Source organism: Microbispora sp. H10830, assembly GCF_014161375.1.
Classification (GTDB): domain Bacteria; phylum Actinomycetota; class Actinomycetes; order Streptosporangiales; family Streptosporangiaceae; genus Microbispora; species Microbispora catharanthi.
This window is the reverse complement of the sequence record NZ_JABBWX010000013.1, coordinates 285,835-333,508: the sequence shown is the minus strand read 5'-3', so window position 1 is coordinate 333,508 and position 47,674 is coordinate 285,835. Positions and strand designations below refer to the sequence as shown.

At 71.5% G+C, this 47,674-nt stretch carries 41 protein-coding genes and 1 rRNA gene (1 of these 42 cut by a window edge); 32 read left to right on the top strand and 10 right to left on the bottom strand.

Going from position 1 to position 47,674, the window contains the following annotated elements; all coding sequences use genetic code 11:
* Both rrf and HHX35_RS43895 read left to right on the top strand, forming a co-directional pair.
* A 5S ribosomal RNA gene (rrf, locus tag HHX35_RS30730) occupies positions 1-104 on the top strand; the annotation flags it as partial.
* A 352-nt stretch (positions 105-456) separates the two neighbouring features.
* Positions 457-2,985, top strand: coding sequence for a hypothetical protein (locus tag HHX35_RS43895; RefSeq protein WP_259405525.1), 2,529 nt, complete (start codon positions 457-459; stop codon positions 2,983-2,985).
* Positions 2,986-3,079: 94 nt separating this feature from the next.
* Here the strand turns inward: HHX35_RS43895 and HHX35_RS30720 are convergent, their stop codons facing one another.
* Positions 3,080-4,006 (bottom strand): MBL fold metallo-hydrolase, encoded by a 927-nt coding sequence (locus HHX35_RS30720; protein ID WP_310739406.1) that lies wholly within the window; start codon positions 4,004-4,006, stop codon positions 3,080-3,082.
* A 104-nt stretch (positions 4,007-4,110) separates the two neighbouring features.
* Between HHX35_RS30720 and HHX35_RS42790 the strand changes: the two genes are divergently transcribed.
* Complete coding sequence (locus HHX35_RS42790) at positions 4,111-4,764, top strand: single-stranded DNA-binding protein (protein WP_220506048.1); 654 nt, start codon at positions 4,111-4,113, stop codon at positions 4,762-4,764.
* Here HHX35_RS42790 and HHX35_RS30710 read toward each other — a convergent pair.
* Positions 4,739-5,965, bottom strand: a complete 1,227-nt coding sequence (locus tag HHX35_RS30710; RefSeq protein ID WP_259405524.1) for a DUF1015 domain-containing protein — start codon at positions 5,963-5,965, stop codon at positions 4,739-4,741. The two genes, HHX35_RS42790 and HHX35_RS30710, sit on opposite strands and share 26 nt — an antisense overlap.
* Before the next feature lie 177 nt (positions 5,966-6,142).
* Here HHX35_RS30710 and HHX35_RS30705 point away from each other — a divergent pair, with 177 nt between their 5' ends.
* Together HHX35_RS30705 and HHX35_RS30700 are read left to right on the top strand one after the other, a co-directional pair.
* Positions 6,143-6,484 carry a M48 family metallopeptidase gene (locus HHX35_RS30705; RefSeq protein WP_225898049.1) on the top strand — a complete coding sequence of 114 codons (342 nt, stop codon included), beginning with the start codon at positions 6,143-6,145 and terminating at the stop codon, positions 6,482-6,484.
* A gap of 20 nt (positions 6,485-6,504) precedes the next feature.
* Positions 6,505-7,509: an HAD-IIA family hydrolase gene (locus tag HHX35_RS30700; protein WP_182902129.1), complete on the top strand. Its 1,005-nt coding sequence runs from the start codon at positions 6,505-6,507 to the stop codon at positions 7,507-7,509.
* A gap of 111 nt (positions 7,510-7,620) precedes the next feature.
* Here the strand turns inward: HHX35_RS30700 and HHX35_RS30695 are convergent, their stop codons facing one another.
* Complete coding sequence (locus HHX35_RS30695; RefSeq protein ID WP_139573175.1) at positions 7,621-7,968, bottom strand: SCP2 sterol-binding domain-containing protein; 348 nt, start codon at positions 7,966-7,968, stop codon at positions 7,621-7,623.
* Between the two features lie 508 nt (positions 7,969-8,476).
* Between HHX35_RS30695 and HHX35_RS30690 the strand changes: the two genes are divergently transcribed.
* From HHX35_RS30690 to HHX35_RS30630, 13 genes are all read left to right on the top strand, one after another.
* Entirely contained in the window at positions 8,477-8,698 is a 222-nt protein-coding gene (locus tag HHX35_RS30690) for a hypothetical protein (protein WP_182902128.1), read from the top strand.
* A gap of 85 nt (positions 8,699-8,783) precedes the next feature.
* Positions 8,784-9,593 carry a TlyA family RNA methyltransferase gene (locus HHX35_RS30685; protein ID WP_182902127.1) on the top strand — a complete coding sequence of 270 codons (810 nt, stop codon included), beginning with the start codon at positions 8,784-8,786 and terminating at the stop codon, positions 9,591-9,593.
* Positions 9,594-9,618: 25 nt separating this feature from the next.
* A complete protein-coding gene (locus HHX35_RS30680; protein WP_182902126.1) occupies positions 9,619-10,566 on the top strand; it encodes an NAD kinase in 948 nt (315 codons plus the stop codon).
* Positions 10,567-10,748: 182 nt separating this feature from the next.
* On the top strand, positions 10,749-12,518 hold the full coding sequence (gene recN / locus HHX35_RS30675) for a DNA repair protein RecN (RefSeq protein ID WP_182902125.1): 1,770 nt from the start codon (positions 10,749-10,751) through the stop codon (positions 12,516-12,518).
* A 424-nt stretch (positions 12,519-12,942) separates the two neighbouring features.
* A complete protein-coding gene (gene steA / locus HHX35_RS30670) occupies positions 12,943-14,139 on the top strand; it encodes a putative cytokinetic ring protein SteA (protein ID WP_182902170.1) in 1,197 nt (398 codons plus the stop codon).
* A complete protein-coding gene (locus HHX35_RS30665) occupies positions 14,136-15,113 on the top strand; it encodes a copper transporter (RefSeq protein ID WP_182902124.1) in 978 nt (325 codons plus the stop codon). Before steA ends, HHX35_RS30665 begins: the two co-directional genes overlap by 4 nt.
* 52 nt (positions 15,114-15,165) lie before the next feature.
* Positions 15,166-16,119, top strand: coding sequence for a hypothetical protein (locus tag HHX35_RS30660; RefSeq protein ID WP_182902123.1), 954 nt, complete (start codon positions 15,166-15,168; stop codon positions 16,117-16,119).
* Positions 16,120-16,200: 81 nt separating this feature from the next.
* Entirely contained in the window at positions 16,201-17,859 is a 1,659-nt protein-coding gene (gene murJ, locus HHX35_RS30655) for a murein biosynthesis integral membrane protein MurJ (protein WP_182902122.1), read from the top strand.
* Positions 17,860-17,950: 91 nt separating this feature from the next.
* On the top strand, positions 17,951-19,063 hold the full coding sequence (locus HHX35_RS30650; protein WP_182902121.1) for a glycosyltransferase family 4 protein: 1,113 nt from the start codon (positions 17,951-17,953) through the stop codon (positions 19,061-19,063).
* 280 nt (positions 19,064-19,343) lie between these two features.
* Positions 19,344-20,357 (top strand): TerC family protein, encoded by a 1,014-nt coding sequence (locus tag HHX35_RS30645; RefSeq protein ID WP_182902120.1) that lies wholly within the window; start codon positions 19,344-19,346, stop codon positions 20,355-20,357.
* 138 nt (positions 20,358-20,495) lie between these two features.
* Entirely contained in the window at positions 20,496-21,155 is a 660-nt protein-coding gene (locus tag HHX35_RS30640) for a phosphatidylserine decarboxylase (RefSeq protein WP_182902169.1), read from the top strand.
* A complete protein-coding gene (pssA, locus tag HHX35_RS30635; protein WP_139573166.1) occupies positions 21,142-21,981 on the top strand; it encodes a CDP-diacylglycerol--serine O-phosphatidyltransferase in 840 nt (279 codons plus the stop codon). Before HHX35_RS30640 ends, pssA begins: the two co-directional genes overlap by 14 nt.
* A gap of 101 nt (positions 21,982-22,082) precedes the next feature.
* A complete protein-coding gene (locus HHX35_RS30630) occupies positions 22,083-22,379 on the top strand; it encodes a hypothetical protein (RefSeq protein WP_030507339.1) in 297 nt (98 codons plus the stop codon).
* 36 nt (positions 22,380-22,415) lie between these two features.
* Here the strand turns inward: HHX35_RS30630 and menC are convergent, their stop codons facing one another.
* From menC to HHX35_RS30610, 4 genes are all read right to left on the bottom strand, one after another.
* Entirely contained in the window at positions 22,416-23,516 is a 1,101-nt protein-coding gene (gene menC, locus HHX35_RS30625) for an o-succinylbenzoate synthase (protein ID WP_182902119.1), read from the bottom strand.
* Between the two features lie 67 nt (positions 23,517-23,583).
* Complete coding sequence (locus HHX35_RS30620; protein ID WP_182902118.1) at positions 23,584-24,990, bottom strand: gluconate:H+ symporter; 1,407 nt, start codon at positions 24,988-24,990, stop codon at positions 23,584-23,586.
* A 245-nt stretch (positions 24,991-25,235) separates the two neighbouring features.
* On the bottom strand, positions 25,236-25,880 hold the full coding sequence (locus HHX35_RS30615; RefSeq protein ID WP_182902117.1) for an MBL fold metallo-hydrolase: 645 nt from the start codon (positions 25,878-25,880) through the stop codon (positions 25,236-25,238).
* Complete coding sequence (locus HHX35_RS30610) at positions 25,877-26,692, bottom strand: maleylpyruvate isomerase family mycothiol-dependent enzyme (RefSeq protein ID WP_182902116.1); 816 nt, start codon at positions 26,690-26,692, stop codon at positions 25,877-25,879. Before HHX35_RS30610 ends, HHX35_RS30615 begins: the two co-directional genes overlap by 4 nt.
* A gap of 273 nt (positions 26,693-26,965) precedes the next feature.
* Here HHX35_RS30610 and uvrA point away from each other — a divergent pair, with 273 nt between their 5' ends.
* Positions 26,966-29,806, top strand: coding sequence for an excinuclease ABC subunit UvrA (gene uvrA, locus HHX35_RS30605; RefSeq protein WP_182902115.1), 2,841 nt, complete (start codon positions 26,966-26,968; stop codon positions 29,804-29,806).
* A gap of 165 nt (positions 29,807-29,971) precedes the next feature.
* Positions 29,972-30,403: a Rieske (2Fe-2S) protein gene (locus HHX35_RS30600; protein WP_182902114.1), complete on the top strand. Its 432-nt coding sequence runs from the start codon at positions 29,972-29,974 to the stop codon at positions 30,401-30,403.
* Positions 30,404-30,589: 186 nt separating this feature from the next.
* Here the strand turns inward: HHX35_RS30600 and HHX35_RS30595 are convergent, their stop codons facing one another.
* Positions 30,590-31,282 (bottom strand): TetR/AcrR family transcriptional regulator, encoded by a 693-nt coding sequence (locus HHX35_RS30595; RefSeq protein WP_182902113.1) that lies wholly within the window; start codon positions 31,280-31,282, stop codon positions 30,590-30,592.
* Positions 31,283-31,336: 54 nt separating this feature from the next.
* On the opposite strand from HHX35_RS30595, the gene HHX35_RS30590 reads away from it, so the two are divergent.
* From HHX35_RS30590 to HHX35_RS30545, 10 genes are all read left to right on the top strand, one after another.
* Complete coding sequence (locus tag HHX35_RS30590) at positions 31,337-32,509, top strand: NAD(P)/FAD-dependent oxidoreductase (RefSeq protein ID WP_182902112.1); 1,173 nt, start codon at positions 31,337-31,339, stop codon at positions 32,507-32,509.
* Between the two features lie 141 nt (positions 32,510-32,650).
* A complete protein-coding gene (gene uvrC, locus HHX35_RS30585) occupies positions 32,651-34,702 on the top strand; it encodes an excinuclease ABC subunit UvrC (RefSeq protein WP_182902111.1) in 2,052 nt (683 codons plus the stop codon).
* Between the two features lie 255 nt (positions 34,703-34,957).
* Positions 34,958-35,827, top strand: coding sequence for an RNase adapter RapZ (gene rapZ / locus HHX35_RS30580; RefSeq protein ID WP_079319418.1), 870 nt, complete (start codon positions 34,958-34,960; stop codon positions 35,825-35,827).
* A gap of 222 nt (positions 35,828-36,049) precedes the next feature.
* Positions 36,050-37,009 carry a uridine diphosphate-N-acetylglucosamine-binding protein YvcK gene (gene yvcK, locus HHX35_RS30575; RefSeq protein WP_182902168.1) on the top strand — a complete coding sequence of 320 codons (960 nt, stop codon included), beginning with the start codon at positions 36,050-36,052 and terminating at the stop codon, positions 37,007-37,009.
* 63 nt (positions 37,010-37,072) lie between these two features.
* Positions 37,073-38,053, top strand: a complete 981-nt coding sequence (gene whiA, locus HHX35_RS30570) for a DNA-binding protein WhiA (protein ID WP_182902110.1) — start codon at positions 37,073-37,075, stop codon at positions 38,051-38,053.
* Positions 38,054-38,350: 297 nt separating this feature from the next.
* The gene (gene gap / locus HHX35_RS30565; RefSeq protein WP_142559504.1) at positions 38,351-39,355 is read left to right on the top strand and encodes a type I glyceraldehyde-3-phosphate dehydrogenase; all 1,005 of its coding nucleotides are present in this window, start codon (positions 38,351-38,353) and stop codon (positions 39,353-39,355) included.
* Positions 39,355-40,542, top strand: coding sequence for a phosphoglycerate kinase (locus tag HHX35_RS30560; RefSeq protein ID WP_142559503.1), 1,188 nt, complete (start codon positions 39,355-39,357; stop codon positions 40,540-40,542). Before gap ends, HHX35_RS30560 begins: the two co-directional genes overlap by 1 nt.
* Positions 40,543-41,322 (top strand): triose-phosphate isomerase, encoded by a 780-nt coding sequence (gene tpiA, locus HHX35_RS30555; RefSeq protein ID WP_182902109.1) that lies wholly within the window; start codon positions 40,543-40,545, stop codon positions 41,320-41,322.
* A gap of 124 nt (positions 41,323-41,446) precedes the next feature.
* The gene (gene secG, locus HHX35_RS30550; RefSeq protein WP_030507323.1) at positions 41,447-41,677 is read left to right on the top strand and encodes a preprotein translocase subunit SecG; all 231 of its coding nucleotides are present in this window, start codon (positions 41,447-41,449) and stop codon (positions 41,675-41,677) included.
* Between the two features lie 75 nt (positions 41,678-41,752).
* On the top strand, positions 41,753-42,100 hold the full coding sequence (locus HHX35_RS30545; protein WP_079319880.1) for an RNA polymerase-binding protein RbpA: 348 nt from the start codon (positions 41,753-41,755) through the stop codon (positions 42,098-42,100).
* Between the two features lie 147 nt (positions 42,101-42,247).
* Here the strand turns inward: HHX35_RS30545 and HHX35_RS30540 are convergent, their stop codons facing one another.
* Complete coding sequence (locus HHX35_RS30540) at positions 42,248-43,189, bottom strand: helix-turn-helix domain-containing protein (protein WP_182902108.1); 942 nt, start codon at positions 43,187-43,189, stop codon at positions 42,248-42,250.
* A gap of 140 nt (positions 43,190-43,329) precedes the next feature.
* On the opposite strand from HHX35_RS30540, the gene HHX35_RS30535 reads away from it, so the two are divergent.
* On the top strand, positions 43,330-46,686 hold the full coding sequence (locus tag HHX35_RS30535; RefSeq protein WP_182902107.1) for a CHAP domain-containing protein: 3,357 nt from the start codon (positions 43,330-43,332) through the stop codon (positions 46,684-46,686).
* A 148-nt stretch (positions 46,687-46,834) separates the two neighbouring features.
* Entirely contained in the window at positions 46,835-47,260 is a 426-nt protein-coding gene (locus tag HHX35_RS30530; protein ID WP_182902106.1) for a DUF2690 domain-containing protein, read from the top strand.
* 261 nt (positions 47,261-47,521) lie between these two features.
* On the opposite strand, the gene HHX35_RS30525 is transcribed toward HHX35_RS30530, so the two are convergent.
* On the bottom strand, positions 47,522-47,674 hold the final stretch of the coding sequence (locus HHX35_RS30525) for a response regulator transcription factor (protein ID WP_182902105.1). Its footprint extends 489 nt past the window's final position; the window shows 153 of its 642 coding nt (coding positions 490-642); the start codon falls outside the window, past its right edge — the gene reads right to left on this strand; the stop codon is at positions 47,522-47,524.

Here is a 47,674-nt window from a genome sequence, read left to right as displayed (position 1 = left end):
GCGGCAGGGAAACACCCGGTTACATTCCGAACCCGGAAGTTAAGCCTGTCAGCGCCGATGGTACTGCACCGGGGACGGTGTGGGAGAGTAGGACACCGCCGGACAATCTTTGTGGAGGGCCACCCCGATGGGGTGGCCCTTCTGTATTTACGAGGCCATGTCTTCACCACGCCGAAACCCGGGTCGACGGGGAACGAAAGCTCCTGTCGAGGCCCGGGTGGTGGTGACGGCGCGCTAGGCTGGCAATGCCGGGCCACCCCCACGGGTGGCCTTCGTCGCATCGGACGAGAAGCGAAGGCTGCGGCGGACGCGATCTCAGCGGACCTGCGGCGCAAACAACATGTCTTCCCTGGCACTCATCGGGTATGGGGCGGATCCCCAATAGTCAGGACAGTGGGAAGACAGAGCCCTGCGGCCGGCGAACCGGACGCGGTGAGCAAGCAACAGAGGACAGAAGTGAACAGAGAAGACGGGCGCGACGGCGCGGGCCGTGGCGGAGACAACCGCGAAGAGAGCAGAGACCGGGCTGAGCGCACCGGAGGATTCCGCGGTAACGGAGGAAGCGGCGGCTTCGGCGGTCGCTATGGAGAGCGGCGAGAAGGCTCCCGGAACGACCGCGGCGAGCGCGGCGAGCGCCCGTTCCAGTCCGACAGGCGCGGCTACCGCGACCAGGGCGGACCGTCCGGGGGACGGTTCGGATCGCGTGGTCGTGACGACAGGGCGACAGGCTCCTACGGGGATCGTGACAGGCGCGGCGGCAACCGCGACCGGGACGACCGGGGTCGCCGTCCCTTCGACGGCGGAGATCGCGCGGGTGGCCGCACCGACGATCGCGGCGGGTACCGCGACCGCGACGAGAGACGGAGCTTCGATCGCGGTGGTGACCGGCCGCGCGGGGCCGGCGGCTTCGAGGGACGCAGGGAAGCCGGAGGCTCCGAAGGACGCGGGGAGCGCGTCTATCAGGACCGGGACGCTTTCCGCACCGATCGGCCGCGCCGCCCCTCTGGGGACCGCGACGGCTTCCGAGGCGGACAGGGCTCCCGGGATCGCGAGGAACGGGGCGGACGCCCGTTCCGTTCCGACGACCGCGGCAGCCGGCCGTACGGTGAGCGCCGCACGGATCGGCGGGAAGGCGGCGGCGGGTACGGAGACCGCCCGCAGCGCCAGGGCGGCGGTTTCGGCGGGCGCTACGGCTCCCGCGAGCGCGACGGCCGTGAGGGTCGGGAGAACCGGGAGAACCGGGAAGGGCGCTCTTTCACGCCCCGGTACGAGCGCGGCGATCGTGACGGGTCTGGCAGTCGCCCGCCGCGACGTACGGATCAGGAGCGCGGTTACAGCCGCGACGACAGGGGCGGAAGCGGGTACGAGCGCCAGGACCGTCCCCGGCGCCCGTACGGCGATCGAGGTGGCGACCGGGGCACCGATCGAGGTTTCGGCGGCGAGGAGCGGCCGCGGCGTTCGTTCGGCGACCGCGACGGCAGGGGCGGCGGGGACAGGCCCAGGCGCCCCTATGGGGACCGGCAGGACGCGGGTGGCGACCGCTACCGCGACCGGGACTCGTTCCGCGACAGGCCGAGCCGTACGTCGGGAGATCGGCCTGGGGGGTCCTTCCGGGACCGCGACGACAGGCGTTCGGGCCGCGACCGTGAGGAGGGGGCTCGGACGTTCCGTGGGCGCGAGTCGGGCTCCGGCGACCGGCCACGGCGCCAGTTCGGCGGCGATCGCGGTGCCCGGCCGTTCGGCAGGGACCGTGACGAGTCCAGGCCGTTCAGCGGCGAGCGCGGCGCGGCGCGTCCCTTCAGCCGCGACGAGCGGGGCGGCAGCCGCGGCCGCTACGGCAGGCCGGACGAGCCGAGCAGGCCGAGGACGCGGGAGGAGATTCCTCCGCTCGACCCGGACATCACGCCGGACGAACTGGACCGGGAGGCGCGTGCGGAGCTTCGGTCGTTGCCGAACGACCTGGCGGACCTCGTGGCCGGCCACCTCGTGGCGGCCGCCCGTGCGCTGAGTGCGGAGGATCCGGAGAAGGCCTACGAGCACGCCAAGGTGGCCCGCCGCTTCGCGGGCAGGATCGGCGTGGTCCGCGAGGCCACCGGGATCGCCGCCTACCACGCGGGTCAGTACGCCGAGGCGCTGGGCGACCTGCGGGCCGCCCGACGGATCAGCGGCTCGGACGAATACCTCCCGATCATGGCGGACTGCGAGCGCGGGCTCGGGCGGCCCGAGCGGGCGCTCGACCTCGTCCGGTCGCGCGAGGCCGAACGGCTGGACCGCGCGGGCAAGATCGAACTGGCCATCGTGGAGTCCGGGGCCCGTCGTGACCTCGGCCAGCACGACGCGGCCGTGATCACGCTGCAGCGGGTTCCGGAGTTGCGCGACCCTCAGCCGAAGCCGTGGTCGGCACGCCTCGCGTTCGCGTACGCGGACGCCCTGGCCGACGCGGGGCACGAAGAAGCGGCGACCGACTGGTTCGCTCGTGCCATGGCGTTCGACGAGGACGGCGAGACCGACGCGGCCGAACGCTACGCCGAACTGACCGGCGGACTGATCGAGGACATGGAGGAGGACTACGACGAGTCCGGCGCCGAGTCCGGTGACCTCCTGGACGACCTTGCCGACGATGAAGAGGAAATCGAAGAGGCGGTCAAGGACGAGGCGGACGAGGCGGATCTCCCCGGCGACCCCCGGGAGGACGACCTCTCCGACGAGGACGAGCTGACCGAGGATTCGGCGGACGGCGACTCCGCGGGCGACGATGTGGCCGAGACGTCCTCGGCCGGCGAGGTGTCCGAACCGGTGGCGCCTGCGGCGACGCCGGCACCGGGTGCCGAGGAGACGCGCGACGCCGATGAGGGGGCCGAGCGGGCTTCCGCCAAGAGCGCGCCGTCCTACGGCCCCGCGTTCATCGAGCCGGACTTCGGCGACGTGCTCGACGACCCCGTGGAGGCCGAGGACGCCGAGGATCGGGCGAAGCGCCAGCCCTGACGTTCCTTCCGTGCGGGCGCCGCCTCGGCGGCGCCCGTTTACTTTTCCCGGGAGAAGCCGCGTCTCAGGGACGGGTCTTTCTGGGGGCCAGGAGTCAGCGCGGGGTACGGTCCAGCCAGTGCATGATCCCCGCGACGTTCGACGGCGCGCCGCTCAGCAGCTCGAACTGCTCGGCGGTGGCCTCGTCGGCGCGTAGCGCGGCGTACCGCTCCCGCGTCCGGTCGCGCACCATGGCGACGGCGTGATCGAGGTCGAGTCCCTCGTCCCTGGCCCGTCTGGTGAGATCCACCCATATCCGGAGTTCCTCGGCCGACCGTTCGAGGGTGGGAGGCACGTCCTTCACCGGTCCGTAGTGGCTGAACAGCAGCCGCTGCGGTTTCAGGGCCGTGAACAGCGCGATCGAGCCGAGGGCGACGTCGAGGTCGAAGTCCGGCGGCGGCGTGGCGGGCCGCAGGTCTCCGGTCTCGGGCAGGTACACGCCGGCGGCGTCGCCCACGTACAGGTCGCCGGTGAGCGAGTCCAGCAGGCCGACGTGGTGTTTGGCATGGCCGGGGGAGTAGTGGCTCGCCAGGGTGCGGCCGTTGCCCAGGTCGATCGTCCCGGTGTCGCCGAGGGCCCTGATGCGGGCCGCGTCGGTCGGCGCCAGAGTGCCGAACAGTACGTCGAGCTTGTCGCCCCACACCATCTTGGCGCTCGCCATGAGCCGGGAGGGATCGGCGAGATGACGGGCACCCTTCTCATGGACGACGATCTCCGCGGACGGATAGTAGTTCGCGATGTCCCCCACGCCCCCGGCGTGATCCAGGTGGATGTGGGTGACCACGACGGTCGCGAGGTCGTCCGGTCCCACCCCGAGGGAGGACAGGGCGTCCCTGACCACGGGAGCCGAGGTCGAGGTGCCCGTCTCGACGAGGCAGGGGCGGTCGCCGAGGATCAGATAGCCCGCGGTGATGCCGGAATAGCCCGCCATCCGCGTGTCGATCTCGTAGACGTCGCCGCCGAGTGGAGTCACGTTGTCCACAGCCCACTCCTGAAACTAGAACCGGTATTCACAGAATGGCATTCAGGGCCTCGTCGGCCCAACCTGGTCACGCATAGTGATCTCCACGGCAGAGAGGAGATCACATGCACCGCAACGAGGTGGTGCTGGCCGGGCGGCTGTCCATGGAGCCGGCACACCGGGAACTGCCGAGCGGAGCCCTGCTGACGCAGTGGCGTCTCGCGGTCCGCAGGCCGGGAGGCCGCTCGGGCCATCAGCGGTCGGACGCGATCGAGTGCGCGACGCTCGACGACGGCGTGCGCGACATGCTGGTCGGCTGGCAGCTCGATGATCTGGTCGAGGTGGAGGGCGCGCTGCGCCGCCGCTGGTGGCGCGGCGGCAGTCGCTACGAGATCGAGGTCCGTACGGCACGCCGCGTCGAACCGGCCGCGCCCCGCGGCAGGCCACGCAGGAGAACGCCCCACGCCCATGACGGAACCGCCGCCGAGACCGGCCAGGCCGGTGATGCCGGTGAGATCGCCCCTGCCCGTGCGACAGACGAGGCGTGCTCCGGCGGTGAGGTGTCCTCCGGCGGTGAGGCGTGCTCCGGCGGTGAGGTGTCCTCCGGCGGCGCCTCCGGCCGCGGGGCGAATCCCACGGGCCCTCCGGCAGGCTCTTCTGGCGGCCAGGCCGTCGGCACCGTCGGCCCTCCGGCGACGTCGTCCTGCGACCAACGGGACGACGCCGTCTCGGCGGAGCCCGGCGACAAGGTGATCAGTCAGTGGCGAAGGTCCGCATGACCAGGCCCGTACGGGGCTTGGGACCGAACGAGGTCGACTTGCGCGGCACCCGCTCACCCTGCGCCGCGACCGTGAGGACGTCCTCCGTGGACAGCGGATTCAGTAGCACCGCCGTCCCGCCGAGCCGGCGCGCCCTCTCCACGGCGGCGAGCGGGTCGTGGTGCACGACCATCACCGACTGCTCGCTGTCGGTGATCCCCCACACCTTGGGCAGGAGGAACGTCGTGAGGACCGAGGTGTCGAGCATCCGCCACCGCGGGGACTGCCCGGACGGCATGGCGTGCTCGACCTGCAGCGGGTCCGGATCCGTCAGCAGATGGGCGGGTCCCTCGCCGGCGAGCACGAAGGCGGGGCCGGTCGCCGTGGCCAGCCCCGCGAGGGCGTCCTCGACCGAGGGGAACTCGTGGACCTGCCAGGCGCCCTTGGCGCGGGCGGCGGCCTCCTGCAGGGGCAGCCCCGGGATGACACGGTGGATGGCCCTGAGATCGGGCGGGTAGGCCGTGGAGTCGACCAGGTACGCCAGGCCGTAGTCCCAGGGGCCGGGACCCACGTGGTCCTTCTGCAGCGCCTCGTAGGTGGCGTAACGGTGGTGACCGTCGGCGATCAGCGCCTGACGATCATGCAGGTCCTCCGCGACGGCTTCGATCTCGTGGGGGTCGGTCACGGCCCAGAGCCGGTGGTGCACGCCCTCACGGGTCCGGACGTCCATAAGGGGGAAACGCTGTGTCGCCACGTCGTCGACGAGCCGGGAGGCGGTGCCCCCGCCTTCGTACAACAGGAAGATCGGCTCGAAGTTGGCCTGCGTCGCCCGCATCAGGGCGAGCCGGTCGGCGACGGGCTCCGGCAGGACGTTCTCATGCGGAAGGATCGCGGTCGACCCGACCCCGACGCCTCCGATCAGGCCCCGCTGCAGGAAGCCGACGCCGCTCTGCTCGTACACGTACAGGCCGGGCAGGGAGTCGACCGTCAGCACTCCATCGGAGAGCCACTCGCCCAACGTGGCGCTCGCCTCGCCGTAGTGGCTGATCCCGGGAAGGATCAGGCGCACTACGTTGTTCGGATGACGACTGAGCAGTTCCCGCAGTTCGTCAGGGAAGATGAGATCGTACGGCGGGGAGGTGACAGCGCCCAGATCGTCCACCGCGTAACGGACGCCGTGGAACGGACGTAGCACCAGTCCCGCCCGTTCAGAACTCTCCATACCGGGCATGTTGCCATAAGTGCCCGGACTCCCCGACGCTGCGGTGCCCGGTTGCTTGTGAAATCGGAGTGCAGGAGGGCTTACCCCATGATCGAAGGACGAAACGAGGCCGCTGCTTCTTCCAATGATCCGGGCGGTACGCCTTCCGGCGGCGTCTATGAGTGGTTCAAGCGTGGCATGAAACTGCTCGAGGAGGGCAGCCCGGCCGCGGCGGCGGCGATCCTGGAGCACGCCGTACAGGCCGAGCCCGACTCGCGCAGCATCCGCGAGGCCCTCGCCCGGGCCCAGTTCAACTCGAAGCGCTACGACGAGGCCGCGGGCAGCTTCCGCTGGATCGTCGACGCCAACCCCGCCGAGGACTACGCCTACTTCGGTCTCGGCCTGTCGCTGTGGCGAAGCGGAGACATCGAGGGAGCGCAGGAGCCTCTCGCGGTGGCGGTGGCGATGCGTCCCGACCTGCGGCACTATGTGTCCGCGCTGAAGCAGGTCAGGGCCACGCTGCGGGCGAGGCGGGCGTGACCGTAGGTCATACTTCCGACATGCCAGAAACCACCGGCGTGCTCGTGGACGCCTACGACACGCTGCTGCTCGACCTCGACGGTGTCGTCTACCTCGGCAAACACGCGGTCCCCGGAGCGCCGGAGGCGCTGGTGACGGCCCGGGACCAGGGCGTGCGGCTCGCGTTCGTGACCAACAACGCGTCCCGCACGCCGGGGGCGATCGCCCAGCACCTCAGCCATCTGGGCATTCCGGCCGCCCCGCAGGACGTGGTGACGTCCGCACAGGCGGCGGCCCGGCTGGTCGCCGAGCACGTGCCGGGGGGCTCCGCCGTCCTGGTGGTAGGAGGCATGGGACTGCGGATGGCCCTGCGTGAGCACGGCCTGCGCCCCGTGACCACGGCCCTGGACGCGCCCGCCGCCGTGGTGCAGGGCATCGCCGACAACCTGTCCTACGGGCTGCTGTGCGAAGGGGCGCTCGCCGTACGTCAGGGGGCGTGGTTCGTCGCGGCCAACGGCGACACGACCATGCCGACCGGCCGGGGCGAGCAGCCCGGGAACGGGTCGATGAGCCGCGTGATCGCCACCGCGACCGGCGTCGAGCCCGTGGTCGCCGGCAAGCCTGAGCCGCCGCTGCACCGCGAGTCGATGATCCGCACCCGCGCCGAGAGGCCGCTGATCGTCGGCGACCGGCTCGACACCGACATCGAGGGCGCGACCCGGGCCGGCGTCGACAGCCTGCTCGTGCTGACCGGCGTCGCCACTCCTCTGGACGTGCTCACCGCCGCGCCCCATCATCGTCCCACCCACATCGCCGCCGACCTGTCCGGCCTGCACGTCCCCGTGGTTCCCGTGCGGCGCGGCTCGGGCGGCTGGACCTGCGGCGGGTGGACGGCCGTGTGGCAGGACGGGGAGCTCGTGCTATCCGGGGAGGGCGACCCCGTCGAGGGGCTGCGCGCGGCGTGCGCCGCCGCCTGGGAGGCGGCGGGAGACGGCCAAGCGGACGAGGACGCGGTGAAGGCCGCCCTGGCGACGCTCGGCCGCTGACCGACGTGGTGACGGCGTCGCCGGGCGCACACGCGTCACGGCGTGGCCGGCGTTCGAGGCCCTCGGCGCGGGATCTCGGCGTGGGGGTGCGTCGCGGCTCTGACGCAGCGGTCAGAGGAGTTTGCGAAGGCGCAGCAGATCGCCGAGGCTCGCGTCGATCTTGACCCGGCCGCCCAGCAGCGCGCGGCCCATGTCGAGTTCGCCGTTGACCATCGAGACGAGGTCCTCGCTCTTGAGCGTCAGCTTGACCTCGGCGGGCCGGCCGTCCTCCGGGGGCACCTCCTTGAAGGGGTCGAGCCCGCCCCGGTGGATGCGACCGTAGAAGGTCACGCCGAGGTCGGAGATCCGGCAGGCAAGCCGGCGTTCGACCACGTGCCTGGCACGGTCCTCCTCGCTTATCTCGTCGAAGTGCTCGACGAGTTTGTCCAGCGCCGCCCGGCATTCCTCGACGGTCGCCATGCGCCTGCCCTTCTCCTCGCGGACCGTGTCTTCTCGCGGACCGTGTCCGCTTGTGAGCCGCGCACGGATCACCGGTCGACGATGTGATTCCCCTCTACCTACCGACAGTAGCTTTCCACGGGCGGCCTGCGCGAAATCCGCGTCGGGTCATGGAAAGGTCACGGCACGCGTCCGGCGGTCCGCGAGCCGTAGATTTCGCAACGAAAGGGACGGGCGAGGCGAGCATGGCCTCCCTCGGGCACCTGAGGCGAGGTCACGCGGGGGAAGGCCCGCGATCCCCTGCGGAACGGCCCGACGGCGCACGATCGTCGGTGGCGTCCGATAGCGTCGAGGCGACCAGCGCCGCAGGGGCTCGTACGGGACCCGCGGCATGGCCGCGTGTCGTCCGGCGACGTCCGGGACCCGGTCCGGTGAGAGCCGGGCCGAAGCCCCGGAGCGCGCGTGCGGCCGTGCACGGGGAGACGTGACGGGGAAGCGACGGGGCAGCTGATCGGAGCAGGAAGGGACCATGACGGACAGCGGGATCGCGGCCGGGGAGCACCTCGCCTCGGGCGCCGACGGCGTGCAGGCCGCGTTGTCGCCCCTCGGACGGCTGGCTCACGCGCCGGTGTCCGAGCACGTGGGCGTCTTCGAGCAGGTCCTCGCCGGCCTCGAAGCGGTGCTCGCGTCCGTGGAGGATGCGGGCGGGCGGCAGCCCGAAGCGCACGGCGGCCGGGAGAGCGGTCGGTGAGCGCCACGGGAGCGGCCGCGGACACCGCGAGCCGGGCGCGGACGCAGGGCCGGACGGCACGGGACGGCACGGCGGGGCGGGCCCGATGAAGCGTGTCCGGCTGGACAGCGAGCTCGTACGCCGCGGGCTCGCCCGGTCCAGAGAGCAGGCGGCCCAGCTCATCGAGGCGGGCCGGGTCAGCGTCGGAGGCCGGGTGGCGGAGAAGGCGGCCACGCAGGTGGACACGGCCGCCCCCATCGTGGTCGCCGAGACGGCCGAGGGCCCCGACTACGTGTCCAGGGGCGCCCACAAGCTGCTCGGCGCGCTGCGCGCGTTCGAAGGGCTCCGCGTCGAGGGACGCCGGTGCCTCGACGCGGGAGCCTCGACCGGCGGCTTCACCGACGTGCTGCTCAGGCACGGCGCCGCCCACGTGCTCGCGGTCGACGTGGGGTACGGCCAGCTCGCCTGGTCGCTGCGTACGGACGAGCGGGTCACGGTGATGGAGCGGGTCAACGTCCGCGACCTGACCCCCGAGATGGTGGGCGAGCCGCCGACCTTGATCGTCGGGGACCTGTCCTTCATCTCCCTCCGGCTCGTCCTCCCGGCCCTGGTGCGCTGCGCGGCCGAGGTGGCGGAGTTCGCGATGCTGGTCAAACCGCAGTTCGAGGTCGGCAAGGAGCGCGTGGGCGCGGGAGGCGTCGTACGCGACCCGGACCTGCGGGCGCAGGCGGTGCGGGACGTCGCGGCGGCGGCGGACTCGCTGAGCCTGACGGTGAAGGGCGTGACGGCGAGCCCGTTGCCGGGGCCGTCGGGGAACGTGGAATACGTTTTGTGGCTCGGGAAGGGGCCGGGACACGACCCCGTGCCCGACGTGGACGCGGCCATCGACACGGCGGTCGCGGAGGGACCCCGGTGAGCACGGGCGGCGAGGCGTGGAGACGATGAGCACGATGAGCACGGGCGGCGCGGCGGGCGACCGGGCGGACGCCAAAAGGACCGTCCTGGTGACGGCGCACACGGGCCGGGAGGCGGCCGTGCGCAGCGCCCGCCTGGTCATGGAACGGCTGATAGGGGCGGGCATCAACGTCCGGGTGCTCGACGAGGAGGCGGAGGAGCTCGGCTGCGCCCATGTCGAGGTGGTGCCGGAGAACGGGGCGGCGCTGGAGGAGGCCGAGCTGATCATCGTCCTGGGTGGTGACGGCACGCTGCTGCGCGCCGCCGAACTGGCCCGCCCGGCCGCGGTGCCGCTGCTCGGTGTGAACCTGGGGCATGTGGGCTTCCTCGCCGAGGCGGAGGTGGAGGATCTGGCGTCCGTGGTGGACCTGGTGGTCGAGGGCCGCTACGAGGTCGAGGAGCGCATGACGGTCGATGTCGTCGTGCGCCTGAACGGGTCGGTTCTCGCGCGGACCTGGGCTCTCAACGAGGCGTCGGTCGAGAAGAAGGACCGCATGCTTGAGGTCGTCGCGGAGGTCGACGGCCGCCCGCTGTCGCGCTGGGGGTGCGACGGCGTGATCTGCGCGACCCCTACCGGGTCGACGGCGTACGCCTTCTCGGCCGGCGGTCCCGTCGTCTGGCCCGAGGTGGAGGCGCTGCTCCTGGTGCCCAACAGCGCCCACGCCCTGTTCGCCCGGCCGATGGTGGTGTCGCCGAAGTCCACGCTCGCGCTGGAGATCCTCCCGGACACCAGTGCCGGTGTGCTGTGGTGCGACGGCCGCCGGCGCTTCGACATCCCGCCCGGCGCCCGGGTGGAGGTCCGCAGGGGCGAGGTGCCCGTTCGGCTGGCCCGCCTGCTCGGTGTGGAGACCACCGGGGCGCCCTTCACCGACCGCCTGGTCGCGAAGTTCGGTCTGCCGGTGCAGGGCTGGCGGGGCCGCGTACGCTCCGGCTGACCGCGTGAGGCGCCGCAATCCACAGCGGGTTGTGGCGGTTGGTGGTGATATGCCGAATGAGCAGGGCTTTCGTGTCCACAGATTCTCGTTCGGGTCGCGGTCCGGACACGCTGTCCTCGAAAATCTTGACGAGTTACGCGTAGGATCTCTGGCGAGTTCGGTCGGCAAAACGGGAGGGACCAGTGCGGCCACGGGTCGAGGAGGTCCGCATCCAGGGGCTCGGCGTGATCGACGAGGCCGTACTGGAGCTGTCGCCGGGATTCACCGTCGTCACGGGTGAGACGGGGGCCGGCAAGACGATGGTCGTCACCGGTCTCGGCCTGCTGTTCGGGGGGCGGGCCGACCCGGCCAGGGTCCGGCCGGGCGCCGACAAGGCGCTGATCGAGGGCACGCTCGTGATCGAGCCCGGGGGCCGCGTGGCTCAGCAGGTCGCCGACGTCGGCGGCGAGGTCGAGGACGGGCAGCTCATCATCTCCCGGTCGGTCTCCGCCGAGGGTCGCTCCCGAGCCTGGCTGGGCGGCCGTGCCGTGCCGGTGGGCACGTTGACGTACATCGCCGACGACCTCGTGGCCGTGCACGGGCAGATGGACCAGCAGCGGCTGCTGCAGCCCGGCAGGCAGCGCGCGGCGCTCGACCGTTACGCCGGTGACGAGCTGGTCAAACCCCTGCGGGCCTACGAGCAGGCATACAAGCGGCACAAGCAGGTGGGCGAGCTGCTCCACGAGCTGACCGTCAAGGCCAGGGAGCGGGCGCAGGAGGCCGACGTGCTGCGGTTCGGCCTCGAGGAGATCGAGAAGGTCGAGCCCCGGCCGGGGGAGGACGCCGAGCTGAAGGAGGAGGCCGAGCGGCTCTCCCACGCCGACGCGCTGCGCACCGCCGCAACGACCGCGCACGCCGCGCTGCTCGGGGATCCGATGTCGAGCGCGCAGGACGTGCAGGACGCCGTGTCGCTGCTCGGTCACGCGAAGACGGCCGTGGAGTCCGTGCGCGACTTCGATCCCGCGCTCGCCGGGCTCGCCGACCGCCTGGCCGAAGCCGGTTACCTGGTCTCCGACGTGGCGACCGAGCTGGCCGCGTACGCCGAGTCGGTCGAGGCCGACCCGGCGCGGCTCGCCGCGGTGCAGGAGCGCAGGGCGGCGCTGAACGGGCTCATGCGCAAGTACGGCGAGGACGTCGCGGCCGTGCTCGCATGGGCGCAGCGGGCCGCCGAGAGGCTGACGGAGCTCGAAGGCGACGACGAGCGCATCGAGGAGCTGACGCGGGAGCACGGTGAGCTCACCGAGCGGCTTGGCGAGCTGGCCGGTGAGCTGACGGCGATCCGCACGGTCGCCGCCGACCGGTTCGGCCAGGCGGTGACCGAGGAGCTGACCGCGCTCGCCATGCCGCACGCGCGGGTGAGCGTGGCGATCACCACCACCGACGGCTTCGGCCCGCACGGCGTGGACGAGGTCGAGCTCCGGCTGGCGTCCCATCCCGGCGCGCCGCCGCTGCCGCTGACCAAGGGCGCCTCCGGCGGCGAGCTGAGCCGGGTGATGCTCGCCATCGAGGTGGTCTTCGCCGGGGCCGACCCCGTTCCGACGTTCGTGTTCGACGAGGTCGACGCGGGGGTGGGCGGCAAGGCGGCCGTGGAGATCGGCAGGCGGCTGGCCAAACTCGCCAGGACGGCGCAGGTCATCGTGGTCACCCACCTGCCGCAGGTGGCGGCCTTCGCCGACCAGCACCTCGTGGTCGAGAAGGCGAGCGACGGCAGGGTCGTCCGCAGCGGCGTCGTGACGCTCGACCAGGAGGGCCGCGAGCGGGAGCTGTCGCGGATGCTCGCCGGGCTGGAGGACTCCGAGCTCGGCCGGGCGCACGCCGCCGAGCTGCTGTCCATCGCCGCCGCCGACAAGGCCGCTTGGGAGAAGGCGTCCTCGGGAGCGGCCAAGCGCCCGGGCCGCCGGGCCGCCGGCTGAGGGCCCCTCCAGCCCACAGGCTGAGGCCTCCGGCCGCCGCCGATCCAGGTGCGGTGCAGTGCGGTGCGGTGCAGGTGCGGTGCATGGTGCAGTGCGGTGCGATGCGGTGCGTTTCGCGTGCCGGGTCGCACGGGTCGCGCGCTCGCACCGGCCTGCCGCTGCTCGCCGCCGCCGGCCCGCCCGGCGCGTACACTCGGCGGGGCGTGCGCGGGGGTGACGTTTGGAGCAGGGCGCGCCGGGAAGCAGTCAAGCCCCGGCACGAGGGGGCGGAGGAACGGGGGCGGACGGCGTCGCGGAAGGTGTGCGTTGGCTCGGCTGCCCCCGGTCGGCGCACCTCGGCAACATCCCTGACTTGCAGTGACAATTCAGACGAGCCGTGGGGTGTGGAAGCGTGGCGGTCGCCGCCTCTGGCAGGATGGTCATGATGAAGGTCCCGAGCTTGAATGTTCCGGGCCTCCGCCGCAGGAAGGCCGACGGCCTTCCCGGGGTGACGGCAGTGGCGAGAATCGACAGGCGGACGAAGAGGCTGACCAAGCGCCTCAAGCCCGGGGAAATCGCGATTATCGATCACGTCGACATCGACCGGGTCAGCGGGGAGGCTCTCGTCGCGTGCGGCGTGGCGGCCGTGGTCAACGCCGCCGCGAGCATCAGCGGCCGTTACCCCAACCTCGGGCCGCAGATCCTGATCGACGCGGGCATCCCCCTGATCGACAACGCGTCGCCGGAGCTGTTCGAGCGGATCGCCGACGGTGAAGTGATCCGCGTCCACGACGGCATGGTCTACCTCGGCGAGGAACTGGTCGGCAAGGGGCAGCCGCAGACCGCCGAGAGCGTCGAAGCGGCGATGACCGAGGCCCGCGCGGGCCTCGCCGTCCAGATCGAGGCCTTCGCCGCGAACACGATGGAGTACGTCCGGCGCGAGCGTGACCTCCTGATCGACGGGGTCGGCGTGCCCGACATCCGCACCTCCCTGGAGAACCGCCACGCCCTCATCGTGGTGCGGGGTTACCACTACAAGGAGGACATCGCCACGCTCCGGCCGTACATCCGCGAGTACCGCCCGGTGCTGATCGGCGTGGACGGCGGGGCGGACGCGCTCCTGGAGGCCGGGTACGCGCCCGACATCATCGTGGGCGACTTCGACTCCGTCTCGGAGAAGGCGTTGTGCTGTGGCGCCGAACTGGTCGTCCACGCCTACCGCGACGGGCGGGCGCCGGGGCTCGAGCGGGTGCACAAGCTGGGCCAGGAGGCGGTCGTGTTCCCCGCGACCGGGACGAGCGAGGACATCGCGATGCTCCTGGCGGACGACAAGGGCGCCACGCTGATCGTCGCGGTCGGCACCCACTGGACGCTCGACGAGTTCCTGGACAAGGGCAGGTCGGGCGCGGCGAGCACCTTCCTCACCCGCCTGCGAGTGGGCAGCAAACTCGTGGACGCCAAGGGCGTGAGCAGGCTCTACCGCAGCCGGATCTCCACGCCCTCCCTGTTGCTGCTCGTGGCCACCACGCTGGTCACGATCGGTGTGGTCCTTTCGGTATCGCCGATCGGCCAGGTGTGGCTCAACGGCCTGCGCGTGGCCTGGAACGGCTTCATCTTCTGGCTGGTCGGACTCTTCTCGTGATCGATTTCCGTTATCACCTCGTCTCGATCGTGGCGATCTTCCTCGCGCTCACGGTCGGCATCGTGCTGGGCAGCACCGTGCTCGAGCCCACGTTCTTCAAGTCGGCCGAGGAGATGACCGCGTCCCTGCGGAAGGCCAACGAGAGCAACCTGGCCCAGATCTCGCAGCTGCAGAGCCGCGAGGAGGGCTCCGACTCACTGGTCACGACCCACCTGCCCGAGCTCGTGCGCGGCCAGCTCGCGGGGGAGCGCGTCGTGCTCGTCGAGGCTCCCGGCGCGTCGGCCGCCCTGCGCGATCCGGTCGAGAAGCTCGTCACGAGCGCGGGCGCCGCCTACACCGGCAGGGTCAGCCTGACCGAGAAGTTCGTCGACGCCGAACAGGCGAGCGTGGTGGACGGGCTGGCCACCAACCTCGCCCCGGCCGGCACCGCCTTCCCCGACGGGGCCACGCCGTACGACAAGGCCGCCGCGATGCTCGCCGGCGCGATCGTGACCAACGACCGCGCGCAGGCGGGCCGGGCGAACCCCGCGGCCACCGGCGTGCTGGAGGCGTTCCAGGCGGGCGACTTCCTGACCCTGAACGGCGACCCCGAGCAGCGCGCGACGATGGCCATCGTGCTCGCGCCGGCCCAGCCGTACGAGGGGGAGGACGCCGATCGGCAGACGAACGCGCTCGTCTCGGTCGCGGCCGGCCTCGACAGCGGAGCTCTCGGCACCGTCCTGGCCGGCACCGTCACCGCCTCCGCCAACGGCGGCGTCATCGCGGCGCTGCACGACACCGGCGGCGTGGCCTCGGCGGTCTCGACCGTCGACACGGTCGATTTCGCCGCGGGCCGTGTCGTGGTGGTCTACGCTCTGCGGGAGCAACTCGCCGGCCGTTCGGGCGCGTACGGTATCGGCAGCGGCGCGACGGCGTTCGAGCCCACGGTGACCGCGCCCAGCCAGACCCCCACCCCGGCGGCGAGCCGGGGCTGAGCCGCCGGTCGGCACACCACGCCTGACGATTACATAGAGAAGGGCAACAGCCGTGGCCAGACGTCCTCAGGCCGGCACCCGCGCCGCCGCGGCCCTCGGGGCCGCCGTCGGCGCCGCGCTCGGCGCGGCCGCCGCGCGCGCCGCCTTCGCCGCGTTCCGGCGCCGCCCGCCGATCGGCGACGAGAAGACCGCCGACGAGTACTGGACCCGGGTCAACCACCGGGGCGAGCCGGTCACGCTGCTGGAGGGCCCCGCGTTCGCCGCCGGCGCCGTCGCCGCCTCCGCCCTCGCCCCCGGACTCCCCGTACGGGCCCGCGCGGCCGCCGTGCTCGCCGGCGCGGGCAGCGGCGTCCTCGGCGCGTACGACGACCTGTTCGGCACGACCTCGTCGAAGGGGTTCAAGGGCCATCTGGCCGCGCTCGCGCGCGGTGAGGTGACCAGCGGAGCGGTCAAGATCCTCGGCATCGGCGCGACCGGGCTCGCCGCGGCGGCGCTCGCCCCCCGCGACGCCCGGGACGGGGGCGTGGTGGCGCGGTCCTTCGACACGCTCGTCGACGGTGCGCTGATCGCCGGCAGCGCCAACCTGGCCAACCTGTTCGACCTGCGGCCCGGCCGCGCGATCAAGGTGGGGCTGCTGGCCGGGGTTCCCCTGCTGGCCGCCTCGATCGCCGCGCCGTACGGCCCGCGCTCCACCAGGGCCGCCGCGCTGACCGCCGTTCCGCTGGGCGCGGCGGCGGCGCTGCTGCCCGAGGACCTGGGCGAGCGGGCGATGCTCGGCGACGCCGGGGCGAACGCGCTCGGCGCGCTGCTCGGCCTGGCGGCCACGGCCCGGCTGGGCAGGCCCGGCCGGATCGCCGCCTTCGGTGTCGTCGCCGCTCTCACCGCCGCCTCGGAGAAGGTCAGCTTCACCAAGGTCATCGCGGGCAACCCGGTGCTCAACCGCCTGGACATGCTCGGCCGCCGCGCTCCGCAGACCACCCCCGGCACGTCGGGGTCGCGCGGGTGACCTGGATGACCAGGGCCGTGCGCGGAGGCGTACGGCACCGGCATGGATAAGCAGCATGGATAAGCGGCATGGATAAGCGGCATGGTTAGACGGCTCGGGGCGGGGATCGCGGGGGCGGCGGTCCTCATCGGGGTCATCACGGTCCTGGCGCGGGTGACCGGCTTCGCCAAGCAACTGGCGTTCGCGCGCACGGTCGGCACGAACTGCCTGGCGACCGCCTACTACACGGCCAACAACGTGCCGAACATCGTCTTCGAGGTCGTGGTGGGCGGCGCGCTCGCCGGGATGGTCGTCCCGGTGCTCGCGGGTGCCGCCGCCAGATCGGACGGCGGGGCACGTGCGGAGGTCGGCCGGATCGCCTCCGCGCTGCTGACCTGGGTGGTCGTGCTGCTGGTGCCGCTCGCGGCGCTGACCGCGCTGGTCGCGGCGCCGGTGGCGCGACTACTCGTCGGCTCCGAGATAGACCACTGCGACGCCGGGCAGGTCGCCGCCGTCGCCGCGCGCATGCTGGTCGTCTTCGCGCCGCAGATCCCGTTGTACGGCATGGCCGTGGTGCTCTACGGCGTGCTGCAGGCCCATCGCCGGTTCTCGGGGCCGGCGCTGGCACCGCTGGTGTCGAGCGTGGTGGTCATCGTCGCCTACCTGGCATTCGGGCCGCTCAGCGGCGGCCACAAGGATCCCGCGACGGTGCCAGGACCGGCCGAGATCGCGCTGTCGGCGGGCACGACGCTCGGCGTGCTGGCTCTGGTAGTCACCGTGGTCGGCCCCACGTGGCGGCTCGGCCTGCGGTGGCGGCCCACGCTCCGCTTTCCCGAGGGCGTCGCCGTACAGGTGCGGCGGCTCGCCCTGGCCGGGCTGAGCGCGCTGGTCGCCCAGCAGGCCGCCGCGGCGATCCTCATCCCCGTCGCCAACCGCGTCGGCGGGGGCGCGCTGCCCGCCTACAACTACGCGTGGGCGATCTACCAGGTGCCGTACGCCGTGCTCGCGGTGCCCATCGCGACCAGCGCGTTCCCCGCGCTCGCCGCGCGGGCGCAGGCCGAGGACGAGGGTGAGGGCTTCGCGGCGCTGGCGGCGCGGACGACGCGCGCGGTCGTGCTGGTCTGCGGCCTGGCGGCCGGCGCGCTCGCCGCGGTCGCGGTGCCGGTCGCGCACGTCTTCCTCGCCCGGGCCGACACCGCGGTCGCCGCGACGGAGTTCGCCCGGGGGATCGCGCTGTTCGCGCCGGGGCTCGTCGGGTATGGCCTGGTGGCCCACCTCAGCCGGGTGCTGTACGCCGCGGGACAGGGCAGGGCGGCGGCCCGGGGACAGGTCGCCGGGTGGCTGGTCGTCGCCGTGGCCCAGGTGGCGTTCGTCCTGCTGCTGCCGGACGGCTGGGGCCTGGGCGGGCTCGCGCTCGGCCAGGCGACGGGCATGACGGTGGGGGCAGGGCTGCTGCTGGCCTCGGTCGTGCGGGCGCGAGGCGCGCGGGCGGCCCACGGAGTGTCGAGGGCCGGTCTGGCCGCCCTGCTGGGCGGGGGTGCGGGCTTCCTCGCGGGTGCGGCGGCCGCCCGGCTTCCCCTGTCGGGCGAGGGCCCGTGGGGCGGCCTCCTGACGGCCGCTCTGGCCGGTCTGACGGCCGTGGTCGCGGGGGTCCTCGTCGCCGGGCTCGTGGACCGCGGGGACCTGACCGCCGCCCTGTCCGGAGTGAGGGGTGGAAGAGGCGCGAGCCCGGCGGACCCGCCGGCCGAGGAGGCGGTATGAGCAAGCGGATCAGTAGGCACAGCGTCCGGCGGGGCGCTGAATCGCGCGCCTGCGGCACGGCCGGACTCCGGGCCGGAGGCGAGGAGAGAGCATGAGTCGTGTCGTGCTCGTGCTGGGATCGAGCGTGGGGGGCGTGGCCCGGCACGTGCGGATGCTCGCCGGCGGGCTCGTCACGCGGGGACACCGCGTGCTGGTCGCGGGTCCCGGCAGCACCGAGGAGGCTTTCTCTTTCCGCGGCACCGGCGCGGGCTACGCCGAGGTCGAGATCGCCGACCGGCCGCACCCCGCGCACGACCTGCGCACCGCCCTGCGCCTGCGCGGGCTCGCCCGCGGCGCGGACGTCGTCCACGCCCACGGGCTGCGGGCCGGCGCGCTGGCCGCGCTCGCTCTCACGGGGTCGCGGGGGTGGCCGCGCCTCGTGGTCACCCTGCACAACGCGGTCACGGCGGGCGGCGCGATCGGCGCGGTCTACCGGCTGCTGGAACGGATCGTCGCCCGGCGTGCGGACCGCGTTCTGGCCATCTCGCCGGACGTCGCGGAGCGCATGCGGGCCAGGGGCGCCCGGGGGGTGGACCTCGCGGTGGTGCCCGCGCCGCCGCTCGCAGAACCCGCCCGCTCGGCCGAGGACGTGCGGGCCGAGATCGCCACCCGAGTGTCCGGCGCGGGGCAGGCGCCGCAGGCCGAGCAGGAGCGGCCGATCCTGCTCACGGTCGCCCGGCTGGCCCAGCAGAAGGGCCTGGAGACGCTGCTCGACGCGGCGGCCGGGCCGTACAAGGGGGATCCGGTCTTCGTGATCGCGGGCGACGGGCCGCTGCGCGAGGAGCTTCAGGCCCGCGTCGACGCCGAGGAACTGCCCGTGGTCCTGTACGGCTGGGCCGAGCCGGCAGATCTGCTCCAGGTCGCGACGGCGGTGATCGTGCCCAGCAGATGGGAAGGGCAGCCGCTGAGCGTCCAGGAGGCGCTGCGGGCGGGCAGGCCGATCATCGCGACCCGGGTGGGCGGCGTTCCCGCGATGGTGGGCGAGGCGGCCCTGCTGGTGCCGCCGCAGGACCCCGGGGCGCTGAGCCGGGAGATCGGCCGCCTGCTCGGCGAACCCGCCCTGGCCGCCCGCCTGGCGCAGGCGTCCGCGCGCCGGGGCCGCGAGCTGCCCGACGAGGACGCGGCGCTGCGGGCGGTGCTCACGGCGTACGGGCTGGCGCCATAGTGGTGACCGGGGTGGCGGGAGGGTGCGACCACCCTCTCGCGTCGGTGACACAAGACCGTCGGCCTGGTGAGCCGCCGCCTGTTCTCGCCGACGAGCGCCGACGTTCCGGCAAGGATTAGGTGAGGCTAAGTCTGATCCATATACTGGACGGGTTGGGGGGGAGTATCCCTTCGCGGCGGTTCCGTCATCACGGTGTCAGCACCCGGGGCCGTCGGTCCGTCGTGCGCGTACGGGCGGGAGAGACCTCCGGCAGTGTGTTCAGCGCGCGCCGGAGGTAATCGTGGTACATGCTCCCCTGTGGTTGTGGGCCCTGGTCATCGTGGGTCTCGTCGTCGTGGTCGCCATCGACCTGTGGATCGTCGATCGTGGTGAACCACGCGAGTTCTCCATGCGGCAGGCCGGCATCTGGGTGGGTTTCTACGTCTGCCTGGCCGTGTTGTTCGGCATCGGGTTAACGGTCTGGGCCGGTGCCGGGACAGGTGGCGAGTTCTTCGCGGGCTATCTGACGGAATACAGCCTCAGCGTCGACAACCTGTTCATCTTCTACATCATCATGACCCGCTTCGGGGTGCCCCGGATCTACCAGCACAAGGTCCTGCTGGTCGGCATCGTCCTCGCGCTCGTCATGCGCGGGATCTTCATCGCCATCGGGGCCGCCGCGCTGAGCCGCTTCGGCTGGCTGCTGTACGCGTTCGGGGCCTTCCTCATCTACACGGCGTACACGCTGGTCCGGGACCACAACAAGGAGGACGAGGAGTTCAACGAGAACATCCTCCTGCGCTGGGCCCGGCGGGTCTTCCCGACCACCCCCGACTACGTCGGCTCCCGGGTGACCGTGCGGGTGGACGGCAAGCGCATGGTGACGCCCATGCTGATCGTGATGATCGCCATCGGCACCACGGATCTGCTGTTCGCCCTCGACTCGATCCCGGCCATCTTCGGCCTCACGAAGGCGGCCTTCATCGTGTTCTCCGCGAACGCGTTCGCCCTGATGGGGCTGCGTCAGCTCTACTTCCTGCTCGGCGGACTGCTGCAGCGGCTGGTCTACATCAGCTACGGATTGGCGTTCATCCTCGGTTTCATCGGGGTTAAGCTGATTCTCGAAGCACTTCACGAGAACGAGGTCTCCTGGGCCCCTCAGATCCCCATCTGGGTGTCGCTGGCGGTCATCGGTGCGACCATGGCCGTGACCACCGTCGCCAGTCTCCTCAAGGCTCGCCGCGACGACAGGACCGTTACTCCGGCGGAAGCCTCCCAAACGGAGGCGTCTCAGGCGGAAGCCCCGCAGGGCTAGCGAAACGGGCACTCACCCTGTTTGCTTGTTCTCGTTGTGCCACGCATTGACTGCCGGATCGGTAATATCGATCGTTAGCTCGCATGCCGCTCCATAGTCGCCAGAAGAGTACAAAGGTCATCTGTGTCCAACGAATCGTTGCCCCGCGGCCCTGAATCCGGGCTCGCGGGAAGTGCCCGGGGCCGAATCAGGCTCGCACGCGGGGTCTCCCCGTGGCTGGCTCCGACCGCCGCGGCGGCGGCCGTCACCGCCGTTCTCACCCGCAGGTCGCCCCGTTGGGCGCTGGCCGCGGCGCCGCTCGCCGCCCTCACCGGTGGGATGCTGTGGTTCTTCCGCGACCCCGAGCGGGCGCCCGGCGAGGGCAGGCTCATCTCGCCCGCCGACGGCGTCGTGCAGAGCATCGACCCGTGGCCGGACGGCCGCACCCGGGTCGCGATCTTCATGAGTCCGCTGAACGTGCACGTCAACCGGGCGCCCGCGGCCGGCACGGTGACCGCGGTCGAGCACGTGCCCGGCGGCTTCGTACCCGCGTTCAACAAGGACAGCGACAAGAACGAGCGTGTCGTGTGGCATTTCGACACCGCGCTCGGGGACATCGAGATGGTGCAGATCGCCGGCGCCGTCGCGCGCCGCATCGTGCCGTACCTGTTCGCGGGCGCGAAGGTCGCCCAGGGCGAGCGGGTCGGACTGATCCGTTTCGGCTCACGGGTGGACGTCTACCTGCCCGAGGGCATCAGGCCGGCGGTCACCGTCGGCACCCGGACTGTCGCGGGGGTGACACGCCTTGACCACATCTGACCTCGGGGCCGAAGCCGCCTGGCCGGTGGAGGAGGTGGATGAGGAGCCGCGCGGGCCCGTCGGCAAGGCCTTCCGCCTGTCTGCCGCCGACTCCCTCTCGCTCGGCAACGCCCTCAGCGGCTTCCTCGCCGTCTGCGTGCTCGCCTGGTCGGCGATCAGCAACCTGCAGGCCGGCGTCAAGTTCGTCCCCGACCCGCGCTTCTTCGGCACGGCCGTGGTGCTGCTGCTCATCGGCGCGACCTGCGACCTGTTCGACGGCCTGGTGGCCAGGAAGTTCCGCGCGTCCGCGATGGGCGCCGAGCTGGACAACCTCGCCGACGTGATCAGCTTCGGCTTCGCGCCCGCCTTCATGGTGATGATCTGGGCCGGCTTCTCCGGCAAGCTCCCGCTGTGGCTGGTGCTGTGCGCGGCCGGGTCCGTCCTGCTCGCCGGCGTCGTACGGCTGGCCCGCTTCGCCTGCGTGAAGACCAAGAGCGGCGACTTCATGGGCCTGCCGATCCCGATGGGCGCGATGACCGTGGTGTCGATCGTGCTGCTCTTCCAGCCGAACTACGTCACACTCGCCGCCATCTTCGCCGTGGCCTGGCTCATGGTCAGCCGGATCGAATACCCCAAGCCGAAGGGCAATCTGGCCGCCGTCGTGCTGGCCTGGATGCTGATCAACGTGGCCTGCCTGACGATCTGGGCGGCCGGTCTCACGGGCGGCGACCAGCTCATCAAGGTGGGCGCCACCATGCAGATCGCGATCGTGTCCGCGATTCCGCTTCGCGTTCTCATGTTCAAACAGCAGCAGCGCAGGGAACGACGCTCGGAGAACGCGGGCTGACGTCGTCGCACGAACAGGGCCCCGGTCGGCTGGGGCCCGCCACCTTGGGCCCGGGCCAATCACGTGGAGAAAACGCCTAGTCCAATGGAGCCCTGGTCGCCATGCCTCGTGAGCACACCCGGACGTACTTCCTCGGCAAACTGGCCCGGGAGCTTGAGCTGCGAGGGCTGGAGGCGTCCCTGCGCCCCGACCCGCCGTCGCTGAAGGTCCGCGACCCGGACGCGGCGCTGTTCACCGAGACCGTGGACTGCGTCGCGATGTCGGACGGCTGGTTCTACCGCTGGTCCTGGGGCGACGTGGTGGAGAGCGCGGAGGAGCCCGCTCTCGCGGCCGACCGCATCGTCAAGGTCTTCACCACCGGCGAGCCCCGGCCGCACCCTGCCCTCGGCGACGCCTGACCTGGCCTCTCGGCGACGTCTGACCGGTTCGGGCCGTCACAGCCGGATCCACTCCGTCGCCGTGGTGACCTCGTCCAGGACGTCCGGGACGGGGATCACGCCCAGCCCCGGGCCGTCCGGCACATCGAGGTGCCCGCCGTCCAGCTCGAAGGGCGGTGTGATGTCGGTGTGGAAGTAGCGCCGGGAGGCGGAGGTGTCGCCCGGGAGCGTGAAGCCGGGCAGCGCGGCCAGCGCGACGTTGGCCGCCCGGCCGATCCCGGTCTCCAGCATGCCGCCGCACCACACCGCGACGCCGTGGGCGCGGCACAGGTCGTGGATGCGCCGGGCCTCCAGGTATCCGCCCACCCGCCCCGGCTTGATGTTGATCACCGAGCACGCGCCGAGGCTGATGGCCGCCGCCGCGTGGGCGGCCGACTCGATCGACTCGTCCAGGCAGATCGGCGTGCGGATCGACCGGGCGAGCCGGGCGTGCTGCACGAGGTCGTCGTCGGCCAGCGGCTGCTCGATCAGCAGGAGATCGAAGTCGTCCAGCCGGGACAGATGACGGGCGTCCGCGAGGGTGTAGGCCGCGTTGGCGTCCACCTGGAGCAGCAGGTCCTCCCCGAAGCGCTCGCGGACCGCGCGGACCGGCGTCACGTCCCATCCCGGCCCGATCTTCAGCTTGACCCGTACGTACCCCTCCTCGACGTACGCCCCGACCGTGTCGAGCAGTTCGGCCACCGAGCCCATGATCCCGACCGAGACGCCGCAGGGGACGCGGTCGCGGGTGGCGCCGAGGTAGCGGGCGAAGGACTCGCCGGTGATCCTCAGCGACGCGTCGAGCACCGCGGCCTCCAGCGCCGCCTTGGCCATCCGGTGGCCCTTGAACGGCGCGAGGGCGGGACCGACGGCCTGGGGGTCCGGCTCGCGGGGCAGCGCGGGGATCAGGAAGCGCCGCAGCACGTCGGCCGCCGCGTCCACGTACTCGGAGGAGTACAGCGGCTCGGACATCGCCACGCACTCGCCCCAGCCCTCGGCCCGCGGCGTCACCACCCGCACCAGCAGGACGTCGCGGCTGGTCTCGGTGCCGAACGACGTCCGGAACGGCGCGACGAGCGGCATCGCGATCCGGCGCAGTTCGATTCCAGTGATCTCCATGAGGTGCCCGGGCTCCAGGGGAAGGACGGTGTGCGCCGACCACTATACGGACGCCGTTCCGCGGTCCTCAGACCACCAGCCCGAGCAGGAGCACGCAGCAGAACGACACCACCGAGATGATCGACTCCATCACCGACCAGCTCCTGATCGTCTCGCCGACGGACATCCCGAGGTACTCCTTGACCAGCCAGAACCCGGCGTCGTTCACATGGGAGAAGAACAGCGACCCGGCGCCGATGGCGAGCACGAGAAGGGCGACGTGGGCGGGGGAGAGCCCGGCCGCCAGCGGCGCGGCGATCCCGGCGGCGGAGATCGTGGCGACCGTGGCGGAACCGGTGGCCAGCCGGATCCCGACGGCGATCAGCCAGCCGAGCACGAGCACGGGCACGTTCGCGCCCTGCGCGGCCTCGCCGATGACCTTCCCGACGCCCGAGTCGACCAGGGTCTGCTTGAATCCTCCGCCCGCGCCCACGATGAGCAGGATCCCGGCGATCGGCGGCAGCGAGTCGGCGATCGCCGAGGAGATCCGGGCCCGGCCGAAGCCCGCGGCGCGGCCCAGCGTGAACATCGCCACGATCACGCCGATCAGCAGGGCGATCAGGGGAGTGCCGAGGACCTCGAACACGGTGCGCACCGCGTGGCCCTCCGGCAGGACGATCTCCGCGACGGCCCGGCCGAGCATCAGCACGACAGGCAGCAGGATCGTGGCCACCGTGACGCCGAACCCCGGCCGGGGGCGGTCCGCGTCCCCTGGCACCGCGTTCTCAGGCTCCTGGGTCTGCTCGCGTTCGAGGCGCTCGGGCGGCACCGGCCGCACCCATCGGGCGGCGAACCTGGCGAACAGCGGGCCGGACACGACCACGGTCGGGATCGCCACCAGCAGGCCCAGCCCGAGCGTGAGCCCGAGGTCCGCCTTGAGCGTGTCGATCGCGACCAGCGGCCCGGGATGCGGGGGCACCAGGCCGTGCAGGACGGACAGGCCCGCCAGAGCGGGGATCGCGATCAGCAGCAGCGGACGGCCACTGCGCCGGGCCACCAGCAGGATGACGGGAATCAGCAGGACCAGCCCGATCTCGAAGAACATCGGCAGTCCGATGAGCACCGCGATGAGCGTCATCGCCCACGGCAGGGCCCGGTCGCCGCTGCGGCGCAGGATGCCGTCCACGATCTCCTCGGCCCCGCCCGAGTCGGCCAGCAGCTTGCCCAGCATGGCGCCGAGGGCGATGAGCACGCCGACGCCGGCCACGGTCGAGCCGAGCCCGGCGGAGAAGCTGTCGATCAGCTTCTCCGGGGCCATGCCGGCCACCAGGCCGAGCACGCCCGAGCCGAGCGCGAGGGCGAGGAACGGGTGGGTCCGCAGCTTCGTGATCAGCAGCACGATGACCGCGATGCCGGCCAGGGCGGCCACGATGAGGCGGGTGTCGTCGCCGCTCCACGCGGCCGTGCTCGCGAGGGGGGTCACGAGGGGGGTCATCCGGGGCTCCTCCGACGGTTCGTGCGGTAGCCGCTGCCCCGCAGGAGCCCCACGAATCACGCGAACCGGCTCACGCGTCCCCGAATCGTGCGGGCCCGGATCGCGCCGCCCGAATCGTGGGATCCGGATCGGGTGGTCCGGCTCACGCCGCACGGATCACGCGGCCCAGGCTCGATCGGACCGGAGGCGCCGGGACGAGGCCGGCGGTCCGCTGCGGGACGCCGGCCGTCCTGGCGTGTGTCACGTCACCAGCCGCGGGCCTTCCACTCGGGCAGATGCGGCCGCTCGGCGCCGAGCGTGGTGTCCCTGCCGTGGCCGGGGTAGACCCACGTCTCGTCGGAAAGGCGATCGAAGATCCGCTCCACCACGTCCGTGAACAGCTGCTCGAACCGCGCCGGGTCCTTCTGGGTGTTGCCGACGCCGCCGGGGAACAGGGAGTCGCCGGTGAACAGGTGGCGGTCCTGATAGAGCAGCGCGATCGAGCCGGGGGTGTGGCCGCGCAGGTGGATGACGTCCAGCGTCACCACGCCGACCGTCACCCGGTCGCCGTGCCCGACCTCCCGGGTGATCTTCACCGGCAGCTCGGGGGCGTCGAGGGGGTGGGCGACGGTCTGCGCGCCGGTGGCGCGGGCGACTTCCTTCAGGGCCCCCCAGTGGTCGCGGTGCCGGTGGGTGGTCACGATCGAGCTGATCGGCATGTCGCCGATGAGGTCGAGGAGCCGGTCGGGCTCGGCCGCCGCGTCGATCAGCAGCCCGTCGCCGGTCTCCGCGCACCGGAGCAGATAGGCGTTGTTGCCGAAGTCGCCGACCTCGATCTTCGAGATCGTCAGCCCGGGGACCTCGCGTACGTCGGCGGGTCCGCCCTTGGTGACGTTTCCGGTGTAGGTCATGATCGTTCCTCTCTGGTTCCCGGCGGCGGCCAGGACGACGGTGGCTCGGCGGGCAGCCCCGCCGGGGACGGCTTCGGCCAGGGCGGCGGGGACGGCGGCCTCCCGGCCTGCTGGAGGTGCCCCTGAGGTGAAGCGAGTCGCAGGCCCCTGCCGTCGGTCCTGCCCGCGAGCCAGGCGAGCAGCTCGCGCGGCGTGCCCTCCACGGCCGGGCCGTCGCCGAGGCCGGTCCACGTCCTCAGGACCTCGCCGGTGCCCGGGTCGAGGGCGACGACCTCGCCCACCGGGCTCTCGTCGCCGAGCCAGAGCATCGTGTCGTACAGCTCTCGCCTCACGTACGTCTCGGGCCAGTCGGCCCATCCGTAGCCTGCCCCGAGGTCGGCGTGGTGCACCTCGACCTCCCTGAGCCGGCGGATCGGGACGTACCAGGCGGGGTGGTCGGGCGGGTTCATCCCCGAGACCGGCGCGGTCCACGCCTCGGCGGGCATCTGCCCGACCGCCGCGGCGAACCGCTCCGCGCTGTCGCGCAGGTCGGCGAGCTGTTCACCGGCCGGGCGGCCGGCGCCCGCCTCGATGCCGGCCTCGCGGGCCCGCGCCGACGCGTACTGCGGGGTGCGCACCCCCGTGCGTGCCCAGGCCAGCAGGTTGACATAGCTGTCGGCGTTGCGGGCGATATGTGCGAGCACGTGTCCCCTCGTCCACCCGGGCAGCAGGGACGGCGCGCGGAGATCCTCGTCGGTGAGGCGGGCGGCGGTCGCCAGCAGCCGCTCGGTCGCCTCGGTCAGCTCCCGTTCGATCTCGTCGATGACGGACATGGACAGAATCATGGACCCTGGACTCCCCGGCCGCCGTCCCCGTGACCGCGAGGGAAGAGGACGGCGCCCCCGGCGGTTGTATGAGCAGGGGTTTCGCGCGGATGCCGGGCGCGGGTTTGACGAAGCTCATACCCTGGTTCACGGAGCGTGTCCCACGGAAGCACGCGGGGCCGCCCCCTCCGGCCGCCGGACGATGCCCCCCCGAAATTGTCGGTGGCTCTGGATAGCCTGCCCGTGCACCTCCATTCACCTCATCGACCTATCGGGACCACCGTGGCTGACCGCCTGATCGTGCGTGGCGCACGCGAACACAACCTGAAGGACGTCTCGCTCGACCTCCCGCGAGACGCTCTGATCGTCTTCACCGGGCTCTCGGGCTCCGGCAAGTCCAGCCTGGCCTTCGACACGATCTTCGCCGAGGGACAGCGGCGATACGTGGAGTCCCTGTCCGCGTACGCCCGGCAGTTCCTGGGTCAGATGGACAAGCCCGACGTGGACTTCATCGAGGGCCTTTCCCCGGCCGTCTCCATCGACCAGAAGTCCACCAGCCGCAACCCCCGTTCGACCGTCGGCACGATCACCGAGGTCTACGACTACCTGCGTCTGCTCTGGGCGCGCATCGGCAAGCCGCACTGCCCGCAGTGCGAGCGCCCGATCGCCCGCCAGACGCCGCAGCAGATCGTGGACCGTGTGCTCGAACTGGAGGAGGGCACCCGCTTCCAGGTCCTCGCCCCGATCATCCGCGGCCGCAAGGGCGAGTACGCCGAGCTGTTCCGCGAGCTGCAGACCAAGGGCTACGCCCGCGCCCGCGTGGACGGCACGATCGTGCGACTGGAGGAGCCGCCCACCCTCAAGAAGTACGAGAAGCACGACATCGAGGTGATCGTCGACCGGCTGTCGGTGAAGGAGAGCGCGCGGCGCAGGCTCACCGACTCGGTGGAGACGGCGCTGCAGCTGTCCGGCGGCACGATCACCCTCGACTTCGTCGACCTTCCCGACGACGACCCCAACCGTGAGCGCTTCTACTCCGAGCACCTCTACTGCCCCTACGACGACCTGTCGTTCGAGGAGCTGGAGCCCCGGTCGTTCTCGTTCAACTCGCCCTTCGGCGCCTGCCCCGAGTGCACCGGCCTCGGCACCCGGATGGAGGTCGACCCCGACCTCCTTGTGCCCGACCCCGAGCGCACGCTGGGCGACGGTGCGATCAGCCCGTGGGCGAACGGCCACACCAGCGACTACTTCGTGCGGCTGCTGGAGGCGCTGGGCAACGCGCTCGGCTTCGACCTCGACACCCCCTGGGAGCGGCTGCCGAAGAAGGCGCAGAAGGCGATCCTGCACGGCCACGACGAGCAGGTCCACATCCGCTACAGCAACCGGTACGGCAGGCAGCGGTCCTACTACACCGAGTTCGAGGGCGTGATCCCCTGGGTCCAGCGCCGGCACGCCGAGTCGGAGAGCGACGCCAGCAGGGAGCGGTTCGAGGGCTTCATGCGCGAGGTGCCCTGCCCGGCCTGCAAGGGCCGCCGTCTGAAGCCGGTCTCGCTGGCCGTGACCGTCGGGGAGGCCTCGATCGCCGAGGTCTCGGGCATGTCGATCGCCGACTGCGCCAAGTTCCTGTCCGGCCTGAGACTGTCCGAGCGGGACATGCACATCGCCGAGCGGGTGGTCAAGGAGATCAACGCCCGGCTGGGCTTCCTGCTCGACGTCGGTCTCGACTACCTCACCCTCGACCGCGCCGCCGGCACCCTGGCGGGCGGCGAGGCGCAGCGGATCCGGCTGGCCACCCAGATCGGCTCCGGCCTGGTCGGCGTGCTGTACGTGCTGGACGAGCCGTCCATCGGCCTGCACCAGCGGGACAACCAGCGCCTGCTGGAGACACTGATCCGGCTGCGCGACATGGGCAACACGCTGATCGTGGTCGAGCACGACGAGGACACGATCGCCGCCGCCGACTGGGTGGTCGACATCGGCCCCGGCGCGGGCGAGCACGGCGGCCAGGTCGTCGTGTCCGGCACCGTGCAGGACCTGCTCGCCAGCGAGGAGTCGCTGACCGGCGCGTACCTGTCGGGACGCAAGGCGATCACCGCGCCGGAGATCCGGCGTCCGCGGGACAAGAAGCGGCAGCTCGTCGTGAAGGGCGCCCGTGAGCACAACCTGAAGGGGGTGGACGTCGAGTTCCCGCTCGGCGTCTTCACGGCGGTCACCGGTGTCTCGGGGTCCGGCAAGTCGACGCTGGTCAACGACATCCTGTACGCCGCGCTGGCCAAGGAGCTGAACGGCGCGAAGACCGTGCCCGGACGCCACTCCCGGGTTGTCGGCACCGACCTGGTGGACAAGGTCGTCCACGTCGACCAGTCGCCCATCGGCCGTACGCCGAGGTCCAACCCGGCGACGTACACCGGCGTCTTCGACCATGTGCGCAAGCTGTTCGCGGCCACGACCGAGGCGAAGGTCCGCGGTTACCTGCAGGGCCGGTTCAGCTTCAACGTCAAGGGCGGGCGCTGCGAGGCGTGCTCCGGCGACGGCACCATCAAGATCGAGATGAACTTCCTGCCGGACGTCTACGTCCCCTGTGAGGTCTGCCACGGCGCCCGATACAACCGGGAGACGCTGGAGGTCCACTACAAGGGCAAGACGATCGCCGAGGTCCTCGACATGCCGATCGAGGAGGCGCTGGAGTTCTTCGAGGCGATTCCCGCCATCCGCCGTCACCTGCAGACCCTCAACGACGTCGGTCTCGGTTACGTACGGCTGGGCCAGCCCGCGACCACGCTGTCCGGCGGCGAGGCGCAGCGGGTGAAGCTCGCCTCCGAGCTGCAGCGGCGCTCGACCGGCCGCACCGTGTACGTGCTTGACGAGCCCACCACCGGCCTGCACTTCGAGGACATCAGGCGGCTTCTCGGCGTGCTCAACCGGCTCGTGGACGCCGGCAACACGGTGATCGTGATCGAGCACAACCTCGACGTCATCAAGACCGCCGACTGGATCGTGGACATGGGGCCCGAGGGCGGGTCCGGAGGCGGCAGGGTCATCGTCGCCGGCACGCCCGAGGAGGTCTCGCGGGTCGAGGAGAGCCACACTGGCGCGTTCCTGCGCAAGATCTTGGGCGTATGAGTATTCGTCTCATGATTTCTCCCTACTGTTCTCCTTCCGACCGCGTCACTCTGAACCGGCCACGGGGTGATGGCCGTACCTGAGGACACACAGGGTGACGCGTCGCGCAGGGGAAGGACCCGGGGCCGTGGACGTCCCGGGCCGCCGCATCAGGGAAGGATGAGCATGACGGATACGACACGCCGGGCCGTGATCTTCGGCGCCGGAGGCGCCGGGCTGGCCGTGGCGCTGAGCGCGTGCGGTGCCTCCGACGGGGACGACATGACGGCGTCGGCGGACCAGGACGGCCAGTCCCAGGCGGCACAGGGCGGAGGCGAGCTCGCGAAGACCTCCGACATCCCCGAAGGCGGCGGCAAGGTCTTCAAGGACCAGGACGTCGTCGTCACGCAGCCGGCGGCCGGCGAGTTCAAGGCGTTCAGCGCGAAGTGCACCCACCAGGGCTGCCCGGTCGCGAGCGTCTCGAACAACGAGATCGTCTGCCCGTGCCACGGCAGCAAGTTCAGCGCCAAGGACGGCTCCGTGACCAACGGCCCGGCGGCCAAGCCGCTCGCCGAGAAGAAGATCACGGTGAGCGGCGACAGCATCACCCTCGCCTGACGGGGGCTACCGGGTCCGGTTCTCGAGCCGGCTCGGTGCCCGATGCCCGCAGGCCGGCGAGCACTCCGTCGCCTGCGGGCGCCAAGAGACCTCGCCTGAGTGTGCCAGGAGACACCGCCGCCCGTCATCGCGCGGAAGCGTGCGCGATGGCGGGCGGCCGCCCACGGCATCCCAAGCGATTGAACGTCACGCCGGCGGCCGGGCGAGTTTGGCGGCCACGGCGTCGAGGACCCAGTCCAGGCCGGTCGCGAAGGACGCCTCAGCGTCCACCTCCGTGCCGTCGTGCACGACCTTGGCCAGCGCCGGGAAGCGGCCCGTCGCCAGCATCCTCATCACATACGGTCCGGAGGCGCGCTGCCAGTCGCGCTCGGACAGGCCCGTGGCGCGCTCGGCCCGCAGGTTCGCGATCTCGCGCCTGATCGCGCCGGTGAAGTAGGCGCTGATCGTCTCCACAGCGCGCATGACGGTCTCGAGGTCGGCGAGGCCGTCGAAGGCGGCCAGCGTGGTCTCGGTCACGGCGAGGGCGTTCGGGCCCAGGGCCGGACGGCCGCCGAGCAGGTCGGCCAGCCATTCGTGACGGAGGGCGGCCTGCCTGGTGCGGTGGGCGAGGATGCGTAGCACCTCCCGCCAGTCAGCGGGCTGCTCCTCGGAGAGAATCTCGGCGTAGACCTCGTCCACCATGAGGTCGAACAACTCCTCCTTGATGGAGATGTATCCGTACAGCCGCATCGGGCCGACATCCAGCCGGGCGGCGACCTTGCGCAACGACACCGCCTCCAGCCCGCCCTCATCGGCCAGCGCGATGGCGGCGGCAACGATTCGCTCCCGATCGAGCGGCACGGGGCGAGTCGGCGGCTCCGGCCGGTCCCACACAGTCATGCATGCATCGTACTGTTTGCGATACATCGTCTCATGCCAATACAGTGTATAGACATGAGACAACGTATCGCCGTGATCGGGGGCGGCCCCGCCGGCCTTACCTTCGCCCGCGTCCTGCACCGCCACGATCACCCCGTCACCGTCCTCGAACGCGATCCCGCCCCCGACGCCCGTCCCCCGGGTGGCACGCTGGACCTGCACGAAAAGCTGGGCCAGCTCGCGCTGGACAAGGCGGGGCTGCTGGCGGAGTTCCAGGCGCTGTCCCGCCCCGAGGGGCAGGCCATGCGCATCCTGGACCCGGACGGGACCGTCCTCCGCGACTGGCAACCGCGCCCGGATGACCGGGCCAATCCGGAGATCGACCGCGGGCAACTGCGTGACCTGCTGCTCGGCCCCCTGGACGTTCAGTGGGGGCGGGGCGTGACGGAGGTGGTGCCGGGGACCCGGGATGGGGTGCTGGTCCGTTTCGCGGACGGGCGACAGGAGACGTTCGACCTTGTGGTCGGCGCGGACGGCGCCTGGTCCCGGGTCCGCCCGGCGGTCTCGTCCGCGACGCCGCACTACACCGGCGTCACCTCGGTCGAGACCTCCCTGGACGACGTCGACACCCGCCACCCCGACCTCGCCCGGCTGATCGGCGACGGTGCCATGGCTGTGTTCGGCGTGAACCGCAATCTCGTCGCCCAGCGCAACAGCGGCGGCCACGTCAAGGTGTACGCCCAGTTCCGCGCGCCACTGGACTGGCACACGAACCTGGAGCGGCATATGGGCCTGAACCGGCATGCGGGCCTGGACGCAGGCCTGGACCTGGCCGACGTCGATGCCGTGCGATCAAGTTTGCTGGCTCTGTTCGACGGCTGGGCCGCTCCCGTCCTCGACCTCCTCCGCCGCGGCACCGCTTTCGTCCACCGCCCCCTCTACGTGCTGCCCGCGCCCCACACCTGGACCCACGTCCCCGGGGTGACGCTGCTGGGCGATGCCGCCCACCTGATGCCCCCGTTGGGGGTGGGCGCGAACCTCGCGATGCTGGAAGGCGCCGAACTCGCCGAGTCGGTCGCCGCCGCCCCCGGCCCCGACGATCTGGACGAGGCCGTCCGCGCTTTCGAGGAGCAGATGGGGGCACGGGCCGGCAGGTGGGCGAAGATGACGACGGCCGGTCTGGAACGCCTCGTGAGCCCGGACCCCACCGAAGCCCTCGCCCTCTTCGACGAAGTCCAGCCATCCTGACCGTCAAGCGCGAGAGCACCGGCAACCGGCCACGGCTCCACGGTGCGGCGCGGCACGGCGATCTACAGCGTAAAGGCCGGGTCGCGTTCCGCCATCCGCGAGGGCGACGGGAATGTCGGTGGGGGCCAGTAGTCTTTGGGTGTGGCGGATCCGGCAACTTATCGACCGGCGCCCGGATCGATTCCTGAGTCGCCAGGCGTCTACCGCTTCCGCGACCCGGGCGGCCGGGTGATCTACGTGGGCAAGGCGAAGAGCCTGCGGCAGCGGCTCAACTCGTACTTCGCGGACTTCGCCGGCCTGCACCCGCGGACGCAGACCATGCTGACGACCGCGGCGTCCGTGGACTGGACGGTGGTCGGCACCGAGGTCGAGGCGCTCCAGCTCGAATACTCCTGGATCAAGGAGTTCGACCCCCGGTTCAACGTCAAGTACCGCGACGACAAGTCGTACCCGTACCTGGCCGTGACGATGGGGGAGGACTTCCCCCGGGTGCAGGTGATGCGCGGGGCCAAGCGGAAGGGCACCCGCTACTTCGGCCCCTACTCGCACGCCTGGGCCATCCGGGAGACCGTCGACCTGCTGCTGCGCGTCTTCCCCGTGCGGACGTGCTCGGCGGGGGTCTTCAAGCGGGCGGGCCAGATCGGGCGACCTTGCCTGCTGGGATACATCGACAAGTGCTCCGCGCCCTGCGTCGGCCGGGTCACCCCCGATGAGCATCGCGACCTCGCCGAGGACTTCTGCGACTTCATGGCCGGCAACACCGGCCGCTTCATCAAGCGGCTGGAGCGCGAGATGCGCGAGGCGGCGGCCGTGGAGGAGTACGAGCGGGCCGCGCGGCTGCGCGACGACATCCAGGCGCTGCAACGGGCCCTCGAGAAGCAGACGGTCGTGCTCGGCGACGACACCGACTGCGACGTGATCGCCCTCGCCGAGGACCCGCTCGAGGCGGCGGTCCAGGTCTTCTACGTGCGCGGCGGCAGGATCCGCGGGCAGCGCGGCTGGGTGGTCGACAAGGTCGAGGAGGCCGGCCCCGGCGAGCTGGTGGAGCAGTTCCTGCTCCAGATGTACGGCGAGGCGACGATTCCCCGCGAGATCCTGGTGCCGGCGCGGCCCCCGGACGAGGCCGCACTGATCGAGCTGCTGAGCGAGCAGCGGGGTTCCCGCGTCGACCTGCGCGTTCCCCAGCGCGGCGACAAGAAGAGCCTCATGGAGACCGTGGAGCGCAACGCCAAGGAGTCGCTCGCCCAGCACAAGCTGCGCCGCGCGAGCGACCTGACCACGCGCAGCCGGGCCCTGCAGGAGATCGCGGACGCTCTCGACCTGGACCAGGCGCCGCTGCGGATCGAGTGCTACGACGTGTCGCACATCCAGGGCGAGAACGTCGTGGCCTCGATGGTGGTCTTCGAGGACGGCCTGGCCCGCAAGAGCGAGTACCGCCGTTTCTCCATCAGGACCGCGGAAGGCGACGTCGCCTCGATATACGAGGTCATCTGCCGGCGGTTCAAGCGTTATCTGGAGGAGCGGGCGGCGACGGGCGAGCTGGACGCGGAGACGGAGGACGCGGCGGCGCACGACGGGGCGGCGCACGACGGGGCGGCGCACGACGGGGCGGCGCACGACGGGGCGGCGGAGGAGGGAGCAGGGTACGACGCGGACGGGTACGGAGCGGCCGAGCGCGGCGGCGCCGCGACGCCGATCGACCCGGAGACCGGCCGTCCCCGCAAGTTCGCCTACCCGCCCAACCTCGTGGTGGTGGACGGCGGCCCGGCTCAGGCGGCGGCGGCCCAGCGCGCCCTGGACGAGCTCGGGATCGACGACATCGCGGTGTGCGGGCTGGCCAAGCGGCTGGAGGAGGTCTGGCTGCCCGGCGACGACCAGCCGGTGATCCTGCCGCGCAGCAGCGAGGGCCTCTATCTGTTACAGCGCGTCCGCGACGAAGCGCACAGGTTCGCCATCACCTACCATCGGACGAAGAGGTCGAAATCGCTCAAGGAGAGCGCGCTCGACCACGTGCCGGGTCTGGGCCCGGCACGCCGTCAGGCCCTGCTGCGGCACTTCGGCTCGGTGAAGCGGCTGCGGGAGGCGAGCGCGGAGGAGATCCGCGAGGTCCCCGGCATCGGCCGTGCGACCGCCGAGGCCATCGTCGCGGCGCTGCGCGGTGAGAGTCCGTCCCCGGCGGGGCAGGGGTCGTGAGGTGCTCGCGCGAGCACCTCGGCATGTCCCGTCCCGGGCAGGGCAGCAGGCAGGGGCAGCGGGGAGGGCGCCGTCGGGGTCGCCCGGCGTGGCGGTGGCGTGATCAGGTGAAGAGGTGTCATGCTCCGGCACCAGAGGTCCCTCCCGCGGGGAGGGGGCCCGGTCCCCTGCGGGCGGGCCGGCCATCCCGGCGTGGGCGGTGGACGGGGCTGACGTTGGGCGAGCTGACATGGGCGGCAAGGCGGTGAGCGGGCGATGAGCACGACTGAGCCGGCATTCGTGGTGATCACCGGAATGTCGGGGGCGGGGCGCAGCACCGCCGCGAAGGCTCTGGAGGACCTCGGCTGGTTCGTGATCGACAATCTGCCGCCGGGGCTGCTGTCCTCGCTCGCCGAGGAGGCGGGCCGGGTGAACATGGCGACCGACCGCGTCGCGGCCGTGGTCGACGTGCGCAGCCTCGCCTTCACCACCGACCTGAACGCGGCGATCGAGGAACTCGACGGGCGCGGCGTCGGCGTCCGAGTGGTGTTCCTGGAGGCGAGCGACGAGGAACTGGTCCGCAGGTTCGAGAACGTCCGGCGTCCCCACCCCCTCCAGGGTGACGGGCGGCTCGTCGACGGGATCGATCGCGAGCGCGGCATCCTGCGCGAGGTCCGCGCCAACGCCGACCTCGTCATCGACACGTCCCTGCTGAACGTCCACGAGCTCCGTAAGAAGATCGTGTCGTTCTTCGGCGGGGAGGACCGCCCGGGGCTGAAGGTGAACGTGGTGTCCTTCGGCTACAAGTACGGCCTGCCGGTCGACGCCGACCTCGTCGTGGACTGCCGGTTCCTGCCCAACCCCCACTGGGTGCCGGAACTGCGGCCCATGAACGGGCTCGACGCCCCCGTGCGCGACTACGTGCTCAGCCAGCCCGGTGCCAAGGAGTTCCTCGACGGCTACGAGGAGGTCTTCGGCGTCGTGGCCGCCGGATACACGCGCGAGGGCAAGGGCTACGCGACCCTCGCCGTGGGCTGCACCGGAGGCAAGCACCGCAGCGTCGCGATGGCCGAGCAACTCGGCGCCCGCCTGCGCGAGCGCGGGATGGACGTCCAGGTCAGCCACCGGGACACGGGCCGCGAGTGACGGTCCCCGCCCGGTCCGCCGGCGGGCCCGCGGGCGGAACCTCGTACGGCGAGCCCCGGCAGGCGCCGGGGCCGGGCCGATCGGCACGACATGAGCGCCACGGCTCCGCAGAGCGGTGCTCGTGGCGAGGCGAGGAGGACGATGAAGGACCCCGCCCCGGAAAAACCCGCGGACCCCTCCGTCCCCGATCATCCCCGGAAGTCCCCCACCCCCGGCAGACCGATGCTTTCCCCGCACCCCGCCACCGCCGCGAGCGGTCCCAAGGTCGTCGCGCTCGGCGGCGGCCACGGCCTGTACGCCTCCCTGTCGGCCCTCAGGACCGTCACGGACGACCTGACGGCCGTGGTGACGGTGGCCGACGACGGCGGCTCCAGTGGGCGTCTCAGGCGCGAGCTGGGGGTTCTCCCGCCCGGTGACCTGCGGATGGCGCTCGCGGCCCTGTGCGGCGACGACGAGTGGGGCCAGACCTGGAGCGAAGTCGTCCAGCACCGTTTCAGAAGCGAGGGCGAACTGCACGGCCACGCCGTCGGAAACCTCCTCATCGTCGCGCTCTGGGAGCTGCTGGAGGACCCCGTCGTGGGCCTGGAATGGGTGGGCCGGCTGCTCGGCGCGCACGGCCGGGTGCTGCCCATGGCCTCCGTGCCGCTCGACATCCAGGCGGAGGTCGAGCTGGACGGGACGGTCACGACGGTGCGCGGGCAGGTCGCCTGCGCGCTGACGCCCGGGCGGGTGCGCTCCATCTCGCTGGTGCCGTCCGACCCGCCCGCCTGCCCCCAGGCGATCGAGGCGATCGAGGCGGCCGACTGGGTGGTGTTCGGGCCGGGCTCCTGGTTCACCAGCGTGCTGCCGCACCTGAAGGTGCCCGGACTCGCCCGGGCGCTGCACGAGACGAGCGCGAGGCGGCTGGTGATCCTCAACCTCGCGCCGCAGGCGGGGGAGACCGACGGCTTCTCGCCGGAACGGCACCTGGAGGTGCTCAGTGAGCACGCCCCCGCACTGGTCGTCGACGCGGTGATCGCCGACGGCGGTGTGGTCGCCGACCCGAGGGCGCTGGAGAAGGCGGCCTGGTCGATGGGCGGCCGGGTCGTTTTGGCCGATGTGGCCGCCTCTGACGGATCTGCGCGGCACGACGGACCACGTCTTGCCGCTGTCCTGGATGAGATTTTCCGTGAGAAGCGGTGAATGCGTGTCCGCCAGGTGCGAGAGACTGACGGGCAGAGTCTGTCTGGGGGAGGACACGAGCTGATGGCCATGACGGGTGTGGTGAAAGACGAGCTGAGCCGCCTTCCGGTGCTCAAGCCCTGCTGCCGCAAGGCGGAGGTCTCGACGCTGCTGCGGTTCGCCAGCGGGCTGCACCTGGTGGGCGGGCGCATCGTGATCGAGGCCGAGCTCGACACCAACGCCACAGCCCGCAGGCTGATCAAGGACATCGGCGAGGTCTTCGGCCACAAGGCCGAGGTGCTGGTCCTGGCCCCCGCCGGGCTGCGCAAGGGCTCGCGCTACGTCGTGCGCGTCTACAAGGACGGCGAGGCGCTTGCCCGGCAGACCGGCCTGATCGACAACCACGGGCGTCCCGTGCGCGGGCTGCCACGGCAGGTCGTCTCCGGGGCCACCTGCGACGCCGAGGCGGCCTGGCGGGGCGCGTTCCTCGCGCACGGCTCGCTCACCGAGCCCGGCCGGTCGATGTCGCTGGAGGTGACCTGCCCCGGGCCGGAGGCGGCGCTGGCCCTGGTCGGCTCGGCCCGGCGGCTCAGGATCCACGCCAAGGCGCGCGAGGTGCGCGGCGTCGACCGCGTGGTCGTGCGCGACGGCGACGCGATCAGCGCGCTGCTGACCCGGCTCGGCGCCCACGACAGCGTGCTGGCCTGGGAGGAGCGGCGGATGCGCCGCGAGGTGCGGGCCACCGCCAACCGCCTGGCCAACTTCGACGACGCCAACCTGCGCAGGTCGGCCAGGGCGGCCGTCGCCGCCGGCGCGAGGGTGCAGCGGGCGCTGGAGATCCTCGGCGACGACGCCCCCGAGCACCTGGTGATCGCCGGCCGGCTGCGGGTCGAGCACAAGCAGGCGTCCCTGGAGGAACTCGGCCAGATCGCCGACCCGCCGCTGACCAAGGACGCCATCGCCGGGCGCATCCGGCGGCTGCTCGCGATGGCCGACAAGCGCGCCCAGGATCTCGGCATCGCCAACACCGAGGCGAACCTCACCGCGGACATGCTCGTGCAGTAGCGGCGCCTTCCCGGCTCCGTCCCGGCCCGGCGCACCGGGGGCGGCGTGCGCGCCGCGCCACTCTCCTGCCGCCCGGCGGCGCGGCGGCCGGCGCCTGGGCGAGGGCCCGGTGGAACGCGTGTGGCGGGGTCGCCGTCGTGCGGGAAGGGCCCGCTCACCGGCTCGTCCGGCCTGACACGCCGTCAAAGCGTGGCCCGGTGGTCTACACCAATTTGGGTCCGATAAGGTCTGTCATTGAGGTTTAACACAGCCCTGGCGCCGGTACCCGGCGCACGACGTACGAGGGAGATCGGATCCGTGAGCATCCGCGTAGGCGTCAACGGCTTCGGCCGTATCGGCCGCAACTTCTGGCGCGCTGTGGCGGCCAGCGGCAAGGACATCGAGGTCGTCGCCGTCAACGACCTCACCGACAACGCCACGCTGGCCCACCTGCTGAAGTACGACAGCATCCTGGGCCGCCTGCCGTACGAGGTCAAGGCCTCGGCGGACGAGATCACCGTTGACGGCAAGGCGATCAAGGCGTTCGCCGAGCGCGACCCCGCCAAGCTGCCCTGGGGCGACCTCGGCGTGGACGTCGTCGTCGAGTCGACCGGTCTGTTCACCGACGCCACCAAGGCCAAGGTGCACGCCGACAACGGCGCGAAGAAGGTCATCATCTCCGCCCCGGCGAAGAACGAAGACGTGACGATCGTCATGGGCGTGAACCACGAGAAGTACGACCCGGCCGCTCACACGATCATCTCCAACGCCTCCTGCACCACCAACTGCCTGGCCCCGATGGCCAAGGTCATCAACGACACCTTCGGTATCGAGAAGGGCCTGATGACCACCATCCACGCCTACACGCAGGACCAGAACCTGCAGGACGGCCCGCACAAGGACCTGCGCCGCGCCCGCGCCGCCGCGCTGAACATCGTCCCGACCTCCACCGGCGCCGCCAAGGCCATCGGCCTGGTCCTGCCGGAGCTGAAGGGCAAGCTCGACGGCTACGCGCTGCGCGTGCCGATCCCGACGGGCTCGGCCACCGACCTCACGGTCGAGGTCGGCCGCGAGACCACCGTCGAGGAGGTCAACGCCGCGCTGAAGGCCGCCGCCGAGGGCGCGCTCAAGGGCTACCTCAGCTACACCGAGGACGAGATCGTCTCCAGCGACATCGTCACCGACCCGTCGTCCTGCATCTTCGACGCCGGCCTCACCAAGGTCATCGGCAACCAGGTGAAGGTCGTCGGCTGGTACGACAACGAGTGGGGCTACTCCAACCGTCTCGTGGACCTCATCGAGTACGTGGGCGCCTCCCTCTGATGATCGGAATCGACGAGCTCGACGTGAAGGGCCGGCGCGTGTTCGTGCGCGCCGACCTCAACGTCCCCCTCGACGGGGAGACGATCACCGACGACGGTCGCATCCGGGCGTCGGTGCCGACGATCAAGAAGCTGATCGAGCGCGGCGCGAAGGTCGTCGTCGCCGCCCACCTCGGCCGCCCCAAGGGCTCCGTCACGCCGAAGTACTCGCTCGCCCCGGTCTCCCGGCGGCTGGCCGAGCTGCTCGGCGAGGACGTGGCGTTCGCCACCGACGTGGTCGGCGAGTCCGCGCAGAGCGTGGTGGCGGGCCTGCAGGACGGGCAGGTCGCCCTCCTGGAGAACCTGCGCTTCGAGCCGGGCGAGGAGTCCAAGGACGACGCCGTCAGGGGCGAGTTCGCCGGCAAGCTGGCCGCCCTCGCCGAGCTTTACGTCGGCGACGGCTTCGGCGCGGTGCACCGCAAGCACGCCAGCGTCTACGACCTGCCCAAGCGGCTGCCGCACGCCGCGGGCGACCTGGTCCTCGCCGAGGTCGAGGTGCTGCGCAAGCTCACCGAGGACCCGGCCAGGCCGTACGTCGTCGTGCTGGGCGGCGCGAAGGTCTCCGACAAGCTCGGCGTGATCGCGAACCTGCTGTCCAAGGTGGACCGCCTGCTCATCGGCGGCGGCATGGCCTACACGTTCCTGAAGGCCCAGGGCCACGAGGTGGGCAAGTCGCTGCTGCAGGAAGACCAGATCGACCAGGTCAAGGGCTTCCTCGACGAGGCGGCCTCCCGCGGGGTCGAGCTGGTGCTGCCGGTGGACGTGCTGGCCGCCACGGAGTTCGGCGCCGACGCGCCGCACGACGTCGTGGACGCCACCGCGATCCCGGCCGACCGCGAGGGCCTCGACATCGGCCCCCGCACCCGGGAGCTGTTCGCCTCGAAGCTGGCCGACGCCCAGACCGTGTTCTGGAACGGCCCGATGGGCGTGTTCGAGTTCGACGCGTTCTCCGGCGGCACCCGCGCGGTGGCCGAGGCGCTGGTGAACTCCAAGGCGTTCACCGTGGTCGGCGGCGGCGACTCGGCGGCGGCCGTGCGCAGGCTCGGCCTGCCCGAGGACGGCTTCTCGCACATTTCCACCGGTGGCGGCGCGAGCCTCGAGTATCTCGAAGGCAAGACGCTGCCCGGACTCGCGGCGCTGGAGGAGTAGATGGCCCGCAAGCCGCTGTTCGCCGGCAACTGGAAGATGAACCTCAACCACCTCGAGGCCATCAACCTGGTGCAGAAGCTGGCGTTCACGTTGACCGACCGCGACTACGACAAGGCGGACGTCGCGGTCATCCCGCCGTTCACCGACCTGCGCAGCGTGCAGACGCTCGTGGACGCCGACAAGCTCCGCATCGCCTACGGCGCCCAGGACCTGTCGGCGCAGGACTCCGGGGCGTACACCGGGGAGATCTCCGGGGTCATGCTGGGCAAGCTCGGCTGCACGTACGTGCTGGTGGGGCACTCGGAGCGGCGGCAGTACCACGGCGAGGACGAGGCGCTGTGCAACGCCAAGGTCAAGGCCGCCTACCGGCACTCGCTGACGCCCATCCTGTGCGTGGGCGAGGGGCTGCCGGTGCGCCAGGAGGGCCGCCACGTCGAGCACACGCTGGCGCAGCTCGACGGTGCGCTGGAGGGCGTGCCCGCCGATCAGGCGAAGTCCATCGTGATCGCGTACGAGCCGGTTTGGGCGATCGGCACCGGCGAGGTCGCCACGCCGAAGGACGCCCAGGAGGTGTGCGGCGCCATCAGGACGCGACTCGCCGAGCTTTACGGTGATGATGTGGCCTCTGTTGTCCGTATCCTTTACGGTGGCTCGGTGAAGTCGGACAACGTCGCCGGCATCATGGCGGAGACCGACATCGACGGCGCCCTCGTGGGAGGGGCCAGCCTCGACGCGGGAGAATTCGCCAAGATCTGCCGATTTGGCGAGACCGCCGGCTAGCTGAGCCGTTTGGGGGGTGCGACTTGACACCAGGTCGTACCCTCAAAGAACACAATTGAATCGTCACGCCGATGGCATCGTGCACAACGCGTCGTGCACGCCCGGACATAGGAACAGGTCTACGGTGACAATCGGAATCTCCATCGCCCTCATCCTGTCGAGCGCTCTGATGGTGCTGCTCGTCCTGCTCCACAAGGGCAAGGGCGGCGGCCTGTCCGACCTGTTCGGAGGCGGGTTCTCGTCCTCCTTCGGCGGTTCGTCGGTGGTGGAGCGTAACCTGGACCGTCTCACCATCATCACCGGCATCGTCTGGTTCGTCTGCATCATCGCGCTGGGCTTCCTGCTCAAGCCGTAGCGGACGGCCTCCGGCCACGCGTGACAGAGATTCACCTCCCCCCGTCCGCGGGGCGATCGAGCAAGGAGTTCATCGGTGGGTAGTGGCAACGCGATCCGTGGCAGCCGAGTCGGCGCCGGCCCCATGGGAGAGGCCGAACGCGGCGAGGCCGCCCCCCGTGTGCGGGTCTCGTTCTGGTGCGCGAACATGCACGAGACGCGCCCGAGCTTCGCCAGTGACGCGGCCGTCCCCGAGTTCTGGGACTGCCCGCGGTGCGGGCTGCCGGCCGGGCAGGACCAGTCGAACCCGCCTGCTCCGCCGAAGAACGAGCCGTACAAGACGCACCTCGCGTACGTGAAGGAGCGCCGTAGCGACAAGGACGGCGCGCAGATCCTCGCCGAGGCGCTGGAGCGGCTGCGCTCCTCCTCCCGCCCGATCTACTAGAGGTGACGCGGCTCCGCCGCTGATTCCGGTACGACACAGGCCCCCGACCCCGCCCGGATCGGGGGCTTTGTGGCGTCCGGGGGATTTCTCCCCGGGCGCGGCTTCCTCGCCACGCCGGTGGTCGTCCGGCCGCACCGGCGCCGGAGACTATGGCTGGATGCAGGCGGTGCGGGCGTGCGGCCCCTCGCCGGCGCCGTCCACCACGTACGCCTCGACGAAGACACAGCCGGGGTTGGTGGACAGGACGTTGCCCCACGACCCCGGGTCGGCGTCGCCCTTGAACTGGGAGGGCGCGCTCACGTCGCCGGGCATGCGGTGAGCGACGATGTGCGTGGTCCAGCTCGCACGGTTGGGCCCCTGGAGGTAGCCCCAGGCGGCCCGGCAGGCGGGCGAGTACATCAGCAGGATGGTGCCGAACGCGCTGCCGTCCTTGCGGGTTACGGGCTGCCAGTCGAGCTGCTTGTGATCCGCCTTGCAGCCGTCGTCGTACGGATCGGTGCCGTCCTTGGCGGGGGCTGGACTGGGCAGCGGGGCGGCGGCGATGCCGGTGCCGGCGTTGGTGGCGCGTCCGGCGGTGACAACCCAGGCGGTAACCGCTGAGACGGCGACGACGACAGCGGCGACGGCCGCCACCAGCACGGGCCCGGGCGGCCGCCGCCTGTGCGGCGCGGGGACGGCCGAGGCGGCGGCGGGAGGCTCGCCGGCCGGTGGCCCGGCTGAAGCGGTAGCCAGGCCCACGGTGGCAAGAGCCTCGGTCGCGGCGGGCGACCCTTGGGGGGCGGCGGCCGGGCTGCCAGAGGAGAGGACGGGCGGGGCTTCGGCTGGTTCCGACTCGGCGCGGGCGATCTCCCAGAGCTGCCGCCACGCCCGCGGGCTGTCCCCGCACGCCTGCACGAACGCTTGGACCAATTCCCAGGAGGGCACCACGCGCCCGCTCTCGGCCAGCGAGAGCGCGCTGTGGGAGAACCCCGACTTGGCGGCGAGCTGGCGCAGCGTCAACCCGCTGCCGTCGCGCAGCGCTCTGAGCCTGCGCGCAAGCTCCGCGGATAATCCGGTGCCGCCGAGCGCGGATCGTTTACGTCCGGCCATGCCTTTCTCCAGGTCGAAGGTGCTGGATCTGGGCCTTGAGCGCGATTGTCCACCATTGTTCACGATCTCTTTTGCGGCGGCAAACCCCCTGATACACCCCGCTTAGTGCCCATCCAGCGGTCCCCAGCCCCGGAGCCTCCGTGAAGAGAACCCTCGCAACCCTGGCGCTGCTGTGCGCGGTGATCTGGGTGATCCACCCGTCGCGTCCCGCCGTCGCCGCCACGAGGGCGGCGGCCGCGACCACGGCCGCCCCGCACCTGCTGTTGATTCACGGCTACACCGACAGTTGCGGGTACGCCTTCGACCACGCCGGCAGTTACACCTATACGTCCAACGGCCACGACCACACGACCACGCAGCAGCACGACACCACGACCCTGGACTACCTGCGCGACTATGGGGGCTGGTCCAGAGACGACATGACCACGGTCGGCTACTACCTGAACGACGACGAGCGCGGCTGCGACGTCAACCTCAACAAGACCGATGGCTGGCAGTCCTCCGACGCGGCCGGCTGCGACGGGTACTGGCCGAACTCGCTCGGCTACGGGACCACCGGCGAGGGCCTGATGCGACTGGGCTGCAGGTTCGCCTGGTACATCTACGACACCTACACGAAGAACGGCATCCCGGTCGAGATTGTCGCGCACAGCATGGGCGGAATGATCACTCGCGCCGCGATCGGCGGCTCCAATCCCTCGCTCGCCCACTTCCCGCCCGCGCCGCTGCTGGTCTCGCGCGCGGTCACGGTGGCCACGCCGCACGGCGGGTTCGGCGGCGTCGCCCAGCAAGCCGTCTGGTGGTCGGGGTACGGCACGCAGCAGGTCGCCGACCTGACCCCCGGCAGCGACTTCATGAACAGATTGGGCCAGGCTCAGTTCGAGAAGCCGCAGGGACGCGACGGCACGTTCTGGGCGCTCATCGGATCCTCGGTGCCGTCCGGGCAGTTCTACGGCGGCACCTACCAGTCGTTGAGTTGTGGCCCCGGAGACGTGGCCGAGGAGTTCTCGCTCGGTCGTACGCTCTCCTGTCTCGCGGACCACCTCGATGCGGTGAAGTATCCCGACGCCGACGGCGTGGTCAACGCGCTCAGCTCGCTGGCCATGCACGCCGACTACAAGGTCCTGTACGGCGCGGTCGAGGAATGGGCCGTCGACACCGCGCAGCAACTCCACGTCGCCGACCTGGCGACCGAATACGAGCACGAGACCGGCACCTGCCAGCAGATCCCGGGCGGCCCGGCAGGCGAAGCGGGCAACGGGCTCAGCGGCACCTGCACCCACGCGCCGTTCTACCTCAATGACGGCACGCTGCCCGACCCGGCCAACCCGGCCACCTACACCAAGGCGTTCGTCTGCACGGCGCACTGCGACACCACCGCCGACTTCGGCGACGTGCGGCTGGACTCGCCCCGCCAGGCCCCGCACAGCCTGGCGCAGATCGCCGCCCTGCTCGTGCCGCCGCACTCCCACTGGACCGTGGGGCACGCCGCCCACGCCGGCGACGACTACCCGTACGAGACGCTCGGCCAGTTCGAGCACATCGACGAGGGCACCGACGCGTGGAACGAGTTCTACGGCCAGTGCGACTCGTTCGCCGCGTGGAAGGTGTACGAGAACCTCGCCGGCTCGGCCGCGCAGCACCCGCAGTCCGTGCCGGCCCCCGGATGGACGCCGGGCAACGCGTCGATAAGCCCCGTCGACCAGTTCACCTGGGGTCCGAACAACGGAAAATACGGCAACGCCGACGTGTGGGCCGCCAAGTTCTCCGCGCTCGGCTATCGCGTGGACGACGCGCCGTCACCCGGCTCGATCGCGTGGTGGCCCAACGCGGTGCCCGACCCGCAGGACCACAACCCGCCGGACGCCGAGCACGGCATTCCCAGCAGCACCACCGGGCATGTCGGCTACGTCACCGACGTCTACCCGGACGGCTCGGTCACCATCGAGTCCTACAACATGCGGGCCAACGGCCAGTATTCGGTGGTCCACCTCAAGTACGGCCTCGGCTACAGCGATGACAGCTTCAACCTGTCGCCCTTCCCCATCCCGTGGCCGGGCGCTTTCATCCACGTCGCGGACGGCCCCAAGGACGGTGCCGCCTCGCCGCCCGAGCCGGCGAACGCCGGCGTGGTCAAGGCGACCTACCCGTCCCAGCCGCCGGGCCTGGTCGTGCTCGGCCCGGCACTGCTGACCGGCTCGGACTACCCCGGCACGACCCACGGCTGGTACCAGGACCCGGGACACGGCGAGATCGGCGCGATGCTGTGGACCAACACCCACAAGGTACCGGCCGACTCGACCGCCTCGTGGTCGCCGTCGCTGTCGGCCGACACCTGCTACCGGGTGGACGCGTTCGTGCCGGATCACTGGTCCAACAACGCCGCCGCGCAGTACATCGTCATCGACAAGGGCTTCGGCCAGAGCGAGGTGCCCGTCGACGAGAACAAGGCCACCAACCAGTGGGTGGAACTCGGCGTCTTCAAGGCACGCGACGACGGGACGCTGCCGGTGACCCTCACCGACCAGGGCGCCGGGAACGGCCAGGTCGCCGCCGACGCGATGCGCTACATCCGCCAGGCCGACTGCGAAGGCCTGGTGCGGTCGTCGGCGACCGCCTACTACGGCAACGGCCTGACCCTGTCGGGCACCTCCACGACGGGCACGGTCAACGGCTGGTACGCGGACGCGGACCGCGGCCAGCTCGGCAACTCGTACTACACCTTCACCAACGGCCCGGCCGCCGACTCCTCCGCCACCTGGAGCGTTCAGGTGACGCCTGACGCCTGTTACGAGATCTTCGCGTACGTCCCCGACGACCATTCCAACAGCTACCAGGCGGTGTACACGATCGAGTCGGCGAGCGGCGCGAAACCCACGGTCACCATCGACGAGAACGCCTACACCAACGCGTTCGCCGGGCTGGGCACCTACCGGGCGACCAGCAAGGGCGCGCTCACGGTCGTGCTGACCGACCAGAGCCCGCTCAAGAACGACGCCTTCGTGGCCGCGGACACGATGTCGTTCGTGCGGGTCGGATGTCCGGCGTCACTCCAGGGTTCCACCTATTCCACACTGACCCAGGGGCCGGGCTCGCCCCTGACGCAGTTCACCCTGCACGACGAGTGGTACAACCGCTTCGGCCACGGCCTGCTCGGATACGAGAAGTGGACCAACACCCACGGGTCCACCGCGGTCTCCACGGCCACCTGGACCTTCACCGGTGCGGCCCGCAACACCGCCTACTCGGCCTGCGCCTTCATCCCCGACAACTACGCCAACAACACCGCCGCGCACTACCAGGGCTACCCGGGCTCGGCGACCTCGCCGGCTTTCACCTCCTTGATCAACCAGGCGAACACCACAGGCTGGACGTTCCTGGGCGTGGTCACGACCGACGGCGGGGGCGGTGCGCGGATCACACTCGACGACACCGGCCCCACCGGGACCTTCACGGCGGCCGACGCGGTCCGCCTCACCACCGAAGGGTGTCCGTGATCCCTCACCCCTGGGGGTCACTCAGTCAGAGGAATCACCGCGGCCCTGAGCACGGTGCCGCCTGTTCGCCGGCCATGAACTGTGCCAAGGACCAGAGCCGGTCCAACGGCATCCCGTAGATCCCTGCAACAAGAAAGTGGTGAAGCACGTGAAGATCAGCAAGAAACGCAGTCTCCTCGCGGCCCTGGTCATCGGGCTGCCGCTGTTCGCGGTGCCACCCAGCCCGGCTTTCGCGGCGGGCTGCTATGACAGTGGCTGCACCGGGAAGAACCCGTCCACGATGCAGTGCGACGACGCTTGGACCACCACCAGCGTCCAGCCCAGTGGGGGCGGACCGGCGGTGGAGCTGCGGCACTCGGCACAGTGCAACGCCGTATGGGCCAGGAGCGACTCCCGGTGGGACTTCAGCATCCAGGGCGCCAACAGCAAGGGCGGTCCTCCCGTCCTGAGCTACACGAACGGGGGTGGCCCCTACACGCTGATGATCGGCTTCAGCTACTGGGTCCGAGCCTGCATCAGACCCGCGGCCTATCCCCAGGACCAGTCGACCTGGACCTGCACCAACTGGTACTGAACCTCCCGGTGCTACCGCACTCGTCCGCAGTGCTCCGGCCTACCAGGCCGGGGGTGAAGCGGACGTGCCCGCGGAGCGGATGAGCGGGTTCCCGCCGGCGCTGTTCCAGGCGAGGACGAGGCGGCGGGGCGGCATGTCGGCCGGTGGGACCGACATGCCGCCCCGGGCGGCGCGTGGGCCGCCGGCGCCGGCGCCGGCCCGACCGTGCCGTTCCACGGGACGGTGCACTCTGCGGGGGAGCGGGCACCCGTGGGGAGCGCGTCACAGGCCGCATTCGTAGGCCAGCACCACCGCCTGGATCCGGTCGCGCGCCCCGAGCTTGGCCATGATCCGGGAGACATGTGTCTTCACGGTGGCCTCGCCGACGAACAGTTCGGCGGCGATCTCGGTGTTCGACAGCCCCCGGGCCACCAG

Excerpts from the sequence above, each read along its gene's own strand:
- HHX35_RS42790 (WP_220506048.1), top strand. The coding sequence starts at position 4,111 with ATGCACCGCAACGAGGTGGTGCTGGCCGGGCGGCTGTCCATGGAGCCG.
- HHX35_RS30710 (WP_259405524.1), bottom strand. The coding sequence starts at position 5,965 with ATGGAGAGTTCTGAACGGGCGGGACTGGTGCTACGTCCGTTCCACGGC.
- HHX35_RS30705 (WP_225898049.1), top strand. The coding sequence starts at position 6,143 with ATGAAACTGCTCGAGGAGGGCAGCCCGGCCGCGGCGGCGGCGATCCTG.
- HHX35_RS30700 (WP_182902129.1), top strand. The coding sequence starts at position 6,505 with ATGCCAGAAACCACCGGCGTGCTCGTGGACGCCTACGACACGCTGCTG.
- HHX35_RS30695 (WP_139573175.1), bottom strand. The coding sequence starts at position 7,968 with ATGGCGACCGTCGAGGAATGCCGGGCGGCGCTGGACAAACTCGTCGAG.
- HHX35_RS30690 (WP_182902128.1), top strand. The coding sequence starts at position 8,477 with ATGACGGACAGCGGGATCGCGGCCGGGGAGCACCTCGCCTCGGGCGCC.
- HHX35_RS30685 (WP_182902127.1), top strand. The coding sequence starts at position 8,784 with ATGAAGCGTGTCCGGCTGGACAGCGAGCTCGTACGCCGCGGGCTCGCC.
- HHX35_RS30680 (WP_182902126.1), top strand. The coding sequence starts at position 9,619 with ATGAGCACGATGAGCACGGGCGGCGCGGCGGGCGACCGGGCGGACGCC.
- steA (WP_182902170.1), top strand. The coding sequence starts at position 12,943 with ATGAAGGTCCCGAGCTTGAATGTTCCGGGCCTCCGCCGCAGGAAGGCC.
- murJ (WP_182902122.1), top strand. The coding sequence starts at position 16,201 with ATGGTTAGACGGCTCGGGGCGGGGATCGCGGGGGCGGCGGTCCTCATC.
- HHX35_RS30650 (WP_182902121.1), top strand. The coding sequence starts at position 17,951 with ATGAGTCGTGTCGTGCTCGTGCTGGGATCGAGCGTGGGGGGCGTGGCC.
- HHX35_RS30630 (WP_030507339.1), top strand. The coding sequence starts at position 22,083 with ATGCCTCGTGAGCACACCCGGACGTACTTCCTCGGCAAACTGGCCCGG.
- menC (WP_182902119.1), bottom strand. The coding sequence starts at position 23,516 with ATGGAGATCACTGGAATCGAACTGCGCCGGATCGCGATGCCGCTCGTC.
- HHX35_RS30620 (WP_182902118.1), bottom strand. The coding sequence starts at position 24,990 with ATGACCCCCCTCGTGACCCCCCTCGCGAGCACGGCCGCGTGGAGCGGC.
- HHX35_RS30615 (WP_182902117.1), bottom strand. The coding sequence starts at position 25,880 with ATGACCTACACCGGAAACGTCACCAAGGGCGGACCCGCCGACGTACGC.
- HHX35_RS30610 (WP_182902116.1), bottom strand. The coding sequence starts at position 26,692 with ATGTCCGTCATCGACGAGATCGAACGGGAGCTGACCGAGGCGACCGAG.
- HHX35_RS30600 (WP_182902114.1), top strand. The coding sequence starts at position 29,972 with ATGACGGATACGACACGCCGGGCCGTGATCTTCGGCGCCGGAGGCGCC.
- HHX35_RS30595 (WP_182902113.1), bottom strand. The coding sequence starts at position 31,282 with ATGACTGTGTGGGACCGGCCGGAGCCGCCGACTCGCCCCGTGCCGCTC.
- HHX35_RS30590 (WP_182902112.1), top strand. The coding sequence starts at position 31,337 with ATGAGACAACGTATCGCCGTGATCGGGGGCGGCCCCGCCGGCCTTACC.
- rapZ (WP_079319418.1), top strand. The coding sequence starts at position 34,958 with ATGAGCACGACTGAGCCGGCATTCGTGGTGATCACCGGAATGTCGGGG.
- yvcK (WP_182902168.1), top strand. The coding sequence starts at position 36,050 with ATGCTTTCCCCGCACCCCGCCACCGCCGCGAGCGGTCCCAAGGTCGTC.
- whiA (WP_182902110.1), top strand. The coding sequence starts at position 37,073 with ATGGCCATGACGGGTGTGGTGAAAGACGAGCTGAGCCGCCTTCCGGTG.
- HHX35_RS30560 (WP_142559503.1), top strand. The coding sequence starts at position 39,355 with ATGATCGGAATCGACGAGCTCGACGTGAAGGGCCGGCGCGTGTTCGTG.
- tpiA (WP_182902109.1), top strand. The coding sequence starts at position 40,543 with ATGGCCCGCAAGCCGCTGTTCGCCGGCAACTGGAAGATGAACCTCAAC.
- HHX35_RS30540 (WP_182902108.1), bottom strand. The coding sequence starts at position 43,189 with ATGGCCGGACGTAAACGATCCGCGCTCGGCGGCACCGGATTATCCGCG.